Genomic DNA, 56,467 nt, shown 5'->3' with positions numbered 1-56,467 from the left:
AAGGGCGGTGACGAGCGCGGCGAGAAGAGCGAGAAGCGCGAGGTCCATGGCGCGCGCTATAGCGCATCAGGCGCAAAAGCGGGAGTTGCGCCGCGCTCGACGTTCACCGCCGAAACGCCGTTCGTTCACGCTGAAATCGCGGCGTCGCCGTCGATGCGACCGAGCAGTCCGTTGGGCAGGCGCGGATTTGAAAGAATATAGCGCCCGCGGTCTCGGACCAGTTTGGTCACGGCGGCGAAATCGACCTTGCCGGACCCGAGCAGCGGCAAATCTTCGACGATCATGATTTCAGCCGGAATCATCAGATCGGACGCGTTTTTCGATTTGGCGTAGCTTTGAAAATCGGCGCGGGTCGCGTCCTTTTGCTGCGTGACGAGAATGATTCGCTCGCCCTTGCGCGGATCGATCTCGGTCCCGGCCGCGGACAGCACGTCGGGCCAGAGCTCCGCCGCCAGCTGTTCGATCGCCGCGAGCGACACCATCTCGCCGCCGATCTTGGCGAAGCGCTTCGCCCGTCCCTTGATCGTCACATAGCCCTGCGCATCGATCGTGACGATATCGCCGGTGTCGTGCCAACCGTTTTCCGGCGGCTGCGCCACGCCGGGCTGATCGACCTTGAGATAGCCGATCATGATATTGGGGCCGCGCACCAGCAGTCTTCCGCCCTCGACGCCGGGAACGGCTTCGAGCCGATGTTCGACGCCGGGCATCAGCCGTCCGACCGAGCCGAATTTATTGAACATCGGCGTGTTGAGCGCGAGCACCGGCGCGGCTTCGGTCACGCCATAGCCTTCGAGAATGCGGACGCCGAATTTCTCCAGCCAACTATCGCGGGTCGATTGCTTCACCGGCTCGGCGCCGGCGACGACATAGCGGATCGAGCGAAAATCATAGGCATGCGCCGCGCGGGCGTAGCCCGCGAGAAACGTATCGGCGCCGAAAAGAATCGTGGCGTTCGAGCCGTAAACCAGCTCGGGCACGATGCGATAGTGCAAGGGCGAGGGATAGAGATAGATCGGCACGCCGGAGATGAGCGGCAGCGTAAAGCCGACCGTCAGGCCGAAGGAATGAAACATCGGCAGCACGTTGAAGACCTTGTCCTTGCGTCCAAAGTCGATGCGCGCCGTCGCCTGCGCCGCATTGGCGAGCATGTTTTTATGCGACAACGCCACGCCTTTTGGCGCGCCTTCCGAACCCGAGGTGAAGAGGATCGCCGCCATGTCGGCGGGCTTGCGGGCGACCACCGGTTTGCGGAACCGTCGGAAGGCGTCGAATTTGTCGGCAAAGGAAATGCGCGCGCGAATGTCTTCGAGATAGACGACCGCGACTTTCTCTTCGAGCGCGGCGACAAGCTTTTCGAGCCTGGCTTTCTCGATGAAGCCGCGGGACGTCAAGATTGTCTTCGCCTGCGCGGCCTCGCAACCCGAAAGAATATTCGCGGCGCCGGCGGTGAAATTTATCATCGCCGGCGTTCTGCCGGCCGAAATGACCGCAAGGAAAGCGATGCCCGCGCCATTGGCGTTCGGCAGCATCAGTCCGACCGCGTCGCCCGGATTGCCGATCATCGCAATCTTGCCGGCGAGCGCCCGCGTTCCGATCAAGAGCCTGCGATAACTGACCTTGCCGGCGACCGGATCTTCGAGCGCGCCGCGCGACAGGCCGTGTTCGCGCGCCGCTTCGACCACCGCTTCGAACAGCGTGCGGTCGATATTGGTGGTGCGGAAGACGAGGTCCGACATGATCTGATAGAGCGCCGCGCCCGCCGCAATGCGCCGCGCCTTGCCTTTCAGCGAATCGTCGACGGTCAGGCGGACCGGTTCGAGCGCGGTGAGCGTGAATTTCGGAAACCAGCGCCGGCGCGCCTGTTCGCGGGTCAGCCGGGAGAACATCGTCGCTTCGGCGCCTTCGATGCGCACCGGGACGATCATCGCGCCGGATTTTTCCGCGATCAGCCCGGCGCCGTCATAGACTTTCATCAGGCTGCCGGTGACCGTCAGCCGCCCTTCCGGAAAGATCACGAGCGGATTGCCGTCCCTGACCGCATGGATCAGCACGCGCGTCCCCAACGGATTTGCCGGATCGAGCGGAATGGCGCGGGCGACATTTAAAAACGGCTTCACCCACCATTTCTGCGAAATTTCGAGGTCGATGGCGAAAACCGGCTCCTTCGGCATGACCGCGAGAATCGCCGCGGCGTCGAGAAAGCTCACATGATTGAGCGCGACGATCGGGTTGGGTCCGGCCTTTTCGAAATTCTCGAACCCCTTTACTTCGAGACGGTACAAGGCGCGAAAAATGATCGAGAGCAGGTCCCGCATCGGCGAAGCGACGACCGTCTTGAGCATCCAGACCGAGGCGGCCAGCGCGACCACCGCGAGGCCGATCAACAGCGCCGAGAACGAAACGCCAAGGCTCTGCAGGCCCGCCACGCCGACGCCGCCGAGCGCCATGAAGGCGGCGTTCTGCACATTGACCGCGGCGATGGTGCGGGCGCGTTCCTGCGGCGCGCTCCGCGCCTGAATGGCGGCGAAGGACGGCACGATCATCAGACCCCCGGCGACGGCAAGGATCAAAAAATCGACCGCGACGCGCCAGGCGAGCGGCTGCGCGAAATAGGCCTCCGGCGCCAGCGCCGCGGCTGCGTCGGGCGCCGGCGACAGCAGCAGGGCGAGGCCGAGATCGGCCGACCCGAAGGCGACGAGCGCCGCGCCGACGGCCGACGGCAGCAGCACGATCTTGCCCTTGAGCAGAAAGGCCGCGAGGCCGGACCCCATAGCGATGCCGACGGCGAACAGCGCCAAATGCATGCTGACGACGATTTCGGCGCCATGCAGGGTCTGGGTGATCAGCGAAGGCGCCAGCGACATGGCGATCGAGCCGAACAGCCAGAAGAGGCTGGTGACGATCGCGAGGCGCCGCAACTCCTCTTGGGCGCGCAGATGAAGCAGCAGCCTGTAGGTCGAGCGCAGGACATTGGCGTCGATCGCCAGATCAGGATCAGCGCGTCCCGTCGGCGGAATGAGCCAGGCCGCGCCGACCGCAAGCAACGCGACGCCCATCACGCCGGTCGCGAGTATCACGCCGTCGCCCGCATGCAGCGCTGCCCCGCCGGCGACCGTTCCGCTCAAAATCGCGAAGAAGGTGGCGCTTTCGACAAGCGCGTTTCCGGCCGGAAGCTCCTCGCGCGTCAGATGGTCGGGCAGGATGCCGTATTTGATCGGCCCGAACAGCGCGCCGGTGACGCCGAAGAGTATTAGCGCGCCAAACAGCGTTGGCAGGCTGGCGAAGAGAAACCCCGCCGCCGACAGGCCGGCGACGGCGACTTCCGCGACGCTCAGCCAGCGCGTGACGCGCGCCTTGTCATATTTGTCGGCGAATTCGCCGCCGATCGCCGACAAAAGAAAATAGGGGGCGATGAAGGCCGCGCCGGCGAGCGTGACGAGCGACGCGCCGCCCTCGGCCATTCGCGCCAAGATCAAGAGCACCAGCGCGTTCTTGAGGAAATTGTCGTTGAAGGCCGCGAAGAACTGACGCCAGAACAATGGCGCGAAACGCCGTGAAGCAAGAAGCGAATGCGTCATGTCTGAACTTCCGGGAGAGGCGCCGAGACTTTCTTCGATGACCCTTAAGGATCGGTCAAATCCGGCGAGTTGCAATGAGCGTCGCAGGCCAGTTTTTTGCCATGAACTGCGTTCATAAAGGAGATTGCAGCGCTTTTGCTCTGCCGTCAATCAAAAAATGAACTATGTTCACAACTGTCCGGGAGGCGGCCAATTGAATGAGAAAAAAACCGAGCCGGGCGCCGACCGACGAAGCCAATTGCGCGAGCGGCTGATCGAAGCGGCTCAGGCGGCGATCGCGGCCCAGGGCCTGGCGGGGCTCAAGGCGCGCGATCTTGCCGCGGCGGCGGGATGCGCGCTCGGCGCCATCTACACCGCCTTCGACGACCTCGATGAGCTGATCCTAAGCGTCAATGCGCGCACCTTGGCGCGGCTGGAGGTCGCGCTTGATCGCGCATTGGGAGACGCCGAGGCCGAGCAGGCGCTGCAGGTCATGGCGCGGACCTATTTGAACTTCGCAAGAGCGGAAGAGCCGAGCTGGCGGGCGCTCTTCGAGCACCGTCTGCCGCCGGGCGTTGACCCGCCGCAATGGTATGTCGACGCGCGCAATCGCCTGTTCAATCGGATGGACGCGCCGCTTTCGCAGCTCTTGCCCGGCGCGGGCCATGTCGCCCGCGCGGCTTTCGCGCGCACTTTATTCTCCGCGCTGCATGGCGTCGTCGCGCTCGGGCTCGAGGAGAAGATCGCCGAGACGCCGCCAAAGCTTCTCGACGATCAGCTGGAAATGCTGGTGCGCATTATCGCCGACGGGCTGATGATGGAGTCGGCCCGCTTGATTTGAACCCGGCGACCTGACATAGGCGCGCATGGCTTTCATTCTGCTGTTTGGCGTTGCGATCTGGGCGGGCGCGCAGAATGCGCTTGCCGGCGGCGGCTCGTTCCTCACCCTTCCAACATTGATGCTGACGGGGATGGACGCGCTCGCCGCCAATGTCACCTCCTGCGTGGCGCTGTTTCCGGCGCAGGTCGCGACCGGCTGGACCGGCCGCAAGCTCGCGACCGGCGCCAATGGTTTGTCGCTGCGCGCGCTGTTCGCGATCAGCATTGTCGGCGGCGCGGTCGGCGCTGCGGTGCTGCTGGCGACGCCGCGCGGGCTCTTCGCGCAGCTCGTGCCGTGGCTGGTGTTGTTTGCGACGATCGTATTCGCCTGGGGCAGTTTCTTCCGCAAGCCCGGCGAAACGCACAGCCATCTCGGCGCGCCAGGCGCGGCCTTCGCGCAATTTCTGATCTCGATCTACGGCGGCTATTTCGGCGGCGGCATCGGCTTTTTAATGGTCGCGGCGCTGACCATGGCCGGGCAGGGCGTGCGCATCGCCGCCGCGACGAAGAATGTTCTCGCCGGCGTGATGAACGCCTCGGCCGTCGCCATCTTTCTATTCTCGCCGGATTTGCACTGGCCGCAGGCGCTGGTGGCGAGCGCCGGCGCGACGATCGGCGGGATTGCCGGCGGGCTCCTCATCCATCACATCGACGAAAAGCTGCTGCGCATTTTCGTCATCGTGATCGGCGCGGCGTTGACTGTGGGACTTTTCCTCAAAGCGCCTTGAGTCGCGCCGTTCAGCGCGCCGCCGCGCCGGCGCCCGCCATCGCCTTTTCGATCTCGGGAATGAGCGTCGTCGCGACGGCGGAAGGCGTTAAGGGCCCGACGAATTTATAGGCGATGGTTCCGTCGCTCTTGATCACGAAAGTCTCGGGCACGCCATAGACGCCGAAGTCGATCGCCGTGCGGCCGGCGGGATCGAGTCCGACGCGGGCGAATGGATTGCCGCCCTCTTCGAGGAAGCCCAGCGCTTTCGAGGTTTCGTCCTTATAGGACAGACCGTAAAGCTCGACGCCCTTCGCCTTGAGCGCCTCATTGGCGGCGATCGCCATTAGCACCGCATGTTCCTGCCGGCAGGGGCCGCACCAGCTCGCGAAGACATTGACGAGGCTGACATGGCCTTTGCGCAAATCCTCGGTCGAAAGACCGGGAACGCCGGCGAGGCCTTCAAGCGCCGGCAGATCGAAGGCGGGCGCCGGCTTGCCGATCAGCGCGGAAGGAATGCGCGAGGCGTCGCCGGCGAAGAGCCGAACGAGAAAGACGAGCGCCAGCAGCGCGAACAGCGCCAGCGGCAGAAAGCGCAGCGCCGAACGCGGCGCGACGGCGTCGTTCACTTAACTTTCTCCCTGATCGCGCGCGCCGGCGGCGCCGAAACGCGCCAGCGCCGCGCGCAGGCGGCGATAGTCGAGCACGATGCGCAAGGTCACGACGCCGAGCGTGACGATCGTCACGCCATAGGCGGCGGCGATATAAAACCAGTGATCGCTCACTGAGCGGCCTCCCAGCTTTCATCGCCGGCGGTTTCGCCGGCGCGCACCGCCTGCATCGACAGCCGCGCCAGGCGACGCCGCAGGATTTCATTGCGGATCGCCATCACATGCAGCGTCAAAAACAAGAATGTCGCGGCGAGCGCCATGACGATCAGCGGCCATAGCATCGAGCCCGAGATCGAAGGTCCGCCGATGCGAAACACCGAGGCCGGCTGATGCAGCGTATTCCACCAGTCGACCGAATATTTGATGATCGGAATGTCGATCGCGCCGACGAGCGTCATGATCGCGGCGATGCGCGCGCCGCGCGGCGTGTCGTCCATCGTCTGCCTGACCGCGATGAGGCCGAGATAGAGGAGAAAGAGAACCAGCATCGAGGTGAGGCGCGCGTCCCACACCCAGAAGGTTCCCCACATCGGCTTGCCCCATAGCGAGCCGGTGACAAGGCAGATGAAAGTGAAGGCGGCGCCGAGATTGGCGGCGGTTTTCTGCGCCGCGTCGGCCAGCGGATGACGCCAGACCAGAACGCCGAGCGACGCCGAGGTCATCACCACGTAAGCGAAGATCGCGAGCCAGGCGGACGGCACATGGATATACATGATCCGCACCGTTTCGCCCTGCTGATAATCGGGCGGCGCGGCGAAGGCGCCGTAGAGCCCGATCGCGAGCAGCAGCAGCGTGGCGCCGGAAAGCCATGGCAGCGCGCGATCCGCAAAACGCAGAAAGCGCGCTGGATTAGCGTAAGTCGAAAGAAAGCTCATCGGCGGTCGGAGACTCCCGCCGATTGCCTAAGCCCCGCCGCCCGCCGCGTCAATTCGCGGCTTTGGCCGGCGGCTTGGTCGTGTCCTTGGCGACTTCCTTCGTCTGCTCGGAGAGGATCTGCGCCCTCGACTTGCCGTGCAGAAGTTCGACCGCCGCGATGAGCTGCTTGTCCTTCGCCTCATCCGGCGGGACATAGGCCTGCGAGCCGGTCTTCTCGTCTTCGCCGTTCTTGAGATGGCCCCTGAGCGAGGCTTCGCCCTTGGTGTCGTCCTTGCCTTTGAGCTCGTCCGGAACGTCCTGCAGGATCACCATGTCCGGATCGATGCCCTTGGCCTGGATCGAGCGGCCCGACGGCGTGTAATAGCGCGCCGTCGTGAGACGCAGCGCGCCGGCGCTGCCGCCAAGCGGAATGATGGTCTGCACCGACCCCTTGCCGAAGGAGCGCGTGCCGATCAGCGTCGCGCGCTTATGGTCCTGCAAAGCGCCGGCGACGATTTCCGACGCCGAGGCCGAACCGCCGTTGATCAGCACGACGACCGGCTTGCCCTTCGAAAGATCGCCCGAGCCGCGCGCGTTGTAGCGCTGGGTTTCGTCGGCGTTGCGGCCGCGGGTCGAAACGATTTCGCCCTTGTCGATGAAGGAATTCACGACCTGGATCGACTGGTCGAGCAAGCCGCCCGGATTATTGCGCAGATCGACGATATAGCCCTTGAACTTGTCGGCGGGGATATCCTGCTGCGCCTTGGTCATGGCGTTGCGTAAGCCCTCCGCGGTCTCCTCATTGAACTGCGAGATGCGGACATAGGCGATGTCGTCGCCTTGTTTGCGCGAACGCACCGACTTGATGTGGATTTCGGCGCGGGTGAGCTTGACCTCGATCTTGTCCTTGTTCTTGCCGCGGAAAATCGTCAGCTTGACCGGCGTGTTGATCGCGCCGCGCATCTTGTCGACGGCCTGATTGAGGGTCATACCCTGCACCGTCTCGTCGTCGATGGCGCCGATAAGATCGCCCGAGAGGATTCCGGCGCGCGAGGCCGGCGTGTCATCGATCGGCGCGACGACCTTGACCAGCCCGTCTTCCTGCGTGACCTCGATGCCGAGGCCGCCGAACTTGCCCTCGGTCTGGGTCCGCATGTCCTTGAACGCCTTGGCGTCAAGATAGCTCGAATGGGGGTCGAGCGAGGTCAGCATGCCGTTGATCGCGTTTTCGACGAGCTTCTGCTCGTCGGGCTTCTCGACATAGTCGGCGCGCACCTTGTCGAAGACGTCGCCGAAAAGGCTGAGGTTCTTGTAAGTGTCGGCGGAAGCCGCCAGGGCCGGGCCGCCGATGACGGCGCGCGCCTGCTGGCCGAGCGTGGCGCATCCCGCCCCAATAGCGATTCCCGTAGCGATAAGGACTGTTTTGCGAATCATCCGCCGACCTTCCGACTGTCTGACTTCGCCCACCATGGGCCCGAGTCGATTGACGCTCCGTCCTTGCGGAACTCAACATAGAGAATGGGTTGTTTCGCGCCGATTGCGATGGTCGCCGCGGTCTGCGCGGCTCCGTCTCCCATGCTGGCCACCGGCTCACCCGCGAGAACAAATTGTCCCACGTTCACATTGGTGCGACTCATGCCGGCCAGAACGACATAATAGCCGCCGCCGGCGTTAATGATCAAGAGTTGCCCATAACTTCGATAAGGCCCTGAAAAGGCTATCCATCCGTCGCAGGGGGCGATCACCACGCCATTTTCCCGCGCCGCGATCGACAGGCCCTTCTCCTTGCCGCCGAAGCCGTCGGGCGCCCCGAAGCGGCGAACGATCTGTCCCGAGGCGGGCGTCGGCAGCCGACCTTTGAGATCGACAAAGGCGACCGCCGGCGCCAGCCGGGCAGGATCCTTGAACGGCGCGGACAGCGCCTTGAGTCGCTCTCGTTCGGAGAGCTTCGCCTGCGCCTTCGCCCGCTCCTCGTCGGCCTTGCGCGCCTCTTCGGCCGCGCGCTGCGCCGCCGCGCTTTCGGCCTCCATGCGGGCGATGAGGTCCTTGAGGCTGGTCGCGCGCTGCGCCAGCGCCCGCGCCCGCTCCGTCTCCGTCTGCAGGGCGCTTTGCGAGGTCGAGATCGCCTCCTGACGCTCGGCGATCATCGGCTCGAGCCGTTCGCGCTGCGTCTTCAGGCTCGCGCGCTGTTCAGCGAGCAGATTTTGCTCGCGCCGAACGCCGTCCCGCGTCTGCACTAACTCGGTCAAGTCGCGCTGAAGCTGCCGCGCCTCGGCGCGCATCTGCGGCAACACCGCGCCAAGCGCCAGCGACGCCCGCACGGCTTCGAGAATTTCCTGCGGGCGCGCCATCAGCGCCGGCGGCGGTCGGCGGCCCATGCGCTGCAGAACGGTCAGAACTTCAATGATCAGCGCCCGCCGGCCGTTGAGCGAGGTCACGATCTTGCGCTCGTTTTCGGTGAGCGTCGCCAGCCGCTCCTCGATGTCGACCGCGCGCGTTTCCGTTTCCTGCAGCCGCAGCGTCGCTTCGATGAGCGCGCCGTTCAGCCGCTCGCGCGCGGCGGCGTTGTCGATCAGCTGTTCTTCGAGCCGGCGGGCGCGCTCCCGGGCGGCGCCGATCGTATCTTCGACGCCGCGCAATTCCTGCTGCTTGGAGGAGATGTCGTCTGGGCGCTGTGGCTCGGCCTGCGCCGAGAAGGCGAGGGCGACCGAGAGGAGCGCCGCAGACGTCAGCCCGCGCGTCGCGGCCTTCTTATGCGCTCTGCCCGAAACGCTCATGTCCATCCGCGGCATCAATTTCGCCCGAAGGCGGATATGCTAATGAAATAGCGCCCATATTGGGGCGGAGCGACTGCGCTTGAGGCGATCCGCCTAACGAACCTGAAAAGTCAGGGCGCGGGCTTCCGATTGCCGCGACTCGCCGCGCGGCTCGGCGAGGCGGCGCCCGCTCAAGCCCTGACGTTGGAGATAGGAAATCGCCGCCTGCGCGCGCCGCTGCGCCAGCGCGTCATTATTGGCGTTGGCGGTCGAACTCCGGACATGGCCGAGAACCTCGATCGTCGCATTTTCCGGACAGCGACGAATGATCGCCGCCGCCTTGTCGAGCGCCAGCGCGGCCGAAGGCGTTAGGCGCGCCTCGCCTCGGCGAAAGACCAGTTCGCCCGACGTCGACGCCGCTTCGAGCGCCGCCTGACAATCGGCGCGGGTCATCCAAGTGGACGCCGGCGCAAGTGACGCACTTTGGGGTTTTGGTTCGCGGGGCAATACGGCGGGCGCGACCGTCGGCGCTTCGCCGGTCGGCGAAGGCGGCGGGCGCGGCGCGTCCGGGTTCAGTTGTTCGATCGGCTGAGCGTAGCGGCGGCGCAGCCCTTCGTCATGGCCCGACCGGTCGATCACCATGGCGCCGACCCAGACCAGCGCCACGGCGATCAGACCGACCGCCCAGCCCTCATGCGCCGCCATCGATCCGTGCCGGGCGAGCGCCCCGAGCGCCGCGCCGATGATGAAGACCGCGTAGGCGGCGAGCGCGCCCTTGAAGAGGCCCGTTGCGTCGGCGACCGCCCCCAGGCGCACAACCAGCGCGGCGACCCCGAAGGCCAGCGCGGTCCAGATCAGCCAGCGCGCGACGACGCCGTTTTCAGGCGCGCGGCGGGTGACGGCGCCGGCCCCGGCGCCGATCGCGAAACAGGCGAGAAGCCAAGGCCACAAAGGAAGGATTTCAGCAAGCACGCGCCAAGCCTAGCGGGCTAAAGGCGTCGCTCCAAGCTTAAACGCGCATCGGCATCAGCACATAGAGCGCGGAGGCGCCGTCGCGGTCCTGCACCAGCGTCGGGGAGCCGGGATCGGCGAGCTTGAACAGCGCCGTGTCGCTGTCGAGCTGCTGGGTGATGTCGAGGAGATAGCGGGCGTTGAAGCCGACGTCGAGCGGCGGCCCATCATAGTCGGCTTCGACCTCCTCGACCGCCGAGCCCTGGTCCGGATTGGTGACGGACAAGACGAGCTTGCCTTCGGACAGCGAGAGTTTGACGGCGCGGCCGCGCTCCGAGGAAATCGTCGAGACGCGGTCGACCGCCTTGGCGAAGGCGTCGCGCTCGACGGTGAGCCGCTTGTCATTGCCGGCCGGAATGACGCGCGCGTAATCGGGAAAGGTGCCGTCGATCAGCTTCGTCGTCAGCAGCGCGTCGCCGAAGGCGAAACGCATCTTGTTGACGGAGAGTTCGATCGAAACGTCGCCCTGCGCGTCCTCGATGAGGCGCTGCACTTCGGTGACCGCCTTGCGCGGCAGGATGATGCCCGGCATGCCGGCGGCGCCTTCCGGCGCGGGCAGCTCAAGCCGCGCCAGGCGATGGCCGTCGGTGGCGACGGCGCGCAGCATCATCCGCCCGTCGACGTCGAGCGTGTGGAGGTAGATGCCGTTGAGATAATAGCGCGTCTCTTCCTGGGAGATGGCGAATTGCGTCTTTTCGATGAGGCGCTTGAGGTCGCCCGGCGCGAGCGTGAACGTATGGCTGAAATCGCCGGAAGTGACATCGGGAAAGTCGCTCTCGGGAAGACTCGAAAGATTGAACCGCGAACGCCCCGAACGCAGCGTGAGCTGGCCGGCGTCGCCGGTCGCCTCGAGAGAGACCTGCGCGCCTTCCGGCAATTTGCGCACGATGTCGTAGAGCGTATGCGCCGGCAGAGTCGTCGCGCCGGGCTGGACGACTTCGGCGGCGGCCTTCTCGGTGATTTCGAGATCGAGGTCGGTGGCTTTCAGCGTCAGCGCCCCGTCCGCGGCGGAGAGCAGCACATTGGCCAGAATCGGGATGGTCGTGCGCCGCTCCACCACGCGATGAACATGGCCGAGCGCCCGCAACAGCGCCGCTCTCTCGATCGTGACCTTCATGAGCCGTCCGCATATTATTTCGGCGCGGCAGGCCGCCGCGCCGGGGGCAGAGACTTTGGCGCGGCGGCGCCGGAAGCGCAAGGGCGGGACGGCGCTCTAAGCGAATGATTGTGCATAAGTGCGGGGGTTAGCCTAGCCCGCCTGCCGAGCCGCACACGCGGCGGCCTTCAACTGGAACGCACGCTGGCGCGGAAGCGGAGGCGGGAATTCGAGAAGGGAGGGCGACAGGAAAAGATCCAAGCCACGTTCGGCGGCGAACTTGTCCTTCTTCGACGCTTTCCTTGACGAAGAGGGCGTGCCCGCAGCGTTCCACGCTGTGGCGATTCAAGAGGCGCTGGCGTGGCAATTGGCGCATCCCTGCTACTCCGTACGGGACACCGCTTTTGTGTCGGCCTTGCGCCATCGATCGGTCAGGCGCTCGCGCAGCGCCTTGACGAAGCCGGGCGGCAGCATCCCGTATGCGGCGCTGGACAGGTCGCCGCTGACCGCCGGACGCAGGTCAGGCCCCGGCCAGATGAAATCATTGGCTTCCGTCAGGACGACCCAGGAACGATCGGAGTCCAGCCCGAGGCGTCGTTTTGTGGGGAGCGGGATTTCCAGGGCGTCCGCCGGATCGGCGGGCTCGGAATGAGTGACTGGCAAGACGCGGACGATGGGCGCGTCGCCCTCGCGCAGCAGCACAAGCACAATCGCGCAGGGGCGATCCTTCGCCCCTTCTTCTATGCCCTCGCGGGCCTTGCGTTCCCACAAGTATGAATAGCGGATCACTAGACCCGGCTGAGGAACCGGCCAGCTCACGGCCGCCAGTCTTTCAGCTCCTCATCCAGATGTTCATGACCAGGCGGGACTTCGACCCGGGCGATCAGCGCGATTTCCTCTTCCGTGAAATCTTCCAGCTTCACCACGCGCCGGTCGCGACGCTTGAGGCGCGAATATTCTTCGGCGGAGATCACTACCAGCCGGTCGCGGCCGTTCTTGGTGATGGTGACAGGCTCCGAGAGCGCCTTGTCCGCCAGCGCGCCATAGTTCTTGATGAATTCGGCGGTTGAGACTTTCATTTCACATTACTCGTATCTTTCGTATTATTCATATAATGGGAAGCCGCGCGAGGCGACGCAAGTATTTCCTGACTGTCCAACAAACGGCGCTTGCCGGAAAAGCCAGTGCCGCAAGCTCACCCGCGCTTAACCGGCCCTTAAATGGCCGTCGTTAGGCTTCATCAAGCATTTTCAGGCCGTGCGGCGGCGACAGGCGAGCAATCCGATGGCGCGCAGCTACCAGCGTCGCGAACCGCGGTTCGACGACGGCGACGACGACGGCGAATTGCGCGCCGAGCGCCGCCCGCCGCCGCGCCCGCGCGCCCGCAAGAAGCCGCGCCGCCGTTCGCGCTCGCTTTTCGGTTCGCTGATGTATTGGGGCTTCACCCTGGCGCTATGGGGTTCGATCGCCGCCGGCGGCCTCGCGGTCTATTACGGGTCGCGCCTGCCGCCGATCGACCAGCTCGCGGTTCCCAAGCGCCCGCCCAACATCGCCATCCTCGACGCCAATGGCGAGCTTCTCGCCAATCGCGGCGACACCGGCGGCGCGGCAGTGCGGCTCGCGGATCTCCCGCCCTATGTGCCCAAGGCCTTCATCGCCATCGAGGACCGCCGCTTCTATTCGCATTGGGGCGTCGATCCGCTCGGCATCGGCCGCGCCGTGGTGCGCAACGTCACCGGCCATGGCGGCATGCAGGGCGGCTCGACCCTGACCCAGCAGCTCGCCAAGAATCTCTTCCTGACCCAGGAGCGCACGATCTCGCGCAAAATTCAGGAGGCAATTCTCGCGCTCTGGCTGGAACAAAAATATTCCAAGGACCAGATTCTCGAACTCTATCTCAACCGGGTCTATTTCGGTTCAGGGGCCTATGGCGTCGAAGCCGCCGCCGAACGCTATTTCGGCCATGGCGCGAAAACCATCACCCTCTCCGAGGCCGCCGTTCTCGCCGGTCTGATGAAAGCGCCGAGCAAGCTTGCGCCCGACCGCAATCCGGAAGGCGCCGCCGAACGCGCGGCGCAAGTGATCGCGGCGATGGCGCAGGAAGGCCATATCACCGAGGCGATGGCCAAGGCGGCGCTGGCCCATCCGGCGCGCGCGCGTCAGGACATCGGCGCCGGCTCGATCAATTACGCCGCCGATTATGTGATGGACATGCTCGACGATACGGTCGGGGCGATCGATCAGGACATTATCGTCACCACCACCATCGACGCGCGCATGCAGATGGCGGCGGAAGGCGCGCTCAAACAGGCGCTCGACGAAAAGGGCGCGAAGCTCGGCGTCGGTCAGGGCGCTCTCGTCGCGCTTGATCCGAGCGGCGCGATCCAGGCGCTTGTCGGCGGACGCGACTATTCGGAAAGCCAGTTCAACCGCGCCGTCTCGGCCAAGCGTCAGCCCGGCTCCGCCTTCAAGCCCTTCGTCTATCTCGCCGGGCTCGAGCACGGGCTCACGCCCGAGTCGGTGCGCGAGGACGGCCCGCTCGACGTGAAAGGCTGGCGGCCGGAGAATTACAGCCGGCAATATATGGGGCCGGTCACGCTCACCAAGGCGCTGTCGCTGTCGCTCAACACTGTCGCGGTTCGGGTGGGCCTCGAGGTCGGCCCGAAGACCGTGGCGAAGACCGCGCATCGGCTCGGCGTCCAGTCCGAGCTGCAGGCCAATGCCTCGATCGCGCTCGGCACGTCGGAAGTCACGCCGCTTGAACTGGTCGCCGCCTATGCGCCCTTCGCCAATGGCGGCATCGGCGTGCAACCGCATGTCATCCTCAAGGTGAAGACCGCCGGCGGCAAGATTCTATACCAGCACCACGGAGTCTCGCTCGGCCGGGTGATCGCGCCGCAATATGTGGCGATGATGAACGACATGATGCGCGAGACTCTGCTCACCGGCACCGCGCGCAAGGCCGAGCTTCCCGGTTGGGACGCGGCCGGCAAGACCGGCACCAGCCAGGATTTTCGCGACGCCTGGTTTGTCGGCTATACGGGCCGGCTGATCGCCGGCGTCTGGCTCGGCAATGACGACAATTCACCGACGAAGAAAGCTTCCGGCGGCAATCTGCCGGTCGAAATCTGGAGCCGCTTCATGAACATCGCGCTGAAGGGCCAGCCGGTCGCCGGGCTGCCCTCGGGCGCGTGGCGATCCGAGAACGCGGCGATCCCGGAGGAGATCGCCAAGCCGATCGACGATCTCATCGGCCTCTTTACCGGAGAGCCGCAACCGGCGCCGCGTCCGCAACCCGCGAGAAATTCTCCGGCCCTGCGTCCTCCGGCGGCAATTCCCGGCGCGCCGCATGAGGAGCCGCCGCCGGTCGCGGAGGCGCGCCCAGATTTTTCCGAGCCGCGCGATCCTCCGCAGCGGCCGGCGCCCCCGCCGCAGGCGATCGACGATCTTCTGCCGCCCGAGGACATCCCGACGGTCGGCTCGATCGAGCGACCGCGACAAAGGCGCGGCGCATCGGAAAAAAGCGTTTTCGAGCAGCTTTTCGGCGGCGGCTGAGGCGTCGCCAAGCCTCTTCGCCCAAACCGCCGGCGCTATTCCGCCGGCGCGCGGATCGCGGCTGACGGCCGCGCGGCGAAAAATTTGGTCGCCGCGACGATGGCGGCGAGCGTTCCGAGATAGACGGCGACCTGCATCGCCGAGGGTTGGTCGGCGTAGCCGATCAGCGTGTGCAGCACCCGGCCGACGATGCTCTTATCCGACAACAGCCACGACGAGTCCCAGGCGGTGTCGGACAGCGAGGTCACAAGGCCCGCCTGCTGAAGAAAGGCGACGCATTGCGCCGCAAGTCCAGCGGCGAGCAGCGTGATCAGCCATGTCGTTACGGCGAAGAGGCGTTTCGCCGGAATGGCGACGAGGCCGTAGAAGGTCGCGACGCTGGTCGCCGCGCCGAGCGCCAGTCCGCCAAGGCCGCCCGCGAAGACGTCCCAGCTGGATTCGCCCGAGGCGAGAATGCCATAGAGAAACAGCGCCACTTCGGCGCCTTCGCGCAGCACCGCGAGGCCGACGACGGCGGTCAGCGCGAACAGCGTTTCGTCGCCGCGCGCCACCGCGCGCCCGACGTTAGAAAGATTCTGCGCCAGTTCGCGCCCATGCTGGGCCATCCAGATATTGTGCCAGACGAGCATCGCCACGGCGATCGCCAGGATCGCGGCGTTGAAGAGTTCCTGGCCGGCGCCGGCGAAAGCCGCCGAGAGGCGGTCGGCGAAGGCGGCGACGATGATGGCGCCGAGCGCGCCCGCGCCGACGCCCGCCGCGACGAAGCCGCGCGAACCGGCGACGCCGCGCGTGACGGCAAGCACGATGCCGACGATCAGGCCGGCTTCAATGGCTTCGCGAAAGACGATGATGAGTGCGCCGAGCATGGCCTATTCCGCGACGACCACGCCCTTGGCGTCGTCCTCGTGGAATTCGCCGACGAATTTGTAGCTGCCGGGTTTGAGCGGCCGAAGCGCGAAGGTCGCTGCGCTGTTTCCAGGAATCACCTTCTCGATGCGCAGCGGCTTGCTTTCGAATTCTTCCGGCGTCGCGTCGAGATTCTTCACGGTCAGCGTGGCGGGCTGATTGGCCGGCAGCCGTAATTCTGCCGGCTCGAAACGGTGGTCCTTGATGGTGAGCGTAAAGGCGTTATCGGCTGCGGCGGCGCCGGAAAGACCCAAAGCCGTAACCGTAAGCGCCACAAAAATATGGTGAAGTTTCAAAAACCGCATCTCCCGAGTTCGTGTCCTACCGAAAGTAAGAACGCCTAAACATGAGGTCAATCAATCCAGTCTGGACTGCTTCCAAGCTGATGTCGCAAGGCTGGCGCCAACGTTAAGGCTCAGCCCGGATAGCCGTGACGCGACTTCGAGGCGCGCAGCAGCGACAGCGCGCGCCCGTCCTGGCCGCTGGCGCAGGCCGACGCCGCCTCGGCGATCTCGTTCGAAACCTGGGCGTGAACGCTCTGGTTGACGTGGCCCATGGAGAGGTCGTTGTCGACGACCGAACGGTAGCGCGCCACGGCGCCGGCGCAGCCGGGCGCGTCCGGCGGCAGCGCTTGCGTCATCGGCGACGGGACCGCGGGTCCGGGCGGCGCGGCCTGCGGTGGGCGGGCGGCGTTGCAGCCGGCGCCGATCGCAGCAGCGAATGCGGCCAAGAAGAATAAGCGTGCGCGCATCCTGTTCTCCAATGTTCGGATCGAGGCTTGGCTTCTCATAGCGGGGAGCGCCGGTCCGGGGCAAATCTTTCCTCTTCGCTTGCCGCGGCGGTTAAAGCGGGTCACCATCGACAGGCGCTCGGTCGCGATTGTTTATGCTTTGCGCGCTGTTGGAGGACGAAATGATTCGTAACATTGTTCTACTCGACGGCACATGGAATACGCCCCGCGACTTCACCAACATCTGCAAAGAGTCGTGGGAGGAGAGAGTCGCCGAGAGGATCATTCCGCCACGCGGCGCGGGCGGCGTCCAGCAGAACGTCCGCTATTTTTCGGGCGTCGGCGCGCAAGGATTCAAGATCCTCGGCGGCACGATCGGTTTTGGCCTGCGCAAGATCGTGCAGGACGCCTACGAGTGGGTGGTCGACAATTATCGCGACGATCAGGAACTCTATATCTACGGATTTTCACGCGGCGCCTATGCGGCCCGCGCCTTGGCTGGCCTGATCGGCGACTGCGGCATCAGAAAGACAAGGGACAGAAGCATATTTAAGATCGCGCGCGCGAACAGAAGCGCGCGCGAGGCCTCGCGCCGCGGCGAGCCGCCGAGCGGTCCCGACATTCAAGCGAACAATCGCATCACGCTGCTCGGCGTCTTCGACACCGTCGGCTCCTATGGCGTGCCCGCCGGCTTCAGCGGGCTCGCGCCGCTTGGCCGCTATCTCACGCTGCTGATTTTCGGCGGCTTCGAGGATACGCAGCTCGGCGCCCATGTCGATCACGCTTTGCACGCGATCGGCGTCGACGAACGGCGCCGCCCCTTCATTCCGACCTTCTGGACGGTGAAAAAAGGCGACGCGCAACCCAAGAACATCGAGCAGAACTGGTTTCCGGGCGTCCACAGCAATGTCGGCGGCGGCTATCCCGAAGCGGGCCTTTCCGACATCGCGCTGATCTGGATGATCGCGCGCACGCAGGCGCTCACCGGGCTCACATTCGACAATGACGGGATCAGGCGCCTGCTGAAGCCCAATATCGACGGCGACATTCCCGACTCGGCGGAAAAATATCCGATCGACAGGCGTTTTCCACGCAGCCGCGAAATGTTCGCGGCTGGCGCGCCGGCCAACAGCCTGCTGTGGGGCGGGAGCCCTGACGAGGAACATGTCAGTGAAAAGGTCCATTGGAGCGTTCTCGCTAAGCTCGGCCGCAGCTGCGAAATCTATGGCGTCGAGAATAGTCGATACGACCCCCCAAACCTCAAGGCGGCGATGGCGCGGCTCGGCCCCGAGATCGCGGCCCGGATCGCCTATATTACCCCTGAAGAGGCCCGACTGCTCTCGCCCAATCTCGTCGCTTTGGCGGAGGCGCGCGCCGTCCTTCATTCCGCCGCGGCTTTGTCCTGAGGCTCGTTTTTCGCTTGGCGGCGCCGCGCCAAGCAGCTATAACCGCCCGAATTCGTGGCGCGCGGCCGGCAGGTCCCGCGCCGCGATCGTTTTGCGGCGCGTCTCATTTTGAGGCTTCTGATCAAGGTCGCGCGTTCCCGCACAGCCCGGTAGTCGAATGGTCAATCCGTTTCAATTCCTGCAGGACGTCCGCGCCGAGGCGGCCAAGGTCACTTGGCCGACGCGTCGCGAGACATTCATCACGACCGGCCTCGTCATCCTGATGGTGCTATTCGCGAGCCTGTTTTTCGTCATCGTCGATTACGCGCTGCGTTTCGGCGTCGGCCTGATGATCGGCGTCGGGCGCTAGATAATTGGAGCTTGTGGCGCCGCTATGAGCATGCGCTGGTATATCGTCCACGCTTATTCGAACTTCGAAAAGAAGGTCGCCGACGCCATTCGCGAGGGCGCGGCGCAGCGCGGTCTTTCCGACAGTTTCGAGGAAATCCTCGTGCCGACCGAACATGTCGTCGAGGTGCGGCGCGGCCGCAAGGTCTCGGCCGAGCGCAAATTCTTCCCCGGTTATGTGCTGGTGAAATGCGACCTTTCCGACCAGGTGTTCTCGCTGATCAAGAACACGCCGAAGGTCACGGGCTTCCTCGGCGCCGACAACAAGCCGATGCCGATCAGCGAGGAAGAGGCGCTGCGCATCAAGGGCCAGGTCGCCGAGGGCGTCGACCGGCCGAAGCCAACGATCATGTTCGAGGTCGGCGAGACGGTGCGCGTCGCCGACGGGCCTTTCGCCTCCTTCAACGGCTTGGTCGAAGAAATCGACGAGGCGCGCTCGCGCCTCAAGGTCGCAGTCTCGATCTTCGGCCGCCCGACGCCGGTGGAGCTGGAGTTCGGCCAGGTCGAAAAGATGTAAAGACTGATGCGCGGCCGCGCCGTCCGGGCCGCGCACTCTCGGCGCCGCTACCGCAATCCCATGCAGTTCGCATAATAGGTCACGGTCGCCGGCCAGTCCGAGAAGATGCCGATGATCTTCACTTCGCGCGCCAGCGCATCGAGCGCCTTGTACATGTCGCTGTCCTTCTTGATCGCAGCGCCGGCCGGATCGAAGTCGTAGTAGAATCCCGCCTTCGACGCGCCTTGACGAAGATCGGCGCGCTCGAAGGTCCAGGTGATGATCTCGAAGCCCAGGCTCTTGATGTCCTTCGCGAATCTCGAAGCGACGACACGGTCGCCGTCGACGGCGAGAAGCGCGGGCATCGCGGGCGCGAGAATGCGGACGCCGGCGCGCTTGAGTTCGGCCAGGAACGCCATCTGCTCGGCGCGCGTCAACAGCTGTTGGCCGGTCCGATTAAACAGCAGAATATTGTCGGCGGCGGCGTCGTAGTCGATCAGGAAGGTCGCTTGCCCGCCATAGGGCGTCTTGGCGATCCAATAGAGTATGTCGTTGACGTTGAACGACTGCGGAAAAACGTCGCGCGGTTCGACGCCCTCCTCGCGCAAAACATTGGCGAAGGCCTGAGCATAGGCCTCCTGGCCACCGAAGATCGACGCGATCGACGCCGCATCGCCTTCTTTGAGCTCAGGCGTATGCTTGACCCCGTTGCGCTTGTTGAGCCGGATGCTCTCGCGCATCGTGACCAGCGTGCCGCGCCCGGTATAGAGCTCGGTGCGCCAGGAGGGCGTGCCGCCCTGGAACTCCTGCGGCGTCTTCGCCGCCGGATTGAACGCGTCCATCTTTCCCCGCAGCGTCTTGAACTCGCCGAGCGTAAGCTCCGACGTGCGACATTCGGCGCTCGCCGGAACGGCGCCGGCCGCGGGGACGAATGGCTTGATGCATTTCGACGCCAAAGGCGTCAGCAAAATATTGGTGGTCGTATGCAGATCGTTCTGAGCGTGACGGCAGACGAGCTGGCGATCCTTGGTGAAGGTCACGTCGCATTCGACGATGCCCGCGCCCATGCGCGCGCCGCCGTTATAGGCTTCGACCGTGTGCTCGGGAAATTGCAGCGCGCCGCCGCGATGGCCGATGGAAAAGCTCGTCCGTTCGAACGGACCGTTCTTGCACGCCGTCAGCCGCTGCTTCAGCGGCCCTTCGTCCATGCCGTCGACGAGATAGAACGGGCGCGGCCCGAGCTGAATAGCCGCGCCATGGTCGTCCCGGCTTCGCTGATCGTCGTGGGCCTGCGCGAAAGGCGCGCAGCCGATGAACGCCGCGGCGAGCGCCGCGCCGCCGAAAATCGCGAACTTTCGCATGTGTCCCACCCCTCCGGTTATGATGCCGCCTCTGGGCGCGGAGGCTGAGCAACGCCGCCGGCCAGCCGCGCATACGCCTTAAGCGGCGCTCATGACGCGCGTGCGAATTCCGGGACGCACGTACGGACGGTGTCCTTCAAAAAAATATGACGCGACGCGACCATAGGCGACGCCCGCAAGCAGCTGTGATGAATGACGAGCCCGGCAATTTCACGCTCGCGATGCTGCGCGAGATCGCCATTGGCCAAGGCGTCTTGATCGATGAATTCGAGGAGACGCGCGCCACGTCGAAGCCTATGAGGGCCTTCCGCCCGAGTCGCATCGAGGCTTCGATGAGGAAATCGACGAGGCGCGCTCGCGCCTCATGGTGGCCGTCTCGATCTTTGGCCGCGTCGAGAAGACGTAAAATCTAATGCGCGGTCGCGCTGTCCGGCTCGCTATCTTTCGCGACGCCGCCCTCCGAGGGCGCATCTGTCGGCTTGGCGGACGCCACGGCGCAACGCTGCGCGCGGCACGCAGGGCAAACGCCGCGCCATCCGTAATAATAGAGGCCGATCCCCGCGAGCAGGCCGGCCCAGCCAAGCAGCGTCTCTCCGATGTACAAATTGGAGAAAATCATCGCCGCGAGTCCGGCGGCCATGAATGCGAGGCTCTTTGCGTAATCGGACATGAAGACTTCCTTTAAGACTTCCTTTCCTCAACGGAGGTGGGAAGCCGGAGACAAAGCTGCAACGGCGTTTGCGGTGATGCGAGCTGGATCGGCTTTTGGCTCGTCCCTCATTCTTCCGTGGTCGGTTTGTCGCCGAGCCACTGACGATAACCATCGGTCGTCGCGCTTGCTCTTTCCGCCGCCATCCCCTAAAAGCCGCCATTCCTTGGGCGGTCCCGCCGCCCGAGAAATTTATACGTGGCGGGTCCGCCCTGACGCCATCGGGGAGCTTCGGACCGGACCACGACCTGCAACCGGCGCGCACGCGTGAAAAATCGCGGCGGGCGCCTTTCGTTGGAGAGAGCAAATGGCGAAAAAAATCGCCGGCTACATCAAACTGCAAGTGCCGGCCGGCGCGGCCAATCCGTCGCCGCCGATCGGACCCGCGCTCGGCCAGCGCGGCCTCAACATCATGGAGTTCTGCAAGGCGTTCAACGCCAAGACGGGACAGATCGAGAAGGGGACGCCGATCCCCGTCGTCATCACCGCGTATCAGGACCGCTCCTTCACCTTCGAGATGAGGCAGCCGCCGGTCAGCTTCTTCTTGAAGAAGGCGGTGGGCCTCAAGATCGGCAAGAAGCCCGCCTCCGGCTCCAAGACGCCGGGACGCAATGTCGTCGGCAAGGTGACCAAGGCGCAGATCCGCGAAATCGCGGAAAAGAAAATGCCCGACCTCAACTGCGCCACGGTCGAATCCGCAATGTCGATGATCGAAGGCTCCGCCCGCGCGATGGGCCTCCAGGTGGTGGAGTAGAACCATGGCGCATATCGGAAAACGCATTGCGAAGACTCGCGAAGGCATTGAACGCACCAAGCTCTATGCCCTCGACGAGGCGGTGAAGCTGGTGCGCGAGCGCGCCAAGGCGAAGTTCGACGAATCCGTCGAAATCGCCATGAATCTCGGCGTCGACCCCAAACACGCCGACCAGATGGTGCGCGGCGTGGTCAATCTGCCGAACGGCACCGGCCGCACGCTGCGGGTCGCGGTCTTCGCGCGCGGCCCCAAGGCCGACGAAGCCAAGGCGGCGGGCGCGGATGTGGTGGGGGCCGAGGATCTGGTCACCACGGTGCAGGGCGGCACGATCGACTTCGACCGCTGCATCGCGACGCCGGATATGATGCCGCTCGTCGGCCGTCTCGGCAAGGTGCTCGGCCCGCGCGGCCTGATGCCGAACCCGAAGGTCGGCACGGTGACGATGGACGTCGCCGGCGCGGTGAAGGCCTCTAAGGGCGGCGCGGTCGAGTTTCGCGTCGAGAAGGCCGGCATCGTGCAGGGCACGGTCGGCAAGGCCTCTTTCGACGACGGCAAGCTCGTCGAGAACATCAAGGCCTTCGTCGACGCCGTCGCCAAGGCGAAGCCGCAGGGCGCCAAGGGCACCTACATCCAGCGCGTCGCCATCTGCTCGACCCAGGGTCCCGGCGTGAAGGTCGACGTATCGAGCCTCGGCGCCGCCCCGCACTGAGCGGGAGACGTCTGCTTGACCGCCCTGAGCCGATGATGCAGGCTTGAAGCGGACAACATAACCGACTCCGGCGCGAGGCCACGCGCGCCGGGGTCGTGCCGTAGGCGGATGCGGCGATGCTTGAAGCGCGTAACCTCTCGAAAATTTATGACGGCGCAGCTGCGCCGGCGCTCGATCGTCTCAATCTGATCGTGCCGGCGGGCGAAGTGTTTTGCCTGCTCGGCCCGAACGGCGCCGGCAAGACGACGACCGTCAATCTCTTCCTCAATTTCATCGAGCCGACGGCGGGGCAGGCGCTCGTCTGCGGCATCGACTCCGCCGTCGATCCGTCGGCGGCGCGGGCGCGGCTCGCCTATATCCCTGAACAGGTGATGCTCTATGGGGCGCTCACCGGCCTAGAAAATCTGCAATATTTCACCGAAATCTCGGGCGCCGACGCGCCGCGCGAGACGCTTTTGTCGCTGCTCGCCGCCGCTGGCCTGCCGGGCGACGCGGTCCGACGTCCGGTACGAGCCTATTCCAAGGGCATGCGCCAGAAGGTCGGCGTCGCCATCGCGCTCGCAAGGCGCGCGCAGGCGCTCGTGCTCGATGAGCCGACCTCGGGCCTCGATCCGCTCGCGGCCAATGAATTCGCCGCGCTGATCGAGCGGCTGCGCAAGGACGGCATGGCGGTGCTGATGGTCACCCATGACCTCTTCCTCGCCAAGCAATGCGGCACGCGGATCGGCATCATGGCGCAGGGGCGTCTCGCCTCGGTCTTCGGCGCCGATGATGTCGATCATCTCGGCCTGGAGCGCGCCTATCTCGATCTTTTCGCGAGGGCGGCATGAGCGAACTCGCCCTCGCGCCTCTCGCCGCGGGGTCCCCGTCGAAGAGCCGCTGGCGCGTCATGCGCGCCGTCGCCGGCAAGGAATGGCTTGAGCTTTGGCGCGACCGGCGCCTCGTCTGGCTTTGCGCCTTTATCGTCGCGCTGATGCTCGCCGCGCTCGCCTTCGGCTATGTCGAAAACGCCCGCTTGCTTCACGAGCGCGACGCCGCGGCGAAGGCCGATCGCGACCTCTGGGTCGGACAGAGCGCGAAGAATCCGCACGCCGCCGCGCATTTCGGCCAATACGCCTTCAAGCCGTTAAGCCCCCTGGCGCTCGCCGATCCTGGCGTCGACGCCTATGTCGGCTCCGCCGTGTGGCTCGAGGCGCATAAGCAGAACGAGACCCAGTTCAAACAGGCGCGCGACGGCGGCGTCGGCGCGCGCCTCGGGTCGCTGTCGCTCGCCTTTATCCTGCAGACGATCGCGCCGCTCATCGTCGTCCTGATGGGCTTTGCGAGCTTCTCCGGCGAACGCGAAAGCGGCACGCTCAAGCAATTGCTTAGCGTCGGCGCACGCCCGCGCGACATTCTCGCCGGCAAAGCGCTGGCGCTGATCGGCGCGATTTTCGCGCTGCTGACGCCGGCCTTCGTCGGCGCCGCGCTCGCTTTGTTCTTCTTCGTCGATCGCGAGCGCCTGTCGCTCGCCGACCAATTCATCCGGCTCGGCGCGCTCGGCGCGGCTTATGCGGCCTATCTTGCGGGCTTTGCCTTTCTCGCGCTCGGCGTTTCGGCGCTGGCCAGAAATTCGCGCGCGGCGCTCGTTGCGCTGCTCGCCTTCTGGCTCGCCAATTCGTTTTTGGCGCCACGCCTTGCGACGGACGCGGCGCGCGCCTTCGCGCCGGTTCCGACATGGCAGGAGTTTCGCGCCGGCGTCGCTCAGGACAAGGCGAAGACCTTCGGCCATGACGAGAGTCATCCCGGTTTCGTCGCGTTCCGCGACGCGACATTGAAGAAATATGGCGTTGCGCGGATCGAGGATTTGCCGGTCAATTTCCGCGGCCTCGCGCTGCGCCAGGACGACGAGAGCGGCTATTCGATTTTCGACCGCCATTTCGGCGCCCTGCAGTCGAGTTTCGATCGCCAGGACGCGCTGCGCGCCGCGCCGGGATTCCTGTTTCCGCTGCTCGCGCTAAGGCCGCTCTCGATGGCTTTCGCCGGGGTGGACAGTCGCAGCCAGTTCGATTTCGCGACGAGCGCCGAAGCCCATCGGCGCGACATACAGAACGAAGTGAGCGACAACATCATCCATTTTGCCCACGACAATGCTTACGTCGCCGGCCCGGAGCTGTGGCGCAAGATCGGCGCTTTCTCTTATCGCGCGCCCGGCGCCGGCTTCGCGCTCGGTTACAGCGGGCTGCTGATCGCGGCGCTTCTCGGCTGGCTTGCGCTCGCTATCGTCTTCGCGGCTGTCGCCGCGCGACGGCTGCGGCCGATATAGGCGCGCCAATGTCTTCCGGATTCCTCGCCGGCCTGCGATTTGAAACGCGCATGATGCGCCGTGACGGCGCGGTCTGGTTCGCGCTCATCATTTTGGCCGGCGTCGCGCTTTTCGCCCTCGCGATGGGATCGGCGCGGGTCGCGGCGCAGCAGGCGACGATCGACGCGGCGCGCGCCGACGAGACCCAGCGAATCTCGCGGCTGCAAAAGACGCTGGCGCAATTGCAGGAGGCCGACGCGCAGGGCAAGCCAACGCCGGAGCCGCCGCCGTTTCGCGATCCGCGCAATCCGACCTTCATGGGCGGCGGACCGGCCGCGACCGTCGCGGCGCTCGCGCCCGCCCCCTTGGCGCTCGTCGCGATCGGCCAGAGCGATCTTCTGCCGCCCGCCGTCCGGGTGACGACGGGGTCGAAAGACAGTTTTCTCTTTGCCGACGAGATCGACAATCCCGCCAATCTGATGTCGGGCGCGACTGATCTCGCCTTTGTCGTCGTCTTCGTCTATCCGCTCGTCATTCTGGCGATGGCCTTCAATCTTCTCGCCGGCGAGCGCGAGCTGGGAACGCTCGCCATGACGCTCGCCTCGGCGCGCCGTCCCGCCGCGGCGCTCGCCGGCAAGCTGGCCGCGCGAATCGCCGCGCCGATCGTTGCGATGCTGCTCGCCGTCGCGGTGGGCGTCTGGTTCTTCGCGGGGTGGGAGCGCCTCGCCTCGTCGGGCTTTGCTGCGCTCGCCGTCGCTGTTCTGCTCTATGGGCTCTTCTGGGCGGCGCTCGCTGCCGCGGTCGACGGTCTCGGCCGGGGCTCCGCCTTCAACGCGCTGACGCTGATCGGCGCCTGGGTTGCGATCACCATGATCCTGCCGACCGCGATCAACAGTCTCGCCGCCTTCGCGCATCCGGCGCCGTCGCGCATCGAGATGGTGCTGGCGGCGCGCGCCGCCTCGACCGACGCCGACCGCGCGCGGGATGCGACGCTCGCCCGCTACGCCGACGAACATGGCGGCGGCGGCAGACAGGCGGGCGGCGCGCAGGAGATGACGCTGCGACGCCTTGCGACGCAGGAGGCGGCGTTTCAGCGCGTCGAGGCGATCGTCGCAAAGCACGACGCGCAGCTTGCCCGCCAGCGCGACATGGCCGACAGGCTCGGCTATCTCTCGCCCGCCTATCTGACCTATGCCGCGATGGCCGACATCGCCGGCGCCGGCGAGACGCGCTACCGCGCCTTTCTCGATCACATCCGCGCCTTTCATGTCGACTGGCGCGAATTCTTCCTCTCCCGCGCCAAGGCGGGGGCGTCGCTGACGGTGCAGGATTACGCGGCGATGCCGAAATTCACCCAGACGGACGAAGAGCTGATGGCGCGCCCGCCGGCCGGACTGGCCGGCCCGCTCGTCGGCGTCGCGCTACCGATGTTGATACTCGTTATCTTCGCTTGGCGGGGCTTGCGCCGCTGCGGGATTTGACGGAAGCGGCCGCCTTTTTTCTGCGTCGACTTTTTTGCGCAGGTTTGCGCTCGTCATTGAAGCGGACAACTTCGTAGCATAGAAGTCTTCGATCGGTGGCTCTAATATGCGTCCAATGCATTTAGAGGCATCCCGTTTCAAATTTGTAGAGGGAATCAACTGACATGCTTTTTCAAACGAATCGAAACATCCGAATCTATCCTTCCGCCGCATTTGCGATTCTAATTTTTGCAGCAAGTGCTTCTGCGCAAGAAGCAACCCTTGATCCTGCGCTCGGCACGAGTGGAGCGAAGAGGCTCAGCGCAGCGCTGCTGAACGCCATAAAAGGTGGAAATCTCACCGCCCCTGCTGCGCCTATCAAGCCAAGGGTGACCTTTTCAAACGCCCAATATGCGACCGGCGGCGTATCTCTCCGAAATCGCCAGATAGGTTCAATTCAGGTCAGCGGCATAGAAGGTCCCGTTAAGAGCGCCTTTCTCTACTGGGCATATCTCTTCACATCCTCGCCGCCATCGAAGCAGACCATAACTCTGTGTAAACCAGATGCCGGATCACCCGCGACATATAGCTGTTCCGTTCAGGGCGGGGTATTGATCGGAACCGGCGCAGATACTTGTTGGGGCAGTAATGGAATTGCGGTTTATATAGCTAACGTCACGGCGCTTGTTGCGGGCAATGGCGTCTACCCGGTAAAATTGACCAATGCCGCATCCGCTACAAACAATGGAAAAGACCCGTGGAATTACGTGCAATTCCCGTCGGCGGAAGGCGCTTCGCTTGTTGTCGTGGGAACTGGCAACCAAACTGTTGGAATTTTTGATGTGGGGCTCGCGGGAGCGACTTTCTTTGGCTCCACCGCCTATACCTTATCCATTCCCGGCGGGGTGATCAAAACTCCAGTCCTTTGGGATAGTATTGGCGCCGATGGCCAATTCGGCAGCAGTCGGACGGTGATCGGTATTGCGAAGGAGAAGACATTTATTAATGGCATTCAGATAGCTGGGCCGGGCGTGGATACCACAACCAACGGAATTACAGACAGTGATTGGGACGGCGGCTCGGGCTGGCCGTTACCGCAATTGTGGGACGATACTGGGCATAGTCTCCCGATCACCGCCGCGCCCGTAGGAAAGCTTAGCCTCGATGTGAAGGTTGCCTCAGACGGCGCGACTTATGACTGTCTGACTCCCGTGGTGAATGTGGTGTCATACTAAAACCGGGGTGCAGACCTATAAATTGCTTCGCATGAACGGAGCATTGTGAGGCAAGGCTTCCGAAATGAAGCGCCGATGATGCTCGACCAATTTTGGCTGACGGACGCGCAGTTTTCGAAAGTCGCGCGATTGTCGGTGCAAGACGTAAAGGGCGTGACGCGTGCAGCGCGTCCGCCAGTCAAAAGCTTTAGTTTTTCGTCTCAAGCCGAAATGCAATCTGGCACGCTATCCCCTTCGGCGCGTCTCAGGCCAAATATCGGCATGTAGGCGCAAACGCCTCCCCCTTGAGGGGGGAGGTCGATCGCCGCAGGCGATCGGGTAGGGGCGTTAGCGTGCTATCTTCGCTTGGCGCGGCTTGCGCCACTCCCGGATTTGATTGGAGCGGCGGAGTTTTTTCTGCGCCGAATTCTTGGACGCAGTTTCGCCTTCGTCATTGAAGCGAATATCGTGGCGGCGTAGGAGTCTCGTGATGTTTCACGATCCGGATTTCATGCCCTTCGCGCCCAATGAGCGGCCGAACTGGCGCTCAGTCAAAAGCAATTATCTCGAAAACTGGCCGCCCGCCGCCTATCGCGACGATTATTTCAAGCTTGACGGCGTCTGGCCGTTCATCAGGCGCACGCATTATCTCGCCGATCCCGAACTCATCGAAGAAATGTTGGTCACGCGCGCCGAGAGTTTTGAGCGCGACTTCATCACCGTGAAGGCGCTGTCCTCCGTGATCAATCGCGACGCGCTGTTCTTTGTCGAAGGCGCCGACTGGAAATGGCAGCGCCGCGCCTTGGCGCCGGCCTTTCGACACGAAATTCTTCTGGCGCTTACGCCGACCTTCGTCGATTGCGCCAAGGCCCAGGCGGAGGACTGGCGCCGCGCGCCGGAGGGAACGCCGGTCGATGTGATGAACGCGATGTCGAACGTCACTTTCGCGGTCGTCGAGAAAGCCGTGCTCGGCGTTGCCGGCTCCTTCGATCGCGCCAAATTCATCGCCGCCATGCAGGAGAGTTTCGCCGGCGTGGCCTGGCAGCGCATCTTCACCTTGCTTCACCTGCCGACATGGATGCCTTTTCCAGGCTTCTCGAAGATCAATCGCAGCATGCGCTATCTTTACGACGAGACCGCGCGTCTCCTCGCGGCGCGGCGCGCGTCGGACGGGCAAACGCAGGGGATCATCGATCGGCTGCTCGCCGCCAAGGACCCGGAAAGCGGCCGGTCGATGACCGACGCCGAACTCATCGCCAATCTCTACGGGTTTCTGGTCGCGGGGCATGAAACCTCGGCGGTCGCGCTCGCCTGGACTCTGTGGCTGCTGGCCAAGGATCAGGCCTCGCAGGAACGTGTGCGCGAGGAAGTCCGCGCCATCGCCGGCGACGCCGACATTGGACCGGAGACAGTGGAGAAGCTGCAATTTACCAAGCAGGCGATTCAAGAATCGATGCGCCTCTTTCCACCGGCCGCCGCGACCGGGCGACAGCCGCGCGAAGATTTGATGCTCGGGCCGCATAAAATTCCCAAGGGCGAGCCGGTCTATGCGGCGGTGTGGGTGTTGCACCGTCATGAGAAATTATGGGACGCGCCGAACGCCTTCGACCCCGACCGTTTCGCGCCGGAAAAAGCCAAGGCGCGCCATCGCTGCGCCTATATGCCTTTCGGCGCCGGCCCGCGCATCTGCATCGGCATGGGCTTCGCCATGCTGGAAATGACCGCGATTCTCGCGACGCTTATCCGGGATTTTCGCTTCGCGCCGGTCGAGGGCCATCGCCCGGAGCTTGCGCCTGACTTCACCACGCGGCCTAAAGGGGGGCTGCCGCTAACCATCGAAAAAATCTGACGGCCCGCGCCTGTCGGGCGAGGCCAACGCCGCAGGCGCTTTGACCCTTGGCGGCCGTGGCAATTCCGGCGCCTGGCTGAAAAGGTGGGAAATTTGTCCTTGTGACGAAACGAATGGCGCTGGAAGATCGAGGCATGGAAAAGCATTGCTCAGACGCGCTGCGCCAGGAAAGCGCCCATTTCCGTCGGGTCGGATTTTTGGTCTACCCGGATTGCCAAAGCCTTGATCTTTCAGGTCCGTTCGAAACCTTCCATTGGGCCAACCTTATGTTGAGCGTCTTAAGAAAGCCGCCGGCCTATTCATCCGTGGTGATCGCTCAAGAGGCGGGATCTGTTCTGACGATGTCCGGACTTCAGATCGTCGCCTCGCATAGCTACAGCGAGATGGTTGAGGGATTGGACACCCTGGTCGTGGTCGGCGGGCTGGGTTGCGAAGCCATCACCGAAGACTCCGCGCTCCTAAGATGGGTGCGGTCGATCGCTCCCAGGACGCGGCGGATCGTATCGATTTGCACTGGCGCGTTTATTCTTGCGCGAGCAGGCCTCTTAGACCGCAGGCGCGCGACAACGCATTGGACATATGCAGACCGTCTCGCGAAGGCGTATCCATCGATCGAAGTCGACGCGAGCCGCATCTTTGTCCGCGATGGGAATGTCTACACATCCGGAGGCATCACAGCCGGTATCGACCTCGCCCTAACTCTCGTCGAAGAGGATCTGGGAAGGGAATTGATGCTCGGGGTCGCACGCGCGCTGCTCGTATTTCCGAGGCGACCGGGCGGTCAATCGCAGTTCAAAGGCCATACAAGCGTTATAGAGAAGCCTTTACGAGCCGACGTCAGCGAACTTCAGACTTGGATGCTGGCTCATCCTGAGGCCGACCTGAGCGTCCCCGCACTGGCAGATCGCATGGCGATGAGCGAGCGCAGTTTCTCGCGTCTGTTCCGCAATGAGACTGGTGAGACGCCAGCCGAATTCGCTGAGCGTGCGCGCGCGGACGCGGCGCGCGCCAAGCTCGAGCACACGAATTCATCGATCGAGGTGATTGCCATGGAATGTGGTTTTGGAAACGCCGAGCGCATGCGACGCACGTTTCAGCGCCTATTCGACGCTAGTCCAGCCGAGTATCGGGCGCGCTTCCGGTCGACGCTAGACGCCTGATCCAGCCGAAAGCGCCGATTAGGCGCAGCTCGTTTCATTCCGCCTGAACCAACCAGAACATGGGAGGATCCCGTGCGCATACTCTTTTTGACCTCAGCTCATAATAGCCTCAGCCAACGGCTATTCGTCGAACTCGTCGATCGCGGACACGAAATTCAGGTCAGCGTTGTCGCCAATGGCGCGGAGATGATCGAAGCCGCCGAGCGGCACGCGCCGAATCTGATTATCGCGCCTATGCTGAAGATCGCCATTCCGACCGAAGTTTGCAGCCGCACAAGATGTCTCATTGTGCATCCGGGCGTCAAAGGAGATCGAGGACCATCGTCGCTGGATTGGGCCATCAGCAACGACGAAAGGGCGTGGGGCGTCACCATCCTGGAGGCCGCTGAGGATTTCGACGCCGGCCCGATCTGGGCGTCTTACGAATTCGCTCTCGATGCCGATCCGCCGACGAAGAGCGGCCTATATCGCGGCCCGGTCACCGACGCCGCCTTGTCCGGGGTGCTTGAAGCGATCAAGCGGATCGAGACGGGCGAAGCTCAGTCCGGCGGCTGGCGGCCGGAGCCTCTGTCCGAGGCCATGTCATACGCGCGAGGCCGCCTTCGTCCGCCGATGAAGCAAGCCGACCGCGCCATTGATTGGACGCGGGACTCGACCGCCACAATCATAAGGAAAGTGCGCGCGGCCGACAGCGCGCCCGGCGTCCTGAGCGTGCTGCTCGGCATGGACTGCTTCCTTTATGGCGCACATGAAGAGGATCGCCTTCGAGGATCGCCCGGCCACATCCTTGCGCGGCGCGATGGCGCGATCTGTGTCGGCGCCATTGATGGCGCTGTGTGGATTTCCCATCTGAAGGCCAAGAACGACCCGAACGAACATAGGGAAATCTGCAGCATCGCTCGGACAGGGGCTGGCTGCGGACTATGCGCCGAAGACCTCTGCCCCGTCGCTGGCGTAAAACTGCCGGCAACCCATGTATTGGGCCCTTTGCTTCATGGCGTGCCCGAAAAGCCGCTGCCGATCGATGCGCCGGTCGATCATCGCACCTTCCGAGAAATCGTCTATCGCGAAGAGGATAAGGTCGGTTATCTTTCGTTCGATTTCTACAATGGCGCGATGAGCACGACGCAGTGTCAGCGTCTGCGCGATGCTTTCATATACGCCCGGTCACGCCCGACCAGAGTCATCGTGCTGCTCGGCGGTCGCGATTTCTGGTCGAATGGCATCCATTTGAACGTGATCGAGGCGAGCGCTGATCCAGCCGAGGAGTCCTGGCGGAACATAAACGCCATGGACGACTTGGTCCACGAAATCATCAACACGATGTCGCATATCGTGATTGCGGGAATTCGCGGCAATGCCGGAGCGGGCGGAGCGATGCTTGCGTTGGCGGCCGATCAGGTTTTTGCTCGCCCGAATGTTGTTCTGAATCCTCACTACCGCGGCATGGGGGAACTCTATGGTTCGGAATATTGGACCTATTTGCTTCCAAAGCGCGTCGGACAGGCGAAAGCGCTCGAACTCACCCAAAACTGCCAGCCCCTTGGCGCACGAACGGCTTTAGAGATTGGTTTTGTCGACGATGTCTTTGGAGAAAATGTCGAGAGCTTTGAAGAAGAGCTGAAGCTGCATGCAATAAGGCTCGCGAATGCCCCGGAATACAAGTCCCGCATCCTCGAGAAATTCAATCGGCGATTGGAAGACGACTCCGCCAAGCCGCTGGCGCATTATCGCGCGGAGGAGCTCGAGAGGATGTGGGCCAATTTCCATGGTCCCGATCCTGCTTACCACGAGGCGCGTCGACGCTTCGTTTTTAAAGGCGGGCTCCCGGCCGGTCTTGCCGTCAAGTCGCCTCCGCCAACGCGCAACCGTCCCTCGGAGACCATGCGTGAGATCAACTCGGCGGCGAGCGAAGTCGCACGCCAGGCAAGTCCGCGTCGCGGAGCTGAAACCATATCAGCTTGGGCTTTGGAGGAGGATTGCAGATCGCCAAACATGACCAAAGCATGGGTGAGCCTCCTGCAAACGACGATCCAACGGATTTTTGCGGCGGCTCGATGACGGAACTCGCAGCCTAAGGGGGGGGCCGGAAGGTTGCGGGTTGTTGGAAAGTCCGTCTGGCTGTTTAGCTGCTCCGATGCGCCGCATGGCGGCGCGCGGGCTTCTCGCGAATGTCTGGAATTGGCGGATATTGTTGAAAAAGTGCTTTCGGGAGGCTGCAGTAAATTTCTCGAAGCCGCTGGTGCGCGGATAAAAAAAGGAGCCGGGGGCCTACGTGCTAAGCCATCAACTGAACGACGGGTTTCCGCTGATCGTTCACGATGACATTGAGTGGCGATCGCACGATTGAAAACGTGCTTCGCGTCGATTCTAACGGGTCCCACTCTTCCGACTTTTTCAACAGAATCGGCGCGAAGCGGCTGTCCCGCCCGCCGAGTGACAGTTTCCGCTTTCCGCCTAAAGCCGGAACGCAAACGGAGATGCTACCCCGCTCCGCGTCCGGTTGCGTGGCGGGCGAAATGGCGGCATGTAGGGCGCGAATTTATCCTGCGCCCAAAGGGGCGCCCCTTCACCCCCGGAAAGAAAAATGACCGCAGCCGTCGCGACGAAACTTGCAGCCGCCGATTGGACCAGCGACGCCAAGGAGGCGCTCGCCGCCGTGGAGGCGCTTTACAGGGAAGCGCTCGCCAGCGTGCGCGCCCGCGTCTCCCGCGACGGCAAGATCGCCAATGATCTCTTCGAGGCCGACCAGCACGCCGCCCACGGCCTCGCCTGGCTCGCGACCTATGTCCAGGGGCTGCGCGAACTCATCGATTACGCCGAGCGCCTCTCCGCCGAGGGCGCCTATGGCGAGACCGAGGAGCTTTTGAACCAGATCGGCTTCGCCGAATTCCTCGCGCAGGTCTACGGCGGCATTCCAATGAGCCAGGGCGAAATCGTCCGGCTCTCGGATTTCGGGCTTTCGAGCCAGCAGGTCGCGGAGCGTCGTCCCGCCTGCGTCGACCGGCTGATCCTTTCCGGCAATACGCCGGCGAACCGCGCCCGCCTCGGCGAACTCATCGATCACCACGCCGCGGCCGAGACCATCGGCGCCTCCGGCCTCGACGAGACGCTCGAGGCGATCCGCAGCGAGATGCGCAAATTCGCCTTCGACAATGTCACGCCCTATGCGCAGGACTGGCACGCCAAGAATGAATATATCCCGCTCAGCGTCATCTCCGGCCTCGCCGAACTCGGCGTCTTCGGCCTGACGATCCCGGAGGAATTCGGCGGCTCGGGCATGGGCAAGATCGCCATGTGCGTCGTCTCCGAGGAATTGTCGCGCGCCTATATCGGCGTCGGCTCGCTCGGCACGCGTTCCGAAATCGCCGGCGAATTGATCCTCGTCGGCGGCACGCCGGCGCAGAAGGAGAAATATCTGCCCAAAATCGCCTCGGGCGAAATCCTGCCCACCGCGGTCTTCACCGAGCCCAACAATGGCTCGGATCTTGCCGGCCTGCGCACCCGCGCGACGCTGGAGGGCGGCGTCTACAAGGTCTTCGGCAATAAGACCTGGATCACCCATCCGGTGCGCGCCGATGTGATGACGCTGCTGGTGCGCACTAACCCCAATGAGAAGGGCTACAAGGGACTCTCCATGCTGCTCGCCGAGAAGCCGCGCGGCACCGATGAGGAGCCGTTCCCCGCCAAGGGCATGACCGGCGGCGAGATCGAAGTGCTCGGCTATCGCGGCATGAAGGAATTCGAGATCGGCTTCGACAATTTCGAAGTGCCGGCCGAAAATCTTCTCGGCGGCGAGGAGGGCAAGGGCTTCAAGCAGCTCATGGAGACCTTTGAATCGGCGCGCATCCAGACGGCGGCGCGGGCGCTCGGCGTCGCCCAATGCGCGCTCGACCTCGGGCTGAAATACGCCAAGGAGCGCATTCAGTTCGGCAAGCCGCTGTTTTCCTTCCCGCGCGTCTTCAACAAAATCGTGTCGATGGCGGTGGAGATTCATATCGCCCGCCAAATCACCTATTTCGCCGCGCGCGAGAAGGACGAGGGTAAGCGCTGCGATTTAGAGGCCGGCATGGCGAAACTCCTCGGCGCACGCGTCGCCTGGGCGGCGGCGGACAACGCCCTGCAGATTCATGGCGGCAATGGCTTCGCGCTCGAATATCCGGTGTCGCGGGTGCTGTGCGACGCCCGCATCCTCAACATTTTCGAGGGCGCGGCGGAGATTCAGGCGCAGGTGATCGCGAGAAGGCTGCTGGAGGGGTGAGGGCGCCGTTCGTCGCCATCGACACTTATGTCGCCGGGTTGTATTTTGGGCGATATGACCAAGACATTGGAAATCGAGGACGCTCTCGTCGACGCCGCCCGCGCCGTGACCGGTGAGACGGACGACCGCGCGGCCGTCGAGCGCATTCTCAAAGGCGCTCTCGCTATACGTCGCAAGAATGCGGCGCTGCTCGATCTTGTCGGGAAGGTTGAGTTTTACGAAGGGTACGATCCCAAAGCGCTGAGCCCGGTTCGGCATGATCCTGGCTGACACCTCGGTCCTCATCGCCTCGGTTCGCGACCGGACGGGCGCTCGTGCGCGGGAGCTTCTTGAGTTCGCCGGCGATCGCGAGATTGTCGTCGCCCGCTTTACCGACGAACTCGACGAGGACAATTCCATCGAAGGGTTGCTCGCCGGCCGCGGCGACGAGACGCGACACACGCCGGTCGCGGCGCAATAGGGCGCAAGGAGCGCCGACGGCGAGGGGCGGATCGGCATGACCAAGCCCATTTATCGCCTCGTTGACGGCTCGCGCGGGCCGCGGCGGGATTTCCGCATCACCGTCGGCCTGCGCGAGGGCTGGGAGGCGGAAGGGCGGGTCTATGACGTCTCAGAGGCGGTGCGCTGCGCGCGCGCCTGGATGCGCCGTCGCGTCGAGGCAGGGCGGCCCGCGCTCTCCGGCATGTTCACCCGCGGCGAGGTGACCTACGCCTGGCGCAAGGAAGACGGCTCGGTCGGGTCGGACCGCGAGCCGGTCGCGATTTTCACCGGCGAGGCCGTGCACGCCTATCTCGGCGATCTGCCCGATGCGGAAATCGAGGCGATGCTTAACGAACTCGCCGGCGAACTCGGCGCGGCGCTCGGCCAGGAGCGCCTCTATGTCGCCCTTTGCGACAAGACCTGGATTCTCGACTGCGGCGAGCCATAGCCGCAGCCTCCGCGGCCGGCCGCCCTATTCTATGAGCGACATCGTTCTGCCGGAGGCTCACATGGTCAAGCTCTATTATCACCCGGGCGCCTGTTCGCTCGCGCCGCATATTCTTCTCGAATGGATCGGCGAGCCTTACGAGGCCGAGGCGGTCGAGTTCGGCGACAAGGAATATTTGAAGATCAATCCGGCGGGCGCGGTGCCGGCGCTCGATACCGGCGAAGGCTGGATCCTGACCCAGGCCGCAGCCGTGTTGCGCTACCTCGCGCGCCGCTTCCCGCAGGCGGGGATCGCGGCGGACGGTTCGCCGCGCGAAGAGGCCGAGGCGGACCGCTGGTCTTCCTTTATCACCGGCGATCTCCACCCTGCCTTTTTTCCGCTGTTCTCGCCCAATCGCTATACGCGCGCCCGAACGAAGGAGGCGTTGGACGAGGTTCGAGAAGCCAGCAGGGCGCTGGTGCGCAGGAAGTTGGACATTCTCGACGCGCATTTTGCGGGGCGCCGCTACATGGTGGGCGACAGGCTGAGCTATCTCGACGCCTATGTGTTTCCAATGGAGCGCTGGGCGGCGTCGATGCTGGAGGACGGGATGTCGAAATATCCGAGCGTCCGCAAACATCACGAGATGATGGCGGCGGACGAGGGGGTGAAGCGGGCCCTCGCCGCGGAAGGCGCGTGAGAAGGGCTCGGCCGCGGTCGCGCGCGAGTCGAGCTTTCGGCAAGAAGACTGCAAGCCGACGCTCTCAGGCCCTTGATTCTCCGCCGCGCCTCCCGTAACGTCGCCGACGATCGAAACAGCGGAACGCATATGCGCGCAATTCTCGTATCTGAGGCGCCAGGAGCGGAGCGGGGCTAGGCCCGGCCTTCCGCCAAAGGCGCTTGACCCAAGGCCCCGAGAGGGCCTTTTTTGTTGCCCGAAACACGAAAATCCTAATCGCCCGCCGCGAGCAGCAAGACGGAAAGAGATGATGTCGAAGGAAATGACCGGCGCCGAAATGGTGGTCGAAGCCCTGAAGGACCAGGGCGTGGAGATTATTTTCGGCTATCCCGGCGGCGCCGTCCTTCCGATCTATGACGTGCTGTTCCACCAGGACAAGGTGCAGCATATTCTCGTGCGCCATGAGCAGGGCGCGGCGCATGCCGCCGAGGGCTATGCGCGCTCCTCGGGCAAGGTCGGGGTGCTGCTCGTCACCTCGGGACCGGGCGCGACCAATACGGTGACCGGCCTGACCGACGCGCTGATGGATTCGATCCCGGTCGTCTGCCTCACCGGCCAGGTGCCGACGCATCTCATCGGCTCCGACGCCTTTCAGGAATGCGACACGGTCGGCATCACCCGCCACTGCACGAAGCACAATTATCTCGTCAAGAACATCGCCGATCTGCCGCGCGTGCTGCATGAAGCCTTCTATGTGGCTTCGTCCGGCCGGCCAGGCCCGGTGGTCGTCGACATCCCCAAGGACGTGCAGTTTGCGCGCGGCGTTTACGCGCCGCCGCGCAGCGCCGCGCACAAGACCTATCATCCAAAGCTCGACGCCGACATGGCGACGATCCAGCAGGCGGTGCGGATGATGGCGGCGGCCGAGCGTCCGATCTTTTATACGGGCGGCGGCGTCATCAATTCCGGACCAGCGGCCTCGACCCTGTTGCGGGAACTCGTCGGTCTGACGGGTTTTCCGATCACCTCGACGCTGATGGGACTCGGCGCCTATCCGGGGTCCGGCGAGAACTGGCTCGGCATGCTCGGCATGCATGGCACCTGGGAAGCCAATCACGCCATGCATGACTGCGATCTGATGATCGCGGTCGGGGCGCGTTTCGACGACCGCATCACCGGACGTCTCGACGCCTTTTCGCCGGGCTCGAAGAAAATTCATATCGACATCGATCGGTCGTCGATCAACAAGAACGTCAAGGTCGATCTCGCCATCGTCGGCGATTGCGGCCATGTGCTCGAAGCCATGGTGCGCCTGTGGCGCGCCGAGGCGATGAGCGCCGAGAAACAGCCGCTCGATCATTGGTGGGCGAAGATCGACGAGTGGCGCGCAAGAAAATCGCTCGCGTTCCGCAATTCGGAAACGGCGATCAAGCCGCAATACGCCGTGCAGCGGCTCTATGCGCTGACCAAGGACCGCGATGTGTACATTACCACCGAGGTCGGGCAGCATCAGATGTGGGCGGCCCAGCATTATCATTTCGAAGAGCCGAACCGCTGGATGACCTCTGGCGGCCTCGGCACCATGGGCTATGGCCTGCCGGCGGCGATCGGCGTGCAGCTTGCGCATCCGGGTTCGTTGGTGATCGACATCGCCGGCGAAGCCTCGATCCTGATGTGCATTCAGGAAATGTCGACGGCGATCCAATATCGCCTGCCGGTGAAAATCTTCATCCTCAACAATGAATATATGGGCATGGTGCGCCAATGGCAGGAACTGCTGCATGGCGGGCGCTATTCCCACAGCTATTCAGAGGCGCTTCCCGATTTCGTCAAGCTCGCCGAAGCCTTTGGCGCCAAGGGCATCCGCTGCGCCGATCCCGCGGCGCTCGACGCCGCGATCATGGAAATGATCGACTATGACGGGCCGGTGATTTTCGACTGCGTCGTCGACAAGGTCGAAAACTGCTTCCCGATGATCCCGTCGGGCAAGGCGCATAACGACATGCTGCTCGCCGATCTCTCCGACGACGCCGGAATCGAAATCGGCTCGGTGATCGATGAAAAGGGAAAAATGCTTGTTTAGGCAGTCGGGCTCCGGCAGTCGGCAGTCGTATGAGCTGCAGCCGATTGCCGATTGCCGATCTGCCGACCGCCAGGAAAAAAAATGAACGCCCCTGCCTCTCCCCCTTCTCCCTACGCCGCCGCGACGACGAGCTCTAAAGCGGAGTCGCATACGCTTTCCGTGCTCGTCGACAATGAGCCGGGCGTCCTGGCGCGCGTCGTCGGCCTCTTCTCCGGCCGCGGCTATAATATCGAGAGCCTTACGGTCGCCGAAGTGGCGCACGCCGAACATCTCTCGCGCATCACCATTCTGACGTCGGGCGCGCCAGAGACGATCGACCAGATCCATCACCAGCTCGAGCGCCTCGTCCCCGTGCATCAGGTGACCGACCTTACCGTGTCGAAACATTCGCTCGAACGCGAGCTTGCCATGGTCAAGGTCAAGGGCAGGGGCGAGCATCGCACTTTCGCTCTCCAGCTCGCCGAGGCCTTCCGGGCCCGCATCGTCGACGCCACGACCGAGAGCTTCATCTTCGAACTGACCGGCAAACCCCACAAGATCGACGAATTTGTCGATCTCATGCGCCCGATCGGCCTTGTCGAAGTGTCCCGCACCGGCGTCGCCGCCATCGCGCGCGGGCCGGAGCCGATCTAAAGCGCGAGGATTTTGACCTTCCAGGGCGTCCCGCGTAGAAGGAGCCGCCAACGAATTCGACGGCGCCGGGCGCGCCGTTCCCCCTAAAGAGCGCACGCAGATCAAGGGAAGCAAAGCACATGCGCGTTTATTACGATCGGGACGCCGACATCAATTTGATCAAGGGCAAGAAAGTCGCCATCGTCGGCTACGGCAGCCAAGGCCATGCGCATGCGCTCAATCTGAAGGACAGCGGCGTCGCCGAGGTTGCGGTGGCGCTGCGCGGCGGCTCGGCGTCGGCCAAAAAGGCCGAAGGCGCCGGGCTCAAGGTGATGAGCGTCGCCGACGCGGCCAAATGGGCGGATGTCGTCATGATGCTCACCCCGGACGAGCTTCAGGGCGAAATCTACGCCAATGAGCTTGCTCCCAATCTCAAGCAGGGGACGGCGCTATTCTTCGCACATGGGCTCAACATCCATTTCAATCTGATCGAGCCGCGGGCCGATCTCGACGTCGCCATGGTCGCGCCCAAAGGACCGGGTCACACCGTGCGCGGCGAATATCTCAAGGGCGGCGGCGTGCCTTGCCTCATGGCGGTGCATCAGGACGCTTCCGGCAACGCCAAGCAGATCGCGCTGTCCTATGCTTCGGCGATCGGCGGCGGCCGCGCCGGCATTATCGAAACGACATTCCGGGAAGAATGCGAGACCGATCTTTTCGGCGAGCAGGTCGTGCTTTGCGGCGGCCTCGTCGAACTGATCCGCGCCGGATTCGAAACGCTGGTCGAAGCCGGCTATGCGCCGGAAATGGCCTATTTCGAATGTCTGCATGAAGTGAAGCTGATCGTCGATCTCATCTATGAGGGCGGCATCGCCAATATGAATTATTCGGTCTCCAACACCGCCGAATATGGCGAATATGTCACCGGTCCGCGAATCATCACCAAGGAAACCAAAGCCGAGATGAAGCGTGTGCTTGACGATATTCAGACCGGCAAATTCACCCGCGAGTGGATGCTGGAGAACCGGGTTGGTCAGACGTCCTTCAAGGCGATCCGCGCGCGAAACAACGCGCATCCCATTGAAGAAGTCGGCGTTCGCCTCCGCGGCATGATGCCCTGGATCGGCAAAAACAAGTTGGTCGACAAGGACCGCAATTAGCGCATAATAATCAAAAAAAGCAGCGCTCGCTGTGATTTGGCATGAATCGCCAACGATGTCGGCAGCGGATTGCATAACAACGAAAGCTTCGCCGTAGCGGGGGATGAATGCAGGGGCCGGGCGAGCGGTCGAGTCAAATTATCGAGAGCGAAACGCGTCGCCGCGTGCATGAAATCGTGCGTAGCCGCATGACTTATGACGTTCCGACCTTGATCGGCCACTTCGTCGAAGACGTCGAACTTAATTACAGCTGCTCGCGGCTTGGCCTGGTTCCTCCCGGACAGTGGCGCGGGCGGGATGCGCTGCGTGCGCATTTGCGTCGCGTCGATGTCGACTATGAACCGATAGAGGCGGAGATTCTTTCGGTTCTGGTCGAAGGCGACAGGACCGCGTTGCGTTGGCTGAGCAGTTGGCGTCACCGCGCGACAGGACAGATCCATTGCATGGACATGGCGCATTTTCTGCGGTGGCGTAACGGACTGGTTTCGGAAATGTACGAGTTCCGGGATCATCATTGCGTTTCACGCGGCGCGGATCGCCTGGCGCAAAGTCTCGACGAAATTCTCAATCCGCGCGGCTCCGGTCTGCCGCGCGACGAAATGGCGCGCCGGTTGGTCGCCATGAGCAGCTTCACTTGCGGACCCGACATCACGCTGTTCCGAGAAATATGTTCGCCCGACGTGGTGTGCGAATTCGTTGGCGATCGGGCGACGATCGCCTATGCCGGACGACATCGCGGCATTGAGGCGCTGATCAACATCGTGCGCGACATCGGCACGGAATTCGAACAGTTGGGACATGCGACGCCCGATGAGGTCATCGTCGATGGCGGCAACGCGGCGACGCGTCGAACCGTCGAATGGCGCCACCGCGGCACTGGCCGTCGCGGCCAGGTTCAGCTCGCCGATTTCGTGCGCTTCGAGGACGGCCGGATCGTCGAACTCGTCGAATTTCGCGACAGCACGGCGCTTCTGCGGATGCAGGCATAGCGAAGCGCCGCGACATGCATTCCCCAAACAGGCGCCGAAGCGGTCGAGGAGCGGTTCGCCTGTGACGGTCGAAATCCTGGAGGTCGACCGGCTTGAGTGTCGCTTCGTCGATCACGATTGGAGCTTCGCGGAAGAGCGGTCCGCCATGATCGAGCGTCACTGGGAGGAACGCCGGCGCGCGAATCCGGCGCTCTATGATGGATTAGTGCTGCTCGCCTGTCGTGCCTCGCGCGAAACCGACGAGGACGGCGCGCGCATCCTGCGCATGTCGCTCTTCAAGACGCGCTTCTCGCGCTTCCTCGCTTGGCGCGATCTCGGCTGGCCGGACAAATCCATTTACAACTGCTTTTCGATGCCGGCGGTGCGCGCCCGCGACGGCGCCTATCTCCTCGGCGAGATGGGGCCGAGCCACTCCTATGCCGGTCAGCTCTATTTTCCCTGCGGCACGCCCGATCCGTCCGACATCGTCGCCGACGGCCGCGTCGACCTTGCCGGCAGTCTGGCGCGCGAACTCGCGGAAGAGACCGGCCTCGACGCGGCCGAGGCGCGCGCGGCGGCGACCTGGACGGTCGTTTTCGATCGTCAGATCGTCGCCTGCGTCAAGAGACTGGATTTTGACGCCCCGTCGCAGGCCCTCGCCGACAAGGTGAAGGCGTTTCTTGCGACCGAGCGCGAGCCCGAACTCGCCGACGCCCACATGATTTCCAGTCCGAAGGCGCTGTCGGACGCCCGGCTGCCGGCGTTCATGTCGGTCTATCTCATGCGCGCGCTTGGCGGAGCGGATGAAATTTCGCGCAGCGCGGGTTAAGTTTAGAGCAAATGACTCGACTGCAATGCTCCGGCGTCTTCCAGGCGGCTCCCCATGATTGACGAGCGCGTTCAGGCCGTCCGCGCGGCGCTTGACGGTCGGGCGATCGTGCTCGTCGGCATGATGGGCTCCGGCAAGAGCGCCATCGGTCAGAGGCTCGCTGCGCGACTGGGCCTCCCCTTCGTCGACGCCGACGCCGAAATCGTCGCCGCAGCCGGCATGTCCATTCCGGAGATTTTCGGCAAATATGGCGAGCGTTATTTCCGCGACGGCGAACGTCGCGTGATCATGCGCCTGTTGAACAGCGGCCCGATCGTGCTGGCGACCGGCGGCGGCGCGTTTCTCGACCCGCGCACCCGCGACCGCATCGCCGAGCGGGGCGTCTCGATTTGGCTCGACGCCGATCTCAAAATCCTGTTGAAGCGCGTGCGCCGCAAGAATGACCGGCCGTTGCTGCACACCGACGATCCGGAGGAAACGTTGCGCAAGTTGATGGAGGCGCGGCGCCCTCTATACGAATTGGCTGATCTTCGCGTCGAGTCGCGAGAAATTCCGCAGGACGCGATGGCTGATGATACGCTCGCCCTTCTCGCCGGCGAATTGCCGAGGTTGGAAGAGCTCAGACGGCGCGCGCAAAGCAAAGGTTTCGCCAGGGCCATGACTCATCTTTATCCCGCACGCGCGGAAGGCGAAGAAGCCACTCGTCAGGAGACCGTGCGGGTCGACCTTGGCGGGCGCTCCTACGACATCATAATCGGCGACGGCCTGCTGCAGCGCGCCGGCGACCATATCGCCGAGATCGCGCCGAGCGCCGCTTGCGCCGTCATCACCGATGAGAATGTCGCGAGACTGCATCTTCCAATCGTCGAACAGAGCCTGAAGAACGCCGGTCTGCGGACGACGATCATCATCGTTCCGCCGGGCGAGGCGTCGAAATCGCTGTCGGTCTTTGGCCGAGTCTGCGACGACGTGCTGGCCGCCAGGATCGAGAGGCGCGATCTGATCGTCGCGCTTGGCGGCGGCGTCGTCGGCGATCTCGCCGGCTTTGTCGCCGCGAGCGTGCGCCGCGGCTCGCGCTTCGTGCAGATTCCGACGACGCTCCTGTCGCAAGTCGATTCTTCGGTCGGCGGCAAGACCGGGGTCAATTCGCGGCATGGCAAGAATCTCATCGGCGCGTTCCATCAGCCGTCGCTGGTTCTCGCCGACGTCGATACGCTGCGGACGTTGCCGCCGCGCGAGTTTCGCGCCGGCTACGCCGAAATCGTCAAATACGGGTTGATCGGCGACGCCCGCTTCTTCGACTGGCTCGAAGCCGACTCCGACGCCGTTTTCCACAGTCAGGCGGAGCAGATCTGTGCGATCGCGGTGAGCTGCGAGACGAAGGCGACGATCGTCGGGCGCGACGAAACCGAGCAGGGCGAACGGGCGCTTCTCAACCTCGGCCACACTTTCGGCCATGCATTCGAGCGCTTGACCAATTACGATAGCGACCGCCTCGTTCATGGCGAGGGCGTCGCGATCGGGATGGTATGCGCGGCGCGTTTTTCGGCGCGCCGCGGCCTTTGCGCCGCCGCCGTCGCGGAGCGGCTCGAACGCCATCTCAAATCCGTCGGCCTGCCGACCAAAATCCGCGACATTCCGGATTGGCGCGACGACGCGCAGGCAATTCTCGACGCCATGTATCAGGACAAGAAGGTCGAGCGCGGCGCTCTGACCTTCGTTCTACTGCGCGCCATCGGCGAGGCGTTCATCGCCAAATCCGTCGACGCCGCCGAGACGTTTGATTTCCTTAAGGACGAGTTGAAGCGGACATAGTCCCATGCATGGCCTCGAAACCGGCGCGCCGCAGGTCGACGTTTGGACTGCGGTTGTCATCGTCGCGATCTGCGTCTTTCTGTCGGCGTTTTTCGCCGGATCGGAGACGGCGCTCACCGCCGCTTCGCACGCGAGGATGCATTCTCTCGAAAAGGAGGGCGACAAGCGCGCCGCCGCGGTGAACCGCCTGCTGCGCCAGCGCAACCGAATGATCGCCGCGCTGCTGCTTGGCGGCACGCTGGTCAATATCGGCGGCTCCGCCTTCACCACGAGCGTGCTCGTCGTGATCGCCGGGGACAATGGCGCGATCTACGCGACGATCATCATGACCGTTCTGCTGTTGGTGTTCGCGGAAGTTTTGCCGAAGACGCTGGCGATCAATCATCCCGACGAGACGTCGCTGCGCGTCGCCAAATTTATCGCGCCTTTCGTGCGCATCGTCGGACCGCTCCTCGCCGGCGTCGAATATGTCGTCCTGATCGTGCTGAAGATGGTCGGAGTCGAAGTCGGCCATGGCCGCACCGTGCTGTCGCCTTATGACGAATTGAAGAGCGCGGTCGATATTTTGCATGAGGAAGGCAATGTCGAACGCTCGGCGCGCGACATGTTCGGCGGCGTCCTCGATTTGCAGGTGCTGCATGTTTCGGACGTGATGAGTCACCGCACCAAAATGCGCACGATCGACGCCGATTTGCCGCCGGCGCAAATCGTGCGCGAAGTGCTGTCCTCGCCTTTCACCCGCATGCCGCTCTGGCGCGAACGACCGGATAATTTCGTCGGCGTCCTTCATTCGAAGGACATTCTGCGGGCGTTGAACGCCGCCGGCGGCGACGCCTCGAAAATCAGCGTCGACGATGTGATGTTCGCGCCTTGGTTCGTGCCCGAGGCGACGACGCTCGAGGATCAGCTCGAAGCCTTCTTAAAGCGCAAGACCCATTTCGCTCTGGTCGTCGATGAATATGGCGAGGTGATGGGTCTCGTCACGCTTGAAGACATACTTGAGGAAATCGTCGGCGACATTCGCGACGAGCATGATCTTGCCGTTCAGGGCGTGCGCCCGCAGCCCGACGGATCGGTGCTGGTCGACGGCGCCGTGCCGGTGCGCGACTTGAACCGCGCGATGGACTGGGAATTGCCCGATGAGGAAGCGACCACGATCGCTGGCCTCGTGATCCACGAGGCGGGAGCTATTCCTGAAGCCGGGCAGGTCTTCACCTATCACGGCTTCCGGTTCGAGGTGATGCGCAAGATCAGGAACCGCGTCACCGCTCTGCGGGTAACGCCGCAGGAAGCCGCCTGACGCGGGCCCGCCCCGCGCTGGCGGCGCTTCAAATTTCCGCGGATATTTCCGCCTGCAGCCCCTCCGGGCGATAGGAGAGCGTGACGTCGCCGCCCATCTGACGCGCCAGCACATTGGTGATCAAGAAATGCCCGACGCCGGTCTGCTGCGGGTTTTCGACGATCGGCCCGCCCGCCTCGGTCCAATTCAATATAAGTCGTGGCCGATCCCCTTCATGATCGATACGCCAATCGATCGAGACCCGGCCATCGCTTTCCGACAAGGCGCCGTGCTGTTCGGCGTTGGCGAGCAATTCGTTGAGCGCCAAGCCTAGGGCCGAAGCGACCGCTGAACGCAATTCCAGGTCTACGCCCGATATCGAAATGCGGTCGCCATAGTCATGGCTGCCGCAGGACAACGCGACGAGAATCAGGTCTCTGAGCGGCGTCCGCTCCCACGACGTCTGCGTGAGCAGCGTGGAAATGCGGCTCAAGCATTGCACGCGGTGGGAGAAGCCTTCCTGGAAGCTTGAAAAGTCCTGCGCCGTGCGGGCCGTGATGTTGGCGATTCCCTGAATCATCGCGAGCGAATTATTCACCCGATGATGCAATTCGCGGTTCATCATCTGGTTTTGAATTTCCGCATTTTTGAGATCGTTGACGTCAGTGACGGCGACGATCGCGCCAATGATTGCGCCCTGCTCGTCACGGATCGGCGCGCCGACAATGTTGATCCAGACATAGGCGCCGTCGCCGCGCTCGATCTTGCATTCGAGTTGCGGATGATCTTCGCCGGCAAGCGCGCGCGCGAGCGGATATTCCTCGCTCGTGACCGGACGGCCATTCTGATGGACGGCGTTCCATTGATGATAGCTTTCCGTACTCTGTGAATAGCGCACGGGACGAAGCAGAATCGTTTCGATGAGGTTGTTGCCCTCGATGATGCGTCCGCTGGGCGATTCCGCAATGAGGATCCCAAGCGGGACGGCGTCGAGCAGCGCGCGAAGTTGAAAATGGGCCTCCGCGCCGTCGACGGTCGTCGCGCTTTTCGTCAGAAGCTCGTTCAATTCCGACAATCTTTTACGCTTTTCGCGCAGGCGCTGGTCGATGTCCTGAATGCGGTGCGCGATAGCGTCGACCGCGACGACTCCGGTGTCGCGCCAATGCGAGTCGTTGCGCGCTTCCACTGCACAGGTCAATTCGCTCAATTCAAATTGCGCCTTTTGCGCCTCGCGGCGCTGCTTCACCAGCCAGAAGATCGCCAACAGGGCGACAGCCAGCGCCGCGCAGAGCGCGCTGACGACGCCGAGCCAGACCTCGGCATTTGGCGATTCGTCGACTGCCGCGAAGGCCTCCGACATGAGGGACAGCGAAAGCGAAGTCGCGGCCACGGCGCGCGTCGACGCCGGCAGACCCGCCGCGGCCTTGGCCATCCACCGACGCGGCCGGGAATATTTTCCGTCACAGCCTTTCGTCATTGACGCCGCCGATTTCTGGGAGAGCGCTGCCAAGCGCGAACCTTCAAATAGAGCAGATGCTTCCCGGCGCATACCCTCGCCAAGCCAGGGTCTGTCAAATCGCCCCTGACGGTCTCCGCGCGGCGAGGTCCGAGACGGTGGGTTCGGTATCGATGTCGCTTGGCGTCAGAAGGCCCAAATGTTCTGCGAGTTTGGCGCGCGCCCGATTCAACCGGCTCTTGACCGTGCCGATGGCGACGCCGCAAATCTCGGCGGCTTCCTCGTACGAAAGCTCGGCGATCCCGATCATCAGCAGGATTTCCTTGTGTTCCGGGGCGAGCTTGTCCAACGCCGTCTGAACATCGGCGATGGTGAGCGCCGATTCCTGACCGCCCTTCACGGGAATCTGCTGGGCGAGGACATTGTCGCTGTCCTGCACTTCCCGCGAGCGCTTCCGATAACTCGAAAAATACGTGTTACGCAGGATGGTTACGAGCCAGGCGCGCAGATTCGTATTCGGCTGGAATGAGTCGGCATGCGACCAGGCCTTGACCAAAGCGTCCTGAACCAGATCGTCGGCAAGACTATGCGAACCGCACAGCGAAATGGCGAAGGCGCGTAGATAGGGCATCTGCGCCACGATCTGATCTCCAAAGGAGTCTTCGGTCATTTCTTTTCGCGCTGTTTGGCTTCCAGCTTGGCCAGCAGCACCGTAAATTTGTCTGGAATCGGTTGGTGAATTAGATCTTCGCAATAGGCTCGAAACACGCGCCCGAGCTGGGCTTGAATTTTTGGATCGAGCGCGGCGCCGTCGGCGCCGTCCGCCTCATTCTTGCTGCGTTCGGCAGCGCTATGAATATTCGATTCCGTGTCGCGGGCGGGGCCATCATTGTCGTGATTTTCGCGTTGGCTCATTCCGGACCCCGAACGCCCCCCGAGACTGGCCGCCCGAATTCGGCGCGGTCGCACCAGACGACTTCCCTTGCTGGAACGCGTGGCGGCACTAATTGTTCCGTTAGCGCAAGCAACCAGAGCCGTGACTGATGGGACAGGGCGAAAATGATTCCGTCCCTTCTGGCGCAAATAGGATGAAGCTATGAATCTTTCCCGTGAAATCGCGGTGCATTTGCCTTACTTGCGTCGGTTCGCGAGGGCGCTTTGCGGCTCGCAAAAGAGCGGCGACGCTTATGTTGTCGCGACGCTCGAGGCGCTGGTGTCGGACCCGGACGCTTTTCCGACCAACATGCCGCCAAAAGTCGGGCTTTACCATCTGTTCATGCTGTCCTGGTCGTCGATCCGGCTCAACACCGAGACGTCGCCCACCGACGAAATTTCAGCGGCGCAGCGCAATATCAGCATGCTGACGCCGCGTTCGCGGCAGGCCTTTTTGCTGCGTACGGTCGAGGGCTTCTCGGTCGCGGACACTGCCGCAATATTGGGCGTGACCGAAGGAGAGGTCGAAGCGCTCGTGAGAGACGCCGGCCATGAAATCGCCGAGCGCGTCGCGACGGATGTATTGATTATCGAGGACGAGTCGCTGATTGCGCAGGACATCGAATTCATCGCGCGCGATCTCGGTCATCGGGTGATCGGCGTCGCGCGCACGCATCGGGAGGCGGTGGAGCTCGCCGAACGCCAGCGCCCCGGGCTGATCCTCGCCGACATTCACCTCGCCGACGGCAGTTCAGGGCTGAACGCCGTCAACGAAATGCTCGAAAGTTTCGACGCCCCGGTCATTTTCATTACTGCGTTTCCGGAACGTCTGCTGACCGGAGAACGACCCGAGCCTGCCTTTCTCATCAGCAAGCCCTATAAGGTGGATACGGTCAAGGCGACGATCAGCCAAGCGCTGTTCTTCGAGCGCAAGGCGTCTCGCGCAGCTTAGCAGGATCGCGCTCCCTCCGCCCCCAAAGCGCGTCTCAAAGCGGTGGTCTGGAGCGCCTGAACGCGCCATATAGAGCCTTCGCGGGAACGCCCGACGCGCGCATGCAGCGAGAACTAAGCTGACACGCGCGCCGCTGCGCCCGAGCGGAGGGCCGATCCGATTGTGAGCGATCCTTTAGGGCGGAGCGCTTTCACTCCAAAGGTCAAGCTGTCCGATCGCGCGCGTTGCCGGGAATTCTGTGCGCTCGCGCTCGCATATTGGACTGGCGAAACCAAGCGGCGAGCGTGGGTCCTGACGGGGTTGGTCGCGCTTTGCATCGTGCTGCAGCTTGGGGCGCAGCTCAGCGTCAATCAATGGAACCGGAAATTTTTCGACGCGCTCGAAAGCAAGAATGTCGAATCTTTGGGTTGGGCGACCGCCTTACTGCCCGCGCTCGTCGCGTTCAGCGGTCTCGCTGTCAGCGGCGCGCTCGTTGCGCGCATGACATTGCAAATGCGCTGGCGCGAATGGCTTACGGAAAAGCTCGCCGGCTGGTGGCTCGAGGACCAGCGTTATTATCGTCTCGAAATCGCCGCGGCCGAACAGACCTCGCCGGAATATCGGATCGCCAAGGACGTTCAGCTGGCCGTTGACCCTTTGGTCGAATTCGCCGTCGGCCTTTTGACCGCGCTGGCCACGGCGTCGACCTTTATCGGGGTGTTGTGGACCGTCGGCGGCGCCCTGGAGCTCAATCTGTTTGGGGTGCGGCTCGTTTTGTCCGGCTATCTTGGCTTCGCGGCGGTGGCCTATGCGACAATTGCGGGCGTCGTCGCTTATCTCGTCGGCCGGCCGCTTGTTCCGGCCGTCGCAAAAAAGAATGAGGCTGAAGCGCAGTTCCTCGCCGAATTGACGCGGCTAAAGGAGAATGCGGAAAGCATCGCGCTCATTCGCGGCGACGCCGATGAGTTGAGCTCCATTCTGCAAAATTATCGGCGCGTCGTCGCCGCCTGGATTCGACAGATACGGCGCAATGGGGCGATCGCGACCGTGCAAAGCGCGAATGGCGCGCTGACGCCCCTCATTCCGCTGGTTCTGGTGGCGCCGAAATATCTTTCGGGCGCGCTGACCCTCGGCGCCGTGATGCAGCTCGCCTCCGCCTTTATGTTGGTGCAGGTGGCCTTCAACTGGTTCATCGACAATTCCGTGCGCGTCGCGGAATGGATGGCCTCTGCCAATCGGGTCGACGAACTCGCCGAGGCTTTGGAGAGTCTCGATGTCGGCGTCATCATGGAGGAGAAGGCGTTCATCGAGTTCGGCGACAGCGCCGACGACGCGATTCACATTCAGGAACTCGCCGTCGCCCATCGCAACGGACGAGTTGTGATCGCCGACGCGAATGTCATCATTCCTTTAGGCGAGAGGCTGCTCGTCGGCGGTCCGAGCGGCGCTGGAAAGAGCACGCTCGTTCGCGCATTGGCCGGACTATGGCCGTGGGGCTCCGGCCGCATCCTCTTGCCGAAAAATGCGCGCATGGCCTTCGTGCCGCAGAAGCCATACATTCCGCTGGGCGCGCTGCGCCAGGCGATGCTCTATTCGATCTTAGACAAGGACATCACCGACGAGATGATCGAAGGCGCGATGCGGCGATGCGGGTTGGGCCATCTTGTCAGGCATCTCGACGAAGAACAGCGCTGGGACCAGCGGCTCTCGGGCGGCGAGAGACAGCGAACCGCCTTCGTTCGTCTCCTGCTGCAGAGGCCGCAGATCATCATCATGGACGAGGCGACCTCCGCGCTCGACGAAGAGAGTCAGGTTTCGATGCTGCGACTCCTCAATGAAGATCTGGCGGGCGCGACGGTGATCAGCGTCGGACATCGCGTTGGCATGGAGGATTTTCACGACAAGAAGCTTGTGTTGGAGCGCCGCGACGCCGGGGCGCATATCACCAGCCGAAAGTTACAAAAATCGCTCTGGCATCTGTTCGACGACGCCGCGCTTCATTGAACTTTTTGAGGAGCGCGCGGCGCCTTGATCAAAGCGGGCTCTTCATGACTTGACGCCAAAATATGGCTTTGGACGGCGTGCTGCTATTTTTCTGGATAGAGAATGACATGCTCCTGTTCGTCCCCGTCGGTGCGGGCGACGATCGCGATCGCCGGCTCGCTGTCGCTCAGATTCACCGGCTGATGAGGCACGTCCGCAGGAATATAGATGAAATCTCCAGCGACGTTCACGATGCGCTTTTCGAGATGTTCTCCGTAGCGGGTCTCGACCCGGCCTTGCAAAAGATAGATCGCGGATTCGTGACCCTTATGGATGTGAGCTTGCGCCTTTGCGCCTGGCGGAATCACCACTTTGAGCAACGATAGAGCTTTTGAGCCGACGGTCTTTGTGGAGATTCCAGGAAAGAACGGCAGAGCCTGTTTGGATCGCGTCGCTTCCTCGACGCGCACGGTGACGATGTCCTTGCCGTCCCTCTGGCCGATGATCGACGTTTCCGACGCCGCGGGCGCCGCGAGCGCGGCGAGGATCAAGGAAACAAGCAATGTATTGCGCATGGCGTTCATCCGAATATCGTGGCGTGCGATAATATAGCGACAAGCGGCAGGTTGGTCACGATGGACTACTCGCTGATGATCCACGGCGGCGCCGGCGCCATCCGCGATCCGCAACGCTACGCGCCCTCGCTGCGCACGATTGTCGAGTCGGGCGCGCGCCTTCTGGCGGCGGGGTCGTCGGCGCTCGATGTGGCGGTCCACTGCGTTGCGTTGCTTGAAGACGACCCTCTGTTCAACGCCGCTCGCGGTTCGGTGCTCAACGCGGAAGGCGAAGTTCTGTGCGACGCGTCGGTCATGGACGGCCGCACGCTAAAGGCTGGCGCGGTCGCGGCGGTGTGCGGCGTAAAGAACCCGGCGCGTCTTGCCTATGAGGTCATGGAAGAAAGCGGCCATGTGCTGCTCGTCGGCGAGGGAGCGGAACGTTTCGCGCGCGCGCGGAATGTGAAGTTCGAAAGCGAGGATTATTTCAAGACGCAAGAACGAGTCGCGGAGTTGGCGAAAGCGAAGCGCGCGCGCGCGATCGCGCTCGATCGTTCGGGCGCCGCCGATGGAAAACTCGGCACCGTCGGCGCCGTCGCGCGCGATCGAAACGGCAATCTCGCGGCGGCGACGTCGACCGGCGGAGTGGTCAATCAACGCAGCGGCCGGGTCGGCGATTCGCCGATCATCGGCGCCGGGACATTCGCCGACAACGCCAGTTGCGCCGTCTCATGCACGGGAGTCGGCGAGGATTTCATCCGCACCTCGCTGGCGCGGACCGCCGCTTTCTTCGTCGAGTTTCGCGCCATGCAGGCTGAGGAGGCGGCGCGCGAGGCGATTCGCTATCTCGTGGCCAAGGTGAACGGCCAGGGCGGCCTCATTCTCGTGGATCGGCTGGGCGGATGCGCGCGCGCTCATTCGACTCCGGGCATGTTGACGGCGGCCTTCGTCGGCGGCGTCGCGCGAGTGGACGCGACTTAGATCGTTTTGCTTCGAGGCGGAATCGCGCTCAGGCCAATAATGTGACGCAATTCAAGGCGTCGGAACGCCTCCGTGCGAAAATATCGGTTCGGCGTTTTCGCGGCGCGCTTCATGGGTCACTTCGCGCGCGCGCGGGCGCGCGGCGCATTTCGCCGACGCGCGGAAAGCCTTTGGACGAGAGGATGTCTGCGATCGAACGCAATTTGCGCCAGCGACGCGACGAAGCTCGTCTCCGCGTCGCCTTCAATCACGAAACGGCACATCAGATCCTGCGCGCCTGAGTCGAAAATATCCACGATCACGAGTTTCGGCGCGCCGCGCCCGATCATGCCGCGCGCGCGAAGAAAAGCGAGGAGCGCGGGCCGCGGTCGGGCGGAGAGGGGCATAGCGTCGCGTAAGCTATGGACAAGACTATCCCGTTTGAGCCGATCAAAATCCATTTGCCGCTCCATAACAGAACAAAAATTCGACGCCTCGCCGGCGTCCCGCTGTGCATGAAACCGACGCATCCTCCGCCGGTCCCGATGCCGGCTTGAGACGCCGTTTTCGAGATCGCGGTTTCAGCGCCGCCCCAAAGCAGCCTTCGTAAACCGGCTGCGGAAAGTTTGTCGAAAGGCGAGGCTTAACGGATAATTTTCGAGGGTCGCTTTTCGACGAATAATTTGATTGGGCTCGCCGTAACCGGGGGGCGCCATCCATCCTGTTGTGTGAATTAGACTTTTTGGAGACGCGACGAATTCTTGCGCTCTGTCGTCGAGCGCTCGAGGCAGCCAAACCAATCGCTGAGATATAGGACGCCGACGCGTCGCCAGCCGGCTCTAGTCGAGCTCGAACTTCTCTTTATAGTCGTGCTTAAGCGACTCGTCCTGATTTTCCTTGCGCAGATAACAGTCGCCGATCGCCAGAGCGTCCATTTCCGTGCCCATGAAACAGCCGAAGGCGTCTTCCGGCGTGCAGACGATCGGTTCGCCGCGCACATTGAAGCTGGTATTGACCAGCACCGGACAGGCGGTCATGCGCTTGAATGTCGACAGCAGCGCGTAATAGCGCGGGTTGGTCTCCTGATGCACCGTCTGGATTCGCGCCGAATAGTCGACGTGAGTCACGGCGGGAATGGCGCTGCGCGGCACATTCAGCTTGTCGATGCCAAACAGGGCCTGCTGCTCGGCGGTCATTGCGAGACGATGCTTCTCCGCGACGTCGGCGACGAGCAGCATGTAAGGGGAATCGCCGTCGAGCTCGAACCAGTCGGCGACATCCTCGCGCAGAACCGAGGGCGCGAAGGGACGAAACGACTCGCGATATTTGATTTTCAGATTGAGGGTTTTCTGCATCGTCTCCGAACGCGGGTCGCCGAGGATCGATCGTCCGCCAAGCGCGCGCGGCCCGAATTCCATTCGGCCCTGGAACCAACCGACGGCGCGTTCGGCCGCGAGATCCCGCGCCGCCGCGTCGATCAGTTCGCCTTCCGCCATCGTCTCGAATTTGGCGCCGACGGCCTGCAGCCGGCTTTCGATTTCGGCTTGTGAGAATGAAGGACCGAGATAGGAGCCGCGCATGGCGTCGCCGGCGCCGTTGACGCTGCGCGGATTTTTCTTGTGGGCGTAGTAGGCGGCGAGCGCCGCGCCGAGCGCGCCGCCGGCGTCGCCGGCCGCCGGCTGAATCCAGATTTGATCGAAGCTGCCGTCGCGCAGCAGTTTCCCGTTCGCGACGCAATTCAGCGCGACGCCGCCGGCGAGGCATAGATTGCGGGCGCCGGTCTCCTTGGCGAGGTCGCGCGTCAATCTGAGCACGATCTCCTCGGTGACCGCCTGTATCGAGGCGGCGATATCCATGTGGCGTTGCGTCAACAACTCTTCCGGCTTGCGCGCCGGCCCGCCAAAAAGCGCGTCGAACTTGGCGTTGGTCATCCGCAATCCGGTGCAATAGTCGAAATAGGACTGATCGAGCCGGAAGGTGCCGTCCCGCTTGAGGTCGATGAGATGATCCAGGATCAGGTCGGCGTATTTCGGTTCGCCGTAAGGGGCGAGGCCCATCAGCTTGTATTCGCCGGAGTTCACTTTGAACCCGGTATAATAGGTGAAAGCCGAATAGAGCAGGCCCAGCGAATGCGGGAAGCGAAGTTCGCGCTGCATCGTCAGCTGATTGCCGGCGCCGAAGGCGACCGAGGTCGTCGCCCATTCGCCGACCCCATCCATCGTCAGAACGATCGCGTCCTTGAAGGGAGAGGGATAGAAAGCGCTGGCGGCGTGACTGAAGTGATGTTCGGCGAAGAGCAGCCTTTCCGCCCAGTCGACATCCGCCGAATAGGCCTTCATCTCTTTCAGCAGCAGCGATTTTTGGAAAAGCTTTTCGCGCAGCCACAGCGGCAGCGCCATCTTGAACGACTGGAAACCGCGCGGCGCGAAGGCGACATAGGTTTCCAGCAGCCGTTCGAATTTGACGAACGGCTTATCGTAGAAGGCGACGAAATCTATGTCGCCAGGCGTTGCGCGCGCCGCTTGAAGACAATAATCGATCGCGTGACGCGGAAAGCGGGAATCGTGCTTTTTGCGCGAAAACCGTTCTTCCTGAGCGGCGGCGATGATGTCGCCATCCTCAACCACGGCGGCGGCGCTGTCGTGGTAGAAGGCGGAGATGCCAAGTATCCGCATCGCGATTTAGAAGAGCGTGTAGATGAACGGAGCGACCGCTGTGCCTTGCAGAACGATCAGCGCGCCGATCAGCAGCATGATCACCAGCACCGGCGCCATCCAATATTTCTTACGGGTTTTCAGATAGTCCCAAAGCTCGAGCAGAAAACTCATTTGTCTCTCTCCTCAAAACTGCTTGCTCATGTCGTTCGCCTCGCCGGGCGTATCGCGCATGGTCCAGTAGGAACTCGCGTTCTTATCGAACGAAAGCTTGAGCGGGTCGGCGCGAAGCGCCCGGAACAGCATCGCAATTGGCAGGATCACGCCAAAGAACAGAAAGCCCATGATGATCGGATTGGTGATTTTGTGCAGCGCCAAGCCAAGCTTGAACCACAGCCGGTTGAGCGGCCGCAATCTCGCCGGCGCGATCAACGCCGCGGCGGCGAAGCCGAGCGCCGCGGCGAGCCCCCAGAAATTCGGCGCCTCCCCGCGCCAAACCGGCAGTAGGCTGATGATCGCAATCGCCGCGGCGATCACGAATCCGAACGATCGATCGGAGCCCATCGGAGCCGAACGATCTCTCGAAAAATCCTCATGCGACATGTAGACGAGACTCCCAAGCCGCCTCGACCGAAACTATCTCCAACCCCCGCGAACATCAAACTTTCGCGAAGGTTCAAAATCTGCGCGCCGCGTCGTTTGAAGGAGCCAATAATGGATACCGTCGCCTGCATCAAGACGCCGATGACGCAGCGAATGCGCCGAGTCCGATTTCCGTCGCATTTTCTGCACGTTACCTTGCCGGCGCCGGGCGGCGGATCGACGCGCTAAATCACGCTGCGGCCCCGAATGACGCGCAGAAGTATGACGATGATCGCGATGACGAGAAGAATGTGGATGAAGCCGCCCATCGTATAGGAAGAGACGAGTCCGAAGAGCCACATGACGATGAGGACGACGGCGATCAGTTCAAGCATCGTTCAGCCTCCCATGCCGGTTCGGGGCGAAATCTTCACAGTTTCTTGCCAAGCGATTTTGCGTCGGCTTCGACCTTTTTCCAAGCGTCCTTGAGCTTGCTCCAGAACGACTCTTGCGGCGCCTTCTTGCAATCGTCGATGATCATCGGAACGACTTTTTCGGCGCCTTCGATATCGACGGTCGATCCGGCCGGCTTGCCCGCTTTGCTCTGAGCCGAGGACCAATAGATCACCTTCGGCTGGAATTGCTCGTCGACCGCCAGGAATTCCTCACAGGTCCATTTCGACGTCGGTTTCTTCGTTTCAGCGAAGGCGTTCATCGCGCAAAAAGATAATGCGGCGGCGGCAACGAAATAAATTCGCTTCATGGTTTGCTCCTTAAGATGCGGCTTCGGCCAAAACGACTCGCAACACTAGTGCGGATTCGAGCCCATATCCAGTTGCGCTGCAATGATCGACGCCTTGGGACGGGAGCTATTCAACCGCCAAAATCACGTCGGCCGGATCGAAGGTCGCCAGAGCGGCGTCTCCTTCCTTCAATCCCATGTCTTCAACAAGGCGGCGCGGAATCACCGCGGTCATCGTCTTTCCGAAGCCGATATCGAGCAGAATTTCGCTGTTGCGTTCGGCGTCGACCCGCTGCTTGACGACGCCGCGAAAACAGTTGCGCTGCAGCGGCGTCGCGTCGGTCGCGAGCGCCAGAGTGACGAAGGACGACTTGATGAGCGCCAGCGCCTTGCGTCCTGGCGAAAGATGCAGCTGCTCCGCCGATTCATTGGTGACGATCGCGAGGATCGTATCCTTTTCGGAGACGCGCAGCGTCACTTCGACGTCGACCGGCCATTTCTTTACCTGGATCACTTCCGCGCGAAAAACATTGCGCGCCGAAATCGTCATGCCGGCGGTCCAGAG

Annotated in this window: 57 protein-coding genes (2 of these 57 cut by a window edge); 30 read left to right on the top strand and 27 right to left on the bottom strand. The window is 63.2% G+C overall.

The genetic code is table 11. From position 1 onward, the window contains the following. Positions 1-48, bottom strand: partial view of an EamA family transporter gene (locus tag U1E20_RS09525; protein WP_409980351.1) — the beginning only. The gene continues 855 nt to the left of window position 1, outside the view; only the first 48 of its 903 coding nucleotides appear in the window; the start codon lies at positions 46-48; its stop codon lies beyond the left edge, outside the window. A 77-nt stretch (positions 49-125) separates the two neighbouring features. Next, positions 126-3,581 (bottom strand): acyl-[ACP]--phospholipid O-acyltransferase, encoded by a 3,456-nt coding sequence (locus tag U1E20_RS09520; RefSeq protein WP_409980350.1) that lies wholly within the window; start codon positions 3,579-3,581, stop codon positions 126-128. A 193-nt stretch (positions 3,582-3,774) separates the two neighbouring features. Here U1E20_RS09520 and U1E20_RS09515 point away from each other — a divergent pair, with 193 nt between their 5' ends. Continuing rightward, positions 3,775-4,401: a TetR-like C-terminal domain-containing protein gene (locus tag U1E20_RS09515; RefSeq protein ID WP_409980349.1), complete on the top strand. Its 627-nt coding sequence runs from the start codon at positions 3,775-3,777 to the stop codon at positions 4,399-4,401. A 25-nt stretch (positions 4,402-4,426) separates the two neighbouring features. Then, positions 4,427-5,167 (top strand): sulfite exporter TauE/SafE family protein, encoded by a 741-nt coding sequence (locus U1E20_RS09510; RefSeq protein WP_409980348.1) that lies wholly within the window; start codon positions 4,427-4,429, stop codon positions 5,165-5,167. Positions 5,168-5,177: 10 nt separating this feature from the next. On the opposite strand, the gene U1E20_RS09505 is transcribed toward U1E20_RS09510, so the two are convergent. From U1E20_RS09505 to U1E20_RS09465, 9 genes are all read right to left on the bottom strand, one after another. After that, the gene (locus U1E20_RS09505) at positions 5,178-5,774 is read right to left on the bottom strand and encodes a DsbE family thiol:disulfide interchange protein (RefSeq protein WP_409980347.1); all 597 of its coding nucleotides are present in this window, start codon (positions 5,772-5,774) and stop codon (positions 5,178-5,180) included. After that, positions 5,775-5,930, bottom strand: coding sequence for a heme exporter protein CcmD (gene ccmD / locus U1E20_RS09500; RefSeq protein WP_409980346.1), 156 nt, complete (start codon positions 5,928-5,930; stop codon positions 5,775-5,777). Continuing rightward, positions 5,927-6,691 (bottom strand): heme ABC transporter permease, encoded by a 765-nt coding sequence (locus U1E20_RS09495; protein ID WP_409980345.1) that lies wholly within the window; start codon positions 6,689-6,691, stop codon positions 5,927-5,929. Before U1E20_RS09495 ends, ccmD begins: the two co-directional genes overlap by 4 nt. Positions 6,692-6,740: 49 nt before the next feature. Continuing rightward, positions 6,741-8,105 carry a S41 family peptidase gene (locus U1E20_RS09490; protein ID WP_409980344.1) on the bottom strand — a complete coding sequence of 455 codons (1,365 nt, stop codon included), beginning with the start codon at positions 8,103-8,105 and terminating at the stop codon, positions 6,741-6,743. Continuing rightward, a complete protein-coding gene (locus U1E20_RS09485; RefSeq protein ID WP_409980343.1) occupies positions 8,102-9,463 on the bottom strand; it encodes a murein hydrolase activator EnvC family protein in 1,362 nt (453 codons plus the stop codon). The genes U1E20_RS09490 and U1E20_RS09485 overlap by 4 nt, the downstream gene beginning before the upstream one ends. A gap of 78 nt (positions 9,464-9,541) precedes the next feature. Beyond that, a complete protein-coding gene (locus U1E20_RS09480; RefSeq protein WP_409980342.1) occupies positions 9,542-10,399 on the bottom strand; it encodes an OmpA family protein in 858 nt (285 codons plus the stop codon). Between the two features lie 37 nt (positions 10,400-10,436). Then, positions 10,437-11,555, bottom strand: a complete 1,119-nt coding sequence (dnaN, locus tag U1E20_RS09475) for a DNA polymerase III subunit beta (RefSeq protein WP_409980341.1) — start codon at positions 11,553-11,555, stop codon at positions 10,437-10,439. 360 nt (positions 11,556-11,915) lie between these two features. Beyond that, entirely contained in the window at positions 11,916-12,353 is a 438-nt protein-coding gene (locus U1E20_RS09470; protein WP_409980340.1) for a hypothetical protein, read from the bottom strand. Then, positions 12,350-12,613, bottom strand: a complete 264-nt coding sequence (locus U1E20_RS09465; RefSeq protein WP_409980339.1) for a type II toxin-antitoxin system prevent-host-death family antitoxin — start codon at positions 12,611-12,613, stop codon at positions 12,350-12,352. Before U1E20_RS09465 ends, U1E20_RS09470 begins: the two co-directional genes overlap by 4 nt. A gap of 205 nt (positions 12,614-12,818) precedes the next feature. Between U1E20_RS09465 and U1E20_RS09460 the strand changes: the two genes are divergently transcribed. Further along, positions 12,819-15,089, top strand: a complete 2,271-nt coding sequence (locus tag U1E20_RS09460; protein ID WP_409980338.1) for a transglycosylase domain-containing protein — start codon at positions 12,819-12,821, stop codon at positions 15,087-15,089. 35 nt (positions 15,090-15,124) lie between these two features. Here U1E20_RS09460 and U1E20_RS09455 read toward each other — a convergent pair whose 3' ends face one another. The 3 genes from U1E20_RS09455 to U1E20_RS09445 form a co-directional block, all read right to left on the bottom strand. After that, the gene (locus U1E20_RS09455; RefSeq protein WP_409980337.1) at positions 15,125-15,955 is read right to left on the bottom strand and encodes an FTR1 family protein; all 831 of its coding nucleotides are present in this window, start codon (positions 15,953-15,955) and stop codon (positions 15,125-15,127) included. 3 nt (positions 15,956-15,958) lie between these two features. Further along, positions 15,959-16,300, bottom strand: a complete 342-nt coding sequence (locus U1E20_RS09450; protein ID WP_409980336.1) for a cupredoxin domain-containing protein — start codon at positions 16,298-16,300, stop codon at positions 15,959-15,961. A gap of 110 nt (positions 16,301-16,410) precedes the next feature. Beyond that, positions 16,411-16,746: a hypothetical protein gene (locus U1E20_RS09445; RefSeq protein WP_409980335.1), complete on the bottom strand. Its 336-nt coding sequence runs from the start codon at positions 16,744-16,746 to the stop codon at positions 16,411-16,413. A 161-nt stretch (positions 16,747-16,907) separates the two neighbouring features. Here U1E20_RS09445 and U1E20_RS09440 point away from each other — a divergent pair, with 161 nt between their 5' ends. The 3 genes from U1E20_RS09440 (at position 16,908) to nusG (ending at position 19,035) form a co-directional block, all read left to right on the top strand. Next, positions 16,908-18,131, top strand: a complete 1,224-nt coding sequence (locus U1E20_RS09440; protein ID WP_409980334.1) for a DUF2235 domain-containing protein — start codon at positions 16,908-16,910, stop codon at positions 18,129-18,131. A 157-nt stretch (positions 18,132-18,288) separates the two neighbouring features. Next, positions 18,289-18,480, top strand: coding sequence for a preprotein translocase subunit SecE (gene secE / locus U1E20_RS09435; RefSeq protein WP_409980333.1), 192 nt, complete (start codon positions 18,289-18,291; stop codon positions 18,478-18,480). A gap of 24 nt (positions 18,481-18,504) precedes the next feature. Continuing rightward, a complete protein-coding gene (gene nusG, locus U1E20_RS09430) occupies positions 18,505-19,035 on the top strand; it encodes a transcription termination/antitermination protein NusG (protein WP_409980332.1) in 531 nt (176 codons plus the stop codon). A 47-nt stretch (positions 19,036-19,082) separates the two neighbouring features. Here nusG and U1E20_RS09425 read toward each other — a convergent pair whose 3' ends face one another. Then, complete coding sequence (locus U1E20_RS09425; protein WP_409980331.1) at positions 19,083-20,375, bottom strand: glycerophosphodiester phosphodiesterase family protein; 1,293 nt, start codon at positions 20,373-20,375, stop codon at positions 19,083-19,085. 409 nt (positions 20,376-20,784) lie between these two features. After that, entirely contained in the window at positions 20,785-21,045 is a 261-nt protein-coding gene (locus U1E20_RS09420; RefSeq protein WP_409980330.1) for a hypothetical protein, read from the bottom strand. Between the two features lie 346 nt (positions 21,046-21,391). On the opposite strand from U1E20_RS09420, the gene rplK reads away from it, so the two are divergent. From rplK to U1E20_RS09315, 21 genes are all read left to right on the top strand, one after another. Then, positions 21,392-21,838, top strand: a complete 447-nt coding sequence (gene rplK, locus U1E20_RS09415) for a 50S ribosomal protein L11 (RefSeq protein ID WP_409980329.1) — start codon at positions 21,392-21,394, stop codon at positions 21,836-21,838. A gap of 4 nt (positions 21,839-21,842) precedes the next feature. Further along, positions 21,843-22,547 carry a 50S ribosomal protein L1 gene (gene rplA, locus U1E20_RS09410; RefSeq protein ID WP_409980328.1) on the top strand — a complete coding sequence of 235 codons (705 nt, stop codon included), beginning with the start codon at positions 21,843-21,845 and terminating at the stop codon, positions 22,545-22,547. A gap of 116 nt (positions 22,548-22,663) precedes the next feature. After that, positions 22,664-23,377 (top strand): ABC transporter ATP-binding protein, encoded by a 714-nt coding sequence (locus U1E20_RS09405; protein WP_409980327.1) that lies wholly within the window; start codon positions 22,664-22,666, stop codon positions 23,375-23,377. Beyond that, entirely contained in the window at positions 23,374-24,852 is a 1,479-nt protein-coding gene (locus U1E20_RS09400; protein ID WP_409980326.1) for an ABC transporter permease subunit, read from the top strand. The genes U1E20_RS09405 and U1E20_RS09400 overlap by 4 nt, the downstream gene beginning before the upstream one ends. Positions 24,853-24,860: 8 nt before the next feature. Continuing rightward, positions 24,861-26,312, top strand: a complete 1,452-nt coding sequence (locus tag U1E20_RS09395) for a DUF3526 domain-containing protein (RefSeq protein WP_409980325.1) — start codon at positions 24,861-24,863, stop codon at positions 26,310-26,312. Between the two features lie 164 nt (positions 26,313-26,476). Beyond that, the gene (locus U1E20_RS09390) at positions 26,477-27,526 is read left to right on the top strand and encodes a hypothetical protein (RefSeq protein ID WP_409980324.1); all 1,050 of its coding nucleotides are present in this window, start codon (positions 26,477-26,479) and stop codon (positions 27,524-27,526) included. 469 nt (positions 27,527-27,995) lie between these two features. Then, positions 27,996-29,354, top strand: coding sequence for a cytochrome P450 (locus U1E20_RS09385; protein WP_409980323.1), 1,359 nt, complete (start codon positions 27,996-27,998; stop codon positions 29,352-29,354). Positions 29,355-29,467: 113 nt separating this feature from the next. Then, positions 29,468-30,514 carry a GlxA family transcriptional regulator gene (locus U1E20_RS09380; protein WP_409980322.1) on the top strand — a complete coding sequence of 349 codons (1,047 nt, stop codon included), beginning with the start codon at positions 29,468-29,470 and terminating at the stop codon, positions 30,512-30,514. Between the two features lie 186 nt (positions 30,515-30,700). Beyond that, positions 30,701-32,575, top strand: a complete 1,875-nt coding sequence (locus U1E20_RS09375; RefSeq protein ID WP_409980378.1) for an enoyl-CoA hydratase-related protein — start codon at positions 30,701-30,703, stop codon at positions 32,573-32,575. Between the two features lie 526 nt (positions 32,576-33,101). After that, positions 33,102-34,775, top strand: a complete 1,674-nt coding sequence (locus U1E20_RS09370) for an acyl-CoA dehydrogenase family protein (RefSeq protein WP_409980321.1) — start codon at positions 33,102-33,104, stop codon at positions 34,773-34,775. A 54-nt stretch (positions 34,776-34,829) separates the two neighbouring features. Beyond that, the gene (locus tag U1E20_RS09365) at positions 34,830-35,045 is read left to right on the top strand and encodes a hypothetical protein (RefSeq protein ID WP_409980320.1); all 216 of its coding nucleotides are present in this window, start codon (positions 34,830-34,832) and stop codon (positions 35,043-35,045) included. Further along, positions 35,032-35,235 (top strand): hypothetical protein, encoded by a 204-nt coding sequence (locus tag U1E20_RS09360; protein WP_409980319.1) that lies wholly within the window; start codon positions 35,032-35,034, stop codon positions 35,233-35,235. The genes U1E20_RS09365 and U1E20_RS09360 overlap by 14 nt, the downstream gene beginning before the upstream one ends. A gap of 36 nt (positions 35,236-35,271) precedes the next feature. Next, positions 35,272-35,703 carry a hypothetical protein gene (locus U1E20_RS09355; RefSeq protein ID WP_409980318.1) on the top strand — a complete coding sequence of 144 codons (432 nt, stop codon included), beginning with the start codon at positions 35,272-35,274 and terminating at the stop codon, positions 35,701-35,703. A gap of 31 nt (positions 35,704-35,734) precedes the next feature. Then, positions 35,735-36,382, top strand: a complete 648-nt coding sequence (locus U1E20_RS09350) for a glutathione S-transferase family protein (protein ID WP_409980317.1) — start codon at positions 35,735-35,737, stop codon at positions 36,380-36,382. A gap of 289 nt (positions 36,383-36,671) precedes the next feature. Continuing rightward, positions 36,672-38,444 (top strand): acetolactate synthase 3 large subunit, encoded by a 1,773-nt coding sequence (locus tag U1E20_RS09345; protein WP_409980377.1) that lies wholly within the window; start codon positions 36,672-36,674, stop codon positions 38,442-38,444. An 81-nt stretch (positions 38,445-38,525) separates the two neighbouring features. After that, a complete protein-coding gene (ilvN, locus tag U1E20_RS09340) occupies positions 38,526-39,077 on the top strand; it encodes an acetolactate synthase small subunit (protein WP_409980316.1) in 552 nt (183 codons plus the stop codon). A gap of 119 nt (positions 39,078-39,196) precedes the next feature. Continuing rightward, complete coding sequence (ilvC, locus tag U1E20_RS09335; RefSeq protein WP_409980315.1) at positions 39,197-40,216, top strand: ketol-acid reductoisomerase; 1,020 nt, start codon at positions 39,197-39,199, stop codon at positions 40,214-40,216. Positions 40,217-40,380: 164 nt separating this feature from the next. Then, positions 40,381-41,205, top strand: coding sequence for a nuclear transport factor 2 family protein (locus U1E20_RS09330; RefSeq protein ID WP_409980314.1), 825 nt, complete (start codon positions 40,381-40,383; stop codon positions 41,203-41,205). A gap of 61 nt (positions 41,206-41,266) precedes the next feature. Next, on the top strand, positions 41,267-42,013 hold the full coding sequence (locus U1E20_RS09325; protein ID WP_409980313.1) for an NUDIX hydrolase: 747 nt from the start codon (positions 41,267-41,269) through the stop codon (positions 42,011-42,013). 54 nt (positions 42,014-42,067) lie between these two features. After that, positions 42,068-43,828, top strand: a complete 1,761-nt coding sequence (gene aroB / locus U1E20_RS09320; protein ID WP_409980312.1) for a 3-dehydroquinate synthase — start codon at positions 42,068-42,070, stop codon at positions 43,826-43,828. A gap of 4 nt (positions 43,829-43,832) precedes the next feature. Next, positions 43,833-45,128, top strand: coding sequence for an HlyC/CorC family transporter (locus tag U1E20_RS09315; protein ID WP_409980311.1), 1,296 nt, complete (start codon positions 43,833-43,835; stop codon positions 45,126-45,128). 28 nt (positions 45,129-45,156) lie between these two features. Here U1E20_RS09315 and U1E20_RS09310 read toward each other — a convergent pair whose 3' ends face one another. The 3 genes from U1E20_RS09310 to U1E20_RS09300 form a co-directional block, all read right to left on the bottom strand. Further along, the gene (locus U1E20_RS09310) at positions 45,157-46,584 is read right to left on the bottom strand and encodes an HWE histidine kinase domain-containing protein (protein WP_409980310.1); all 1,428 of its coding nucleotides are present in this window, start codon (positions 46,582-46,584) and stop codon (positions 45,157-45,159) included. A gap of 94 nt (positions 46,585-46,678) precedes the next feature. Then, complete coding sequence (locus U1E20_RS09305; protein ID WP_409980309.1) at positions 46,679-47,233, bottom strand: sigma-70 family RNA polymerase sigma factor; 555 nt, start codon at positions 47,231-47,233, stop codon at positions 46,679-46,681. Then, positions 47,230-47,478: a NepR family anti-sigma factor gene (locus U1E20_RS09300; protein WP_409980308.1), complete on the bottom strand. Its 249-nt coding sequence runs from the start codon at positions 47,476-47,478 to the stop codon at positions 47,230-47,232. Before U1E20_RS09300 ends, U1E20_RS09305 begins: the two co-directional genes overlap by 4 nt. A gap of 181 nt (positions 47,479-47,659) precedes the next feature. On the opposite strand from U1E20_RS09300, the gene U1E20_RS09295 reads away from it, so the two are divergent. Next, positions 47,660-48,448, top strand: a complete 789-nt coding sequence (locus U1E20_RS09295; protein ID WP_409980307.1) for a response regulator — start codon at positions 47,660-47,662, stop codon at positions 48,446-48,448. Between the two features lie 162 nt (positions 48,449-48,610). After that, positions 48,611-50,431, top strand: coding sequence for an ABC transporter ATP-binding protein/permease (locus U1E20_RS09290; protein ID WP_409980306.1), 1,821 nt, complete (start codon positions 48,611-48,613; stop codon positions 50,429-50,431). An 83-nt stretch (positions 50,432-50,514) separates the two neighbouring features. On the opposite strand, the gene U1E20_RS09285 is transcribed toward U1E20_RS09290, so the two are convergent. Next, the gene (locus tag U1E20_RS09285; RefSeq protein WP_409980305.1) at positions 50,515-50,994 is read right to left on the bottom strand and encodes a cupin domain-containing protein; all 480 of its coding nucleotides are present in this window, start codon (positions 50,992-50,994) and stop codon (positions 50,515-50,517) included. Positions 50,995-51,045: 51 nt separating this feature from the next. Between U1E20_RS09285 and U1E20_RS09280 the strand changes: the two genes are divergently transcribed. Further along, positions 51,046-51,945 carry an isoaspartyl peptidase/L-asparaginase family protein gene (locus tag U1E20_RS09280; RefSeq protein ID WP_409980304.1) on the top strand — a complete coding sequence of 300 codons (900 nt, stop codon included), beginning with the start codon at positions 51,046-51,048 and terminating at the stop codon, positions 51,943-51,945. A 116-nt stretch (positions 51,946-52,061) separates the two neighbouring features. Here U1E20_RS09280 and U1E20_RS09275 read toward each other — a convergent pair whose 3' ends face one another. From U1E20_RS09275 to U1E20_RS09245, 7 genes are all read right to left on the bottom strand, one after another. Continuing rightward, positions 52,062-52,331, bottom strand: coding sequence for a hypothetical protein (locus U1E20_RS09275; RefSeq protein WP_409980303.1), 270 nt, complete (start codon positions 52,329-52,331; stop codon positions 52,062-52,064). 432 nt (positions 52,332-52,763) lie between these two features. Then, positions 52,764-54,599, bottom strand: coding sequence for a carbamoyltransferase (locus tag U1E20_RS09270; protein WP_409980302.1), 1,836 nt, complete (start codon positions 54,597-54,599; stop codon positions 52,764-52,766). 6 nt (positions 54,600-54,605) lie between these two features. Continuing rightward, positions 54,606-54,752 (bottom strand): DUF5989 family protein, encoded by a 147-nt coding sequence (locus U1E20_RS09265; RefSeq protein ID WP_409980301.1) that lies wholly within the window; start codon positions 54,750-54,752, stop codon positions 54,606-54,608. A 12-nt stretch (positions 54,753-54,764) separates the two neighbouring features. Then, entirely contained in the window at positions 54,765-55,181 is a 417-nt protein-coding gene (locus tag U1E20_RS09260) for an SxtJ family membrane protein (protein ID WP_409980300.1), read from the bottom strand. A 224-nt stretch (positions 55,182-55,405) separates the two neighbouring features. Beyond that, the gene (locus U1E20_RS09255; RefSeq protein ID WP_409980299.1) at positions 55,406-55,555 is read right to left on the bottom strand and encodes a lmo0937 family membrane protein; all 150 of its coding nucleotides are present in this window, start codon (positions 55,553-55,555) and stop codon (positions 55,406-55,408) included. 35 nt (positions 55,556-55,590) lie between these two features. Next, positions 55,591-55,923, bottom strand: coding sequence for an acid-activated periplasmic chaperone HdeA (gene hdeA, locus U1E20_RS09250; RefSeq protein ID WP_409980298.1), 333 nt, complete (start codon positions 55,921-55,923; stop codon positions 55,591-55,593). A 106-nt stretch (positions 55,924-56,029) separates the two neighbouring features. Next, on the bottom strand, positions 56,030-56,467 hold the 3' portion of the coding sequence (locus U1E20_RS09245; protein WP_409980297.1) for a TOBE domain-containing protein. Its footprint extends 354 nt past the window's final position; 438 of the gene's 792 nt are visible here — the last part of the coding sequence; the start codon falls outside the window, past its right edge — the gene reads right to left on this strand; it ends in the stop codon at positions 56,030-56,032.

Source organism: Methylocystis sp., assembly GCF_046349115.1.
In the GTDB taxonomy this organism is placed as follows: domain Bacteria; phylum Pseudomonadota; class Alphaproteobacteria; order Rhizobiales; family Beijerinckiaceae; genus Methylocystis.
The sequence above is the reverse complement of the archived record's forward strand: the minus strand, read 5'-3'. Positions and strand labels throughout refer to the sequence as shown.

Coding starts and splice junctions, on each gene's coding strand:
- U1E20_RS09385 (WP_409980323.1), top strand. CDS start 27,996: ATGTTTCACGATCCGGATTTCATGCCCTTCGCGCCCAATGAGCGGCCG.
- U1E20_RS09350 (WP_409980317.1), top strand. CDS start 35,735: ATGAGCGACATCGTTCTGCCGGAGGCTCACATGGTCAAGCTCTATTAT.
- U1E20_RS09305 (WP_409980309.1), bottom strand. CDS start 47,233: ATGACCGAAGACTCCTTTGGAGATCAGATCGTGGCGCAGATGCCCTAT.
- U1E20_RS09495 (WP_409980345.1), bottom strand. CDS start 6,691: ATGAGCTTTCTTTCGACTTACGCTAATCCAGCGCGCTTTCTGCGTTTT.
- U1E20_RS09365 (WP_409980320.1), top strand. CDS start 34,830: ATGACCAAGACATTGGAAATCGAGGACGCTCTCGTCGACGCCGCCCGC.
- U1E20_RS09440 (WP_409980334.1), top strand. CDS start 16,908: ATGATTCGTAACATTGTTCTACTCGACGGCACATGGAATACGCCCCGC.
- U1E20_RS09315 (WP_409980311.1), top strand. CDS start 43,833: ATGCATGGCCTCGAAACCGGCGCGCCGCAGGTCGACGTTTGGACTGCG.
- hdeA (WP_409980298.1), bottom strand. CDS start 55,923: ATGAAGCGAATTTATTTCGTTGCCGCCGCCGCATTATCTTTTTGCGCG.
- U1E20_RS09400 (WP_409980326.1), top strand. CDS start 23,374: ATGAGCGAACTCGCCCTCGCGCCTCTCGCCGCGGGGTCCCCGTCGAAG.
- U1E20_RS09465 (WP_409980339.1), bottom strand. CDS start 12,613: ATGAAAGTCTCAACCGCCGAATTCATCAAGAACTATGGCGCGCTGGCG.
- U1E20_RS09295 (WP_409980307.1), top strand. CDS start 47,660: ATGAATCTTTCCCGTGAAATCGCGGTGCATTTGCCTTACTTGCGTCGG.
- U1E20_RS09405 (WP_409980327.1), top strand. CDS start 22,664: ATGCTTGAAGCGCGTAACCTCTCGAAAATTTATGACGGCGCAGCTGCG.
- U1E20_RS09310 (WP_409980310.1), bottom strand. CDS start 46,584: ATGACGAAAGGCTGTGACGGAAAATATTCCCGGCCGCGTCGGTGGATG.
- ilvN (WP_409980316.1), top strand. CDS start 38,526: ATGAACGCCCCTGCCTCTCCCCCTTCTCCCTACGCCGCCGCGACGACG.
- U1E20_RS09460 (WP_409980338.1), top strand. CDS start 12,819: ATGGCGCGCAGCTACCAGCGTCGCGAACCGCGGTTCGACGACGGCGAC.
- secE (WP_409980333.1), top strand. CDS start 18,289: ATGGTCAATCCGTTTCAATTCCTGCAGGACGTCCGCGCCGAGGCGGCC.
- U1E20_RS09510 (WP_409980348.1), top strand. CDS start 4,427: ATGGCTTTCATTCTGCTGTTTGGCGTTGCGATCTGGGCGGGCGCGCAG.
- U1E20_RS09345 (WP_409980377.1), top strand. CDS start 36,672: ATGTCGAAGGAAATGACCGGCGCCGAAATGGTGGTCGAAGCCCTGAAG.
- U1E20_RS09285 (WP_409980305.1), bottom strand. CDS start 50,994: ATGAACGCCATGCGCAATACATTGCTTGTTTCCTTGATCCTCGCCGCG.
- U1E20_RS09370 (WP_409980321.1), top strand. CDS start 33,102: ATGACCGCAGCCGTCGCGACGAAACTTGCAGCCGCCGATTGGACCAGC.
- U1E20_RS09375 (WP_409980378.1), top strand. CDS start 30,701: ATGATCGAAGCCGCCGAGCGGCACGCGCCGAATCTGATTATCGCGCCT.
- U1E20_RS09260 (WP_409980300.1), bottom strand. CDS start 55,181: ATGTCGCATGAGGATTTTTCGAGAGATCGTTCGGCTCCGATGGGCTCC.
- U1E20_RS09420 (WP_409980330.1), bottom strand. CDS start 21,045: ATGTCCGATTACGCAAAGAGCCTCGCATTCATGGCCGCCGGACTCGCG.
- U1E20_RS09300 (WP_409980308.1), bottom strand. CDS start 47,478: ATGAGCCAACGCGAAAATCACGACAATGATGGCCCCGCCCGCGACACG.
- U1E20_RS09265 (WP_409980301.1), bottom strand. CDS start 54,752: ATGAGTTTTCTGCTCGAGCTTTGGGACTATCTGAAAACCCGTAAGAAA.
- ilvC (WP_409980315.1), top strand. CDS start 39,197: ATGCGCGTTTATTACGATCGGGACGCCGACATCAATTTGATCAAGGGC.
- U1E20_RS09485 (WP_409980343.1), bottom strand. CDS start 9,463: ATGCCGCGGATGGACATGAGCGTTTCGGGCAGAGCGCATAAGAAGGCC.
- U1E20_RS09490 (WP_409980344.1), bottom strand. CDS start 8,105: ATGATTCGCAAAACAGTCCTTATCGCTACGGGAATCGCTATTGGGGCG.
- U1E20_RS09255 (WP_409980299.1), bottom strand. CDS start 55,555: ATGCTTGAACTGATCGCCGTCGTCCTCATCGTCATGTGGCTCTTCGGA.
- rplK (WP_409980329.1), top strand. CDS start 21,392: ATGGCGAAAAAAATCGCCGGCTACATCAAACTGCAAGTGCCGGCCGGC.
- aroB (WP_409980312.1), top strand. CDS start 42,068: ATGATTGACGAGCGCGTTCAGGCCGTCCGCGCGGCGCTTGACGGTCGG.
- U1E20_RS09520 (WP_409980350.1), bottom strand. CDS start 3,581: ATGACGCATTCGCTTCTTGCTTCACGGCGTTTCGCGCCATTGTTCTGG.
- U1E20_RS09380 (WP_409980322.1), top strand. CDS start 29,468: ATGGCGCTGGAAGATCGAGGCATGGAAAAGCATTGCTCAGACGCGCTG.
- U1E20_RS09425 (WP_409980331.1), bottom strand. CDS start 20,375: ATGCGAAAGTTCGCGATTTTCGGCGGCGCGGCGCTCGCCGCGGCGTTC.
- U1E20_RS09270 (WP_409980302.1), bottom strand. CDS start 54,599: ATGCGGATACTTGGCATCTCCGCCTTCTACCACGACAGCGCCGCCGCC.
- U1E20_RS09445 (WP_409980335.1), bottom strand. CDS start 16,746: ATGCGCGCACGCTTATTCTTCTTGGCCGCATTCGCTGCTGCGATCGGC.
- rplA (WP_409980328.1), top strand. CDS start 21,843: ATGGCGCATATCGGAAAACGCATTGCGAAGACTCGCGAAGGCATTGAA.
- U1E20_RS09395 (WP_409980325.1), top strand. CDS start 24,861: ATGTCTTCCGGATTCCTCGCCGGCCTGCGATTTGAAACGCGCATGATG.
- U1E20_RS09390 (WP_409980324.1), top strand. CDS start 26,477: ATGCTTTTTCAAACGAATCGAAACATCCGAATCTATCCTTCCGCCGCA.
- nusG (WP_409980332.1), top strand. CDS start 18,505: ATGAGCATGCGCTGGTATATCGTCCACGCTTATTCGAACTTCGAAAAG.
- U1E20_RS09455 (WP_409980337.1), bottom strand. CDS start 15,955: ATGCTCGGCGCACTCATCATCGTCTTTCGCGAAGCCATTGAAGCCGGC.
- U1E20_RS09280 (WP_409980304.1), top strand. CDS start 51,046: ATGGACTACTCGCTGATGATCCACGGCGGCGCCGGCGCCATCCGCGAT.
- U1E20_RS09355 (WP_409980318.1), top strand. CDS start 35,272: ATGACCAAGCCCATTTATCGCCTCGTTGACGGCTCGCGCGGGCCGCGG.
- U1E20_RS09275 (WP_409980303.1), bottom strand. CDS start 52,331: ATGCCCCTCTCCGCCCGACCGCGGCCCGCGCTCCTCGCTTTTCTTCGC.
- dnaN (WP_409980341.1), bottom strand. CDS start 11,555: ATGAAGGTCACGATCGAGAGAGCGGCGCTGTTGCGGGCGCTCGGCCAT.
- U1E20_RS09450 (WP_409980336.1), bottom strand. CDS start 16,300: ATGCGGTTTTTGAAACTTCACCATATTTTTGTGGCGCTTACGGTTACG.
- U1E20_RS09360 (WP_409980319.1), top strand. CDS start 35,032: ATGATCCTGGCTGACACCTCGGTCCTCATCGCCTCGGTTCGCGACCGG.